41 protein-coding genes (1 of these 41 only partly in view) are annotated in these 57,671 nt (G+C 48.8%); 13 read left to right on the plus strand and 28 right to left on the minus strand.

Annotated elements, in window-relative coordinates; all coding sequences use genetic code 11:
• Both IC230_RS19610 and corA read right to left on the minus strand, forming a co-directional pair.
• Positions 1-214 carry the 5' end (the start) of a bifunctional UDP-N-acetylmuramoyl-tripeptide:D-alanyl-D-alanine ligase/alanine racemase gene (locus IC230_RS19610; RefSeq protein WP_191040736.1) on the minus strand. Its footprint begins 2,345 nt before the window's first position, so only the first 214 of its 2,559 coding nucleotides appear in the window; the start codon lies at positions 212-214; its stop codon lies off the left edge, out of view.
• 41 nt (positions 215-255) lie between these two features.
• Entirely contained in the window at positions 256-1,374 is a 1,119-nt protein-coding gene (gene corA / locus IC230_RS19615; RefSeq protein WP_191040737.1) for a magnesium/cobalt transporter CorA, read from the minus strand.
• A gap of 103 nt (positions 1,375-1,477) precedes the next feature.
• On the opposite strand from corA, the gene IC230_RS19620 reads away from it, so the two are divergent.
• The 3 genes from IC230_RS19620 to IC230_RS19630 all read left to right on the plus strand — a co-directional run bounded on the left by IC230_RS19620 (position 1,478) and on the right by IC230_RS19630 (position 4,361).
• On the plus strand, positions 1,478-2,644 hold the full coding sequence (locus tag IC230_RS19620; protein ID WP_191040738.1) for a hypothetical protein: 1,167 nt from the start codon (positions 1,478-1,480) through the stop codon (positions 2,642-2,644).
• A gap of 142 nt (positions 2,645-2,786) precedes the next feature.
• Positions 2,787-3,323 (plus strand): DUF4833 domain-containing protein, encoded by a 537-nt coding sequence (locus IC230_RS19625; protein ID WP_191040739.1) that lies wholly within the window; start codon positions 2,787-2,789, stop codon positions 3,321-3,323.
• Positions 3,324-3,473: 150 nt separating this feature from the next.
• Positions 3,474-4,361: a cyclase family protein gene (locus IC230_RS19630; protein ID WP_191040740.1), complete on the plus strand. Its 888-nt coding sequence runs from the start codon at positions 3,474-3,476 to the stop codon at positions 4,359-4,361.
• 69 nt (positions 4,362-4,430) lie between these two features.
• On the opposite strand, the gene IC230_RS19635 is transcribed toward IC230_RS19630, so the two are convergent.
• From IC230_RS19635 to IC230_RS19645, 3 genes are all read right to left on the minus strand, one after another.
• Positions 4,431-5,882: a S41 family peptidase gene (locus IC230_RS19635; RefSeq protein ID WP_191040741.1), complete on the minus strand. Its 1,452-nt coding sequence runs from the start codon at positions 5,880-5,882 to the stop codon at positions 4,431-4,433.
• Positions 5,883-5,981: 99 nt separating this feature from the next.
• Positions 5,982-6,815: a LytR/AlgR family response regulator transcription factor gene (locus IC230_RS19640; RefSeq protein WP_191040742.1), complete on the minus strand. Its 834-nt coding sequence runs from the start codon at positions 6,813-6,815 to the stop codon at positions 5,982-5,984.
• Entirely contained in the window at positions 6,796-7,842 is a 1,047-nt protein-coding gene (locus IC230_RS19645; RefSeq protein ID WP_191040743.1) for a sensor histidine kinase, read from the minus strand. The genes IC230_RS19640 and IC230_RS19645 overlap by 20 nt, the downstream gene beginning before the upstream one ends.
• Positions 7,843-7,988: 146 nt before the next feature.
• Here IC230_RS19645 and IC230_RS19650 point away from each other — a divergent pair, with 146 nt between their 5' ends.
• Positions 7,989-9,137: a glycoside hydrolase family 18 protein gene (locus tag IC230_RS19650; RefSeq protein WP_191040744.1), complete on the plus strand. Its 1,149-nt coding sequence runs from the start codon at positions 7,989-7,991 to the stop codon at positions 9,135-9,137.
• An 82-nt stretch (positions 9,138-9,219) separates the two neighbouring features.
• Here the strand turns inward: IC230_RS19650 and IC230_RS19655 are convergent, their stop codons facing one another.
• Positions 9,220-10,245, minus strand: a complete 1,026-nt coding sequence (locus IC230_RS19655; RefSeq protein ID WP_191040745.1) for a rod shape-determining protein — start codon at positions 10,243-10,245, stop codon at positions 9,220-9,222.
• A gap of 410 nt (positions 10,246-10,655) precedes the next feature.
• Positions 10,656-10,859: a DUF6965 family protein gene (locus tag IC230_RS19660; RefSeq protein WP_191040746.1), complete on the minus strand. Its 204-nt coding sequence runs from the start codon at positions 10,857-10,859 to the stop codon at positions 10,656-10,658.
• 149 nt (positions 10,860-11,008) lie between these two features.
• Here IC230_RS19660 and IC230_RS19665 point away from each other — a divergent pair, with 149 nt between their 5' ends.
• Positions 11,009-11,221, plus strand: a complete 213-nt coding sequence (locus IC230_RS19665) for a hypothetical protein (protein WP_191040747.1) — start codon at positions 11,009-11,011, stop codon at positions 11,219-11,221.
• A 178-nt stretch (positions 11,222-11,399) separates the two neighbouring features.
• On the opposite strand, the gene IC230_RS19670 is transcribed toward IC230_RS19665, so the two are convergent.
• The 6 genes from IC230_RS19670 to IC230_RS19695 all read right to left on the minus strand — a co-directional run bounded on the left by IC230_RS19670 (position 11,400) and on the right by IC230_RS19695 (position 18,852).
• Entirely contained in the window at positions 11,400-11,900 is a 501-nt protein-coding gene (locus tag IC230_RS19670) for a transposase (RefSeq protein WP_191040748.1), read from the minus strand.
• 23 nt (positions 11,901-11,923) lie between these two features.
• Entirely contained in the window at positions 11,924-12,400 is a 477-nt protein-coding gene (locus IC230_RS19675) for a MarR family winged helix-turn-helix transcriptional regulator (RefSeq protein ID WP_191040749.1), read from the minus strand.
• Positions 12,401-12,514: 114 nt separating this feature from the next.
• Positions 12,515-12,913 carry an OsmC family protein gene (locus IC230_RS19680; protein ID WP_191040750.1) on the minus strand — a complete coding sequence of 133 codons (399 nt, stop codon included), beginning with the start codon at positions 12,911-12,913 and terminating at the stop codon, positions 12,515-12,517.
• Positions 12,914-13,131: 218 nt separating this feature from the next.
• Positions 13,132-13,860, minus strand: a complete 729-nt coding sequence (locus tag IC230_RS19685) for a carbon-nitrogen hydrolase family protein (protein WP_191040751.1) — start codon at positions 13,858-13,860, stop codon at positions 13,132-13,134.
• 311 nt (positions 13,861-14,171) lie between these two features.
• On the minus strand, positions 14,172-15,749 hold the full coding sequence (locus tag IC230_RS19690; protein ID WP_191040752.1) for a RagB/SusD family nutrient uptake outer membrane protein: 1,578 nt from the start codon (positions 15,747-15,749) through the stop codon (positions 14,172-14,174).
• A 13-nt stretch (positions 15,750-15,762) separates the two neighbouring features.
• Entirely contained in the window at positions 15,763-18,852 is a 3,090-nt protein-coding gene (locus IC230_RS19695; protein WP_191040753.1) for a SusC/RagA family TonB-linked outer membrane protein, read from the minus strand.
• A gap of 322 nt (positions 18,853-19,174) precedes the next feature.
• Between IC230_RS19695 and IC230_RS19700 the strand changes: the two genes are divergently transcribed.
• Positions 19,175-21,457, plus strand: coding sequence for a S9 family peptidase (locus IC230_RS19700; protein ID WP_191040754.1), 2,283 nt, complete (start codon positions 19,175-19,177; stop codon positions 21,455-21,457).
• Positions 21,458-21,492: 35 nt separating this feature from the next.
• Here the strand turns inward: IC230_RS19700 and IC230_RS19705 are convergent, their stop codons facing one another.
• The 11 genes from IC230_RS19705 to IC230_RS19755 all read right to left on the minus strand — a co-directional run bounded on the left by IC230_RS19705 (position 21,493) and on the right by IC230_RS19755 (position 39,169).
• Entirely contained in the window at positions 21,493-22,365 is an 873-nt protein-coding gene (locus tag IC230_RS19705) for a phosphoenolpyruvate hydrolase family protein (protein ID WP_191040755.1), read from the minus strand.
• Between the two features lie 40 nt (positions 22,366-22,405).
• Positions 22,406-23,623, minus strand: a complete 1,218-nt coding sequence (locus IC230_RS19710; RefSeq protein WP_191040756.1) for a Tm-1-like ATP-binding domain-containing protein — start codon at positions 23,621-23,623, stop codon at positions 22,406-22,408.
• Positions 23,624-23,673: 50 nt separating this feature from the next.
• Positions 23,674-24,291, minus strand: coding sequence for an HAD family hydrolase (locus IC230_RS19715; protein WP_191040757.1), 618 nt, complete (start codon positions 24,289-24,291; stop codon positions 23,674-23,676).
• Positions 24,288-25,142 carry a sugar phosphate isomerase/epimerase family protein gene (locus tag IC230_RS19720; protein ID WP_223860724.1) on the minus strand — a complete coding sequence of 285 codons (855 nt, stop codon included), beginning with the start codon at positions 25,140-25,142 and terminating at the stop codon, positions 24,288-24,290. Before IC230_RS19720 ends, IC230_RS19715 begins: the two co-directional genes overlap by 4 nt.
• A gap of 92 nt (positions 25,143-25,234) precedes the next feature.
• Positions 25,235-26,350: a Gfo/Idh/MocA family protein gene (locus IC230_RS19725; RefSeq protein WP_191040758.1), complete on the minus strand. Its 1,116-nt coding sequence runs from the start codon at positions 26,348-26,350 to the stop codon at positions 25,235-25,237.
• Between the two features lie 113 nt (positions 26,351-26,463).
• Positions 26,464-27,234 carry a ThuA domain-containing protein gene (locus IC230_RS19730; protein WP_191040759.1) on the minus strand — a complete coding sequence of 257 codons (771 nt, stop codon included), beginning with the start codon at positions 27,232-27,234 and terminating at the stop codon, positions 26,464-26,466.
• Between the two features lie 12 nt (positions 27,235-27,246).
• On the minus strand, positions 27,247-30,828 hold the full coding sequence (locus IC230_RS19735) for a PVC-type heme-binding CxxCH protein (protein ID WP_191040875.1): 3,582 nt from the start codon (positions 30,826-30,828) through the stop codon (positions 27,247-27,249).
• 155 nt (positions 30,829-30,983) lie between these two features.
• Entirely contained in the window at positions 30,984-33,065 is a 2,082-nt protein-coding gene (locus IC230_RS19740; RefSeq protein ID WP_191040760.1) for a CehA/McbA family metallohydrolase domain-containing protein, read from the minus strand.
• Between the two features lie 323 nt (positions 33,066-33,388).
• Positions 33,389-34,126, minus strand: coding sequence for a DUF3823 domain-containing protein (locus IC230_RS19745; protein ID WP_191040761.1), 738 nt, complete (start codon positions 34,124-34,126; stop codon positions 33,389-33,391).
• Positions 34,127-34,141: 15 nt separating this feature from the next.
• Entirely contained in the window at positions 34,142-36,010 is a 1,869-nt protein-coding gene (locus IC230_RS19750) for a RagB/SusD family nutrient uptake outer membrane protein (RefSeq protein ID WP_191040762.1), read from the minus strand.
• A 12-nt stretch (positions 36,011-36,022) separates the two neighbouring features.
• Positions 36,023-39,169 carry a SusC/RagA family TonB-linked outer membrane protein gene (locus IC230_RS19755; RefSeq protein ID WP_191040763.1) on the minus strand — a complete coding sequence of 1,049 codons (3,147 nt, stop codon included), beginning with the start codon at positions 39,167-39,169 and terminating at the stop codon, positions 36,023-36,025.
• 472 nt (positions 39,170-39,641) lie between these two features.
• Between IC230_RS19755 and IC230_RS34660 the strand changes: the two genes are divergently transcribed.
• From IC230_RS34660 to IC230_RS19775, 4 genes are all read left to right on the plus strand, one after another.
• Positions 39,642-43,646 carry a two-component regulator propeller domain-containing protein gene (locus IC230_RS34660; protein WP_191040764.1) on the plus strand — a complete coding sequence of 1,335 codons (4,005 nt, stop codon included), beginning with the start codon at positions 39,642-39,644 and terminating at the stop codon, positions 43,644-43,646.
• 488 nt (positions 43,647-44,134) lie between these two features.
• Entirely contained in the window at positions 44,135-48,709 is a 4,575-nt protein-coding gene (gene gltB, locus IC230_RS19765; protein ID WP_191040765.1) for a glutamate synthase large subunit, read from the plus strand.
• Positions 48,710-48,755: 46 nt separating this feature from the next.
• Positions 48,756-49,181, plus strand: coding sequence for a DUF29 domain-containing protein (locus IC230_RS19770; protein ID WP_191040766.1), 426 nt, complete (start codon positions 48,756-48,758; stop codon positions 49,179-49,181).
• Positions 49,182-49,184: 3 nt separating this feature from the next.
• Positions 49,185-50,675 carry a glutamate synthase subunit beta gene (locus IC230_RS19775; protein WP_191040767.1) on the plus strand — a complete coding sequence of 497 codons (1,491 nt, stop codon included), beginning with the start codon at positions 49,185-49,187 and terminating at the stop codon, positions 50,673-50,675.
• Between the two features lie 72 nt (positions 50,676-50,747).
• On the opposite strand, the gene IC230_RS19780 is transcribed toward IC230_RS19775, so the two are convergent.
• A complete protein-coding gene (locus IC230_RS19780; protein ID WP_191040768.1) occupies positions 50,748-51,458 on the minus strand; it encodes a DUF2461 domain-containing protein in 711 nt (236 codons plus the stop codon).
• Between the two features lie 964 nt (positions 51,459-52,422).
• Here IC230_RS19780 and IC230_RS19785 point away from each other — a divergent pair.
• Positions 52,423-52,818, plus strand: a complete 396-nt coding sequence (locus tag IC230_RS19785) for a hypothetical protein (protein WP_191040769.1) — start codon at positions 52,423-52,425, stop codon at positions 52,816-52,818.
• A gap of 127 nt (positions 52,819-52,945) precedes the next feature.
• Entirely contained in the window at positions 52,946-53,281 is a 336-nt protein-coding gene (locus IC230_RS19790) for a hypothetical protein (protein ID WP_191040770.1), read from the plus strand.
• Between the two features lie 284 nt (positions 53,282-53,565).
• Here IC230_RS19790 and IC230_RS19795 read toward each other — a convergent pair whose 3' ends face one another.
• The 3 genes from IC230_RS19795 to IC230_RS19805 all read right to left on the minus strand — a co-directional run bounded on the left by IC230_RS19795 (position 53,566) and on the right by IC230_RS19805 (position 55,945).
• Positions 53,566-54,339, minus strand: coding sequence for a hypothetical protein (locus IC230_RS19795; protein ID WP_191040771.1), 774 nt, complete (start codon positions 54,337-54,339; stop codon positions 53,566-53,568).
• A gap of 584 nt (positions 54,340-54,923) precedes the next feature.
• Positions 54,924-55,352 (minus strand): DJ-1/PfpI family protein, encoded by a 429-nt coding sequence (locus tag IC230_RS19800; RefSeq protein WP_191040772.1) that lies wholly within the window; start codon positions 55,350-55,352, stop codon positions 54,924-54,926.
• 398 nt (positions 55,353-55,750) lie between these two features.
• Complete coding sequence (locus IC230_RS19805) at positions 55,751-55,945, minus strand: hypothetical protein (RefSeq protein WP_191040773.1); 195 nt, start codon at positions 55,943-55,945, stop codon at positions 55,751-55,753.
• Between the two features lie 215 nt (positions 55,946-56,160).
• Here IC230_RS19805 and IC230_RS19810 point away from each other — a divergent pair, with 215 nt between their 5' ends.
• Complete coding sequence (locus IC230_RS19810; RefSeq protein WP_191040774.1) at positions 56,161-57,456, plus strand: sensor histidine kinase; 1,296 nt, start codon at positions 56,161-56,163, stop codon at positions 57,454-57,456.
• The last annotated feature ends 215 nt before the right edge of the window (positions 57,457-57,671 follow it).

The following is a 57,671-nucleotide window of genomic DNA, read 5'->3' on the forward strand; positions in this document are numbered from 1 at the left end:
GGTCCGGCGGTCCGGTTAGGGCCGACCGTTCAACAACAAACTGTCGAATTCCCTTTTGGTATAGTTCACCGATGAACGCATGCCCATCGTGATGATCGCCCTGAATGGCAAAAAAAACGCTGTCGGCTACTTGTCCATCACCACCGCCAGCCGTTACCTGCCGGGAATCGGTAATCCACTGCTTAGTAATCAATTGGTTATCCTTCGTAATCATACGTACTTACTACGTCGTGATTTGATTTGCCCGACGACTGTTTACATCCAGCCTCGCCGACGGAAGTAGATAATCATACCCACCGTCACGAGCGCCATAATCCCCCATACTACGTAGTACCCATACTGTTTGTGGAGTTCAGGCATGTTATCGAAATTCATACCATAAACGCCGACGATAAAGGTAAGAGGCATAAAAATGGCCGAAAAAATCGTCAGCGTTTTCATAACCGAGTTCATTCGGTTGCTCACGATCGAATAATAAACGTCCATCAGGCCCGCAATAAGTTCTCGGTACGACTCCAGGGTTTCAATCACCTGATTCATGTGATCGGCAAGGTCGCGCAGGTACGGAAACGTGTTGTGCTGAATCAGGTCGGATTCTTCACGCAGCAACGTACTGATAATGTCACGCACCGGCGAAACTGCCCGGCGAATAAAGGCCAGTTCGCGCTTGAGCGTGTAAAGCGTACCTAACGTTTGCTGATTAGCCCGCTCCTGCACAATCTGCTCTTCCACTTCATCCATCTTCTCGCCAATACGTTCGGTAATCAGTAAGTAATGGTCGACAATGACATCAATCAGGGCGTACAAAAGATAGTCAGCTCCGTTACGTCGGGTTTTGCCCGATGAGGCTTTAATCCGTTCGATGACCGGCTCGAAAATATCCTTCGTTCGTTCTTCCTGAAACGAAATCAAATAGTTTTTGCCCAGCACCATACTGATGTGTTCGATATCAATTTCCTGCCGCTGACGACTATGATGCAACATTTTGAGGGTAACAAAAACGACCGAATCGGTTGGTTCAACAACGCCATTTCCGGTTGGACTCTCATCGTAAATGTCGATTTTGGGCTTTTGTTCCGTATTGAGAACATCTTCCAGCAACAGCGGGTGCAGGTGGTACTGCTGTCCCAGAGCCGCCACGACTTTCGGTTCGTGAATGCCATCGACGTCAAGCCAGTTGACGTAGGGCGTACTCGAAGCGGGTAAACGACAGGCGCTCAGTTTACTGGTATCGTCAATACGGTAGTCGGTTGCATTGTATTCAATACGTTTAATTTTCGTGGCATGTTCGATTTCCGCACCAACGTAGGTGAGCGTACCGGGCGAAGTGCCGAGTAGTTTCTCGGCCGAGTGATTACGTCGGTGTTTCGACATGATTTACCAGACAGGCGATCCAACGAATAGATCTTTTTTCGGGTCAAAGATAAACCAACTACTGCTTGTGTTGTCGAATGTTCAAAATTCGTAGTTTAACACCATGTTTCGCCCGGGTCTGTTCATCGTTCTTGCTGTCTTTCTGCTAAATGCGTGCAGCAGTGGCAAAACAGCGCTTAAACGGGGCCATTTTGATCTTGCCGTAAAGAAAGCGTCGCAACGGCTTCAGCAACGACCCGGCCTCAGCAAACGCGGCCTGCCATTGGCTACGCAGGTTTTGCAGCAGGCCTTTGTGCAAGCGTACCAACACCATCAAACGACTATCCAGCGACTTTCAGCGCCAGCCAGTACAGATGCGTTTCGCTGGGAAGCAGTTTACAGGGAATACAGCGCCTTACAAACCTTAACGGATAATGCGCGAACCTGTGTTACCTGCGCCGACTGGCTAGCGACCTATCCAGTTTCATATACGGATCGTCAGAACGATACGCGTGAGTTGGCAGCTGCTGATCGGTACCAGGCTGCGGAAGAGGCATTTTCGTATCGGGAGGAGGATCGTCTGGCGGCCAAGGATGCTTATCTGAATTACCTGAAAGCCATTGAGTGGGTACCCGACTACCGACAAGCCCGCGCTAAAGCGGCAGATGCCTTTCCCTTCGCTATTTTGCGGGTAGTTGTCGAGCCACTGACTCCATCCGTCGAACTCGACCGCGCCGACAATCAGGAATTACAACGACTGCTTCTACGACAGGTTGGTCAAAATACGGCGCCGTCAACATTTGTGAGGCTTTATCCACCAGACGAAACCGCGGGTGATGGCTATCCTATTCATCAGGCCATCCAAATGGTTATCGCCGACTATACACCCTACCGTGAAAACACGTCATCCTCGCCTACAACGGTTTATAGCAATCAGGCTTACAAAGTCGGCGAGAAGAAGATCAACGACTCAACCAAGGTCGACGTTATGGAAAAAGTGAAAGGCACACTCACTACGTATCGTCGGGAGATTCAGGCGGGCCTGGACCTGCGAATGCGGTCAATCGACACAAAAACCGGTAAAATTTTGTGGGAAGAATCGGTCGTAGAAAACCGAAACTGGCAAACCGAGTGGCAAACCTTTAGTGGCGATGATCGGGCTCTGAACGGCCATACGCTGGCTAGTGCGAATCTGTTTCCACCTTCGCGCTGGCAACTCTACGAGAGTATGCGCGACGAATTAGCGGATGATGTAGCCCGGCGGTTGCGAACGAAGTTTTCCCGGGACTGACAAACAATTCAGGTGGGCTTCATGGCAGTTGGGTAATTGTTATTTCCTATCCATGCAATTACTATTTCCTTTGCGGACGATGTTCATTAACTTTACTACGTAATCAGACCGTGTGGTTCCTAATCGTAAAGCAATCGCTATCATGAAACGAATCGTCTTCTGGATCCTCTTCGCCTGGCTCGGGCACGATACGTTGCCCGCTCAGGCCGGCGACGTTCCGGGGTCAGCTCCGGCTGCGGCTTCCCGATTGTTTTATCTTCAGCGAAGTAAAGACGCAAATACGGTCGTGTATCAGGCTAATGTTCTGGCCGATCAAAAATTATCTCCGCAGAAGCCGGTTGATGTGTTTTGGATTCGGTACGCCGAACAGGGCCAGCGGGAGGAACTGTCTTCGATCCAATGGCAATTAGCTTACGGCTATCAACACCGCGCCTGTGCTGATAAGCCTGATTCGTATGAACTTCGGCTCAATGCGTATCCCAAACGTCCACTCAAGGTTGTTCATTCGCAGGGTAAAACTGTCGCAATGATCGTCATCAACGGACAGAATGCCCATCTGCAAAAAATATTCATCCAGTTAGCCAGCTCGTTTCACCTGGTCCCCAAAGTAGCCTACATTGAGCTTTTCGGCGTCGATCCTGATAGTGGCCAATCGGTTTACGAACGTATTCCCATCTAGACAGTGATTTGTCAGTAAACATATCGAACCGTCGAAGCGGAGCCACAGAGCCCACAAAGGTTTTTTCTTCATGTACTCCGTGGCTCCGCTTCGACGGTTCGATGTGTTTATCCCTATCATTCCACATCATTTCTCCCAATAAACGAACCTATGCAGAAACGGGTAAAATTTGATTTTGAGCTTTACTTCACCAACGGAGGCAGTTTAAAAGGAGACGATTTTCGAATCGACATCGCGGGAGACGATATTTCGGACCGTGAACTGGCGGATTATATCGTTGCCGATCTGCGTTTATTGATGGTGGGGAACGTAACGATTCTGAACAAACAGATCCTGACCGAACCGCACAAACGAAAACCCATCAACGAACGGGGCGATCGACAACTGCTTATCGATTTGAGCCACACGATTGAAAATGGCCTCATTACGTATAAAGGCCTGCCCGCTCCCATCATCTGCGATTACTTAAGCCGGGAGGATTCCCGTCAGATTTATGAACCCGGAACGGAATTCCAGATTGGTAAAATTGAGATGGTGACCAACACCGGCACTTACCTGGATTGCCCGTTTCACCGATTTGCTGATGGGCACGATTTATCCCAGGTTGGATTGGAAGCCTTTACAGATCTGGAGGGTATTGTCATTCGCGTGCCGTATACCGAGTCACTTGCCGTAACGACTGATCATCTACAAAATTACGAGATCAGGAATCGGGCGGTGCTGATTCATACCGGATGGGATGTGCACTGGAATACGGATCTGTATTATGCCAACCATCCTTACGTAACCGCCGAAGCCGCTACGTATCTGCGCGACTGTGGGGTGAAACTAGTGGGCATCGACTCGCACAATATTGACGATACAACTGGCCGCAGTCGTCCTGTTCATACAACACTGTTAGGTGCTAACATTCTGATTGTTGAACACCTGTGTAATTTATCAGCCGTACCTGATGATGGGTTTACCTTCAGCGCGATTCCCCCAAAATTCAAAGGCGTTGGTACGTTTCCGGTACGTGCCCATGCCAAAATACGGTAAGCATTCTATTCTAAAAAATAGCTTGTTAAACCGCGATCAGACGTATTGATCGCGGCTTTTTGGTTGCTTCTATCTAGAGTTCGTCAGGGCTGATTGTTGCGACTGGATAAGCTTTAGCGTGTAGTCCATGACACGATCTTTGTGGGTTAAGATATCATCGGCTGTAGGCTCTACGAGATAATCGGGAATGATGCCCCGGTCGGCATGGGGATAGGCCGATACGTTCGCCATGTGAAAGCCGAACATGCCGATGCCGAGGTCAATTTTCGAGTTCGGTAATTGGGTAATGGTAAAAATACCACTGCTGTTCAGCTTATAACCGCCCCCACTTTCCTGCCCAATAAACACGGCCCGTCCAGGCTGGGCCCGTTTATCGGCATGGGCGCGGGCGGCAAACTCAGTCGTTACAGAAAAGCTATTGCCGTTGAGCAGTTCGTAAAGCTTACCGGAATAGGCGTCTTTTTGCGGTTTTGTAATGCTCAGACCTCGCTGCGCCGTAAATACGTAGCCATCTCCGCGTTTTTTCACGACCATGAATTTTGCTAGTCGGTACAGCTTCGACGTCCAGGCCGGAAATGAGTAGCGCTTTTTCTGCCGAACGCTGATGTGATCGTAATAGCGGAACGGTTGGTTGGTCAAGTAGCTGTATAGCAAGACACCCAGCGATTCTTCTCCCCCTTCGTTATCGCGCAGGTCAAGCACCAGATTTTGCGCGCCTTTAGTCTTAATTTCCCGAAAGGACTTCTGCAGAAACTGACTGAATTTCAGGCCATTCATTTCCTTAAAGAAGGCCTCAATGGTCATCACCGCTGTCTGATTATCAACGAACGTCAATCGTAACGGATGTTGCGGAGCGGATTTATGTTTCTCAGCGTACGCCTTAATCGCCTGTTCCGTTACGGGCTGAAGCGTTACGTTCGTTTCCTCATTACCCATTCGATACGTAACGGCAAAGGCATCGGGCGCGCCGATGAACGTAGCGTAATAGCCCGAAAAATAGCGGTTCAGATCTTCCAGCTTCCCTCCTATCCGGTTGCCATCGGCAAAGGTCATGTTCGGCAACAGCGACTGAATAAGACTGGCCGTCGATTTTCCATTGATCGTCGTTATTTCCGCGCCATCGGGTACATTACCAGCGCCATAATTGCCTACGACCCACGCTTTTTCGTCCAGAAAATAGAGTTTCAGCGGAAACAGCTTGTCGGTAAAAAATGGATAATGCTCGTCTTTCCCGGAAACAATCCATTTGATGTGTCCGTCGCGGAGGGCGGTCAGCAGCGGCATCATCGTTACGTAGAACTCGTGCTGCGTCATGGGCCGGTTCAGGCGGGCCGACGTAGCTGTAAATAGTGAGTCGAAGGTGTGCTTTGGCGTATACCGATACATTTCCGGATGAACTTCGTTGAGCGCCGTGCGGAAACGGGCAAAATCCGTCTGAAGTTGTTCCGGCGTTAAAGTCTGTCCGATGAGTGTTACGTTCAGCATCAAACAGAGAAACGTGATAGGCAGTAATGATTTCATTCGTTGTTGCTTTTTGACGAAGCAAAACTGTCCCAAACGGCCCGAAGCTGAAACCAGTCGTCTACCGAAAAGTCTGGTTTGCTCACCGAAGTGTCTATTTTATTCGCCCAGCCAACCTTTTAATTCCCCGGCTTTTTCGCGACTGACTACAACCTCTTCCTCGAATGCCGGCCGTAGATTGATCTTCAGTTTGCCATTGAAATACAGATGTACTTTATCGACCGCCCGTAGTTCGGCAATCACCTGCCGGTTGAGCCGGAAAAAGCGTCGCGGATCAAGCATCTGACTCAGTTCATCCATGGTATAATCGACCAGCCATTCGTGTTCGTCGCGGGTTTTCAGAAACGACAATTTGTTACGGGAAAAGAAATACGCGACTTCCTCGGTGCTCACCGAAAACAAACGTTGTCCCTGTTTAATCAGAAAGCGATCGCGGAACGTAGCGTGGGGCAGGGGGCGCAGAGCAGGGATGGCAGGGGTTGTTGTAGCGGGGGCAGCTTGTTGCAGTTGCTGAAGCAGGTTCGACAAAGAAGCTTCCAGAGCCGTTACGTTGGTGGGAGCCGAATCAGCGAGTACGTTTTTCAACTGCTGAAGTTTATCCAGTGCCTGCCGTAGATCCGCTTCTTTGACAGGTTTGAGCAGGTAATCAATGCTGTTAACCTTGAACGCTTTGATGGCGAAGTCGTCGTAAGCCGTCGTAAAAACAACGGGACTCGCCACGGCTACCCGGTTGAAAATATCGAAACTCTGCCCGTCTGCCAGTTCAATGTCCATGAAAATAAGGTCCGGCCTTGGGTTCGTCCGCAGCCAGTCGACCGATTCCTCAACGCTCACGGTCATTCCAACAACGTGAGCCGTTGGCATTACGTCGGCCAGCAGTCGCTGGAGTTTGCGGGCAGTAGGCTCCTCGTCTTCAATGATAAGAATAGTCATAGCGATTTTCCTGAATAAGCGGCACCGTTACCTGAAAGGAGTCGTCGGTATGATGAACGACAACATCCGGCTGGCCCAGCAATCGGTATTTAGCTTTTATATTGGTTAATCCCGTACGGTTCGACGGCACTACGTTCTGTTTCCGACGTAGCGTATTGCTCACAATCAGCGCATTATCGTGACCAGTATAAATGCGAATCAGGAGCGGTTTTGTTGGCAACGCCGTATTATGCTTCACGGCATTTTCGACCAGTAGTTGGAGGGTTAAGGGGGGAATCAGAAAAGTTTGACAGCGCTCATCGACAGCTACGTCCAGTTCGACACTACGTCCAAAGCGCATTTGCAGCAGATGGAAATACGCCTGAATAAACTGTAATTCGCTGTCTAGCGTGGTCAGCAACTGCTCGTTCGTTTGCAAGACGTAGCGATACACCGAGGCCAGTTCCTCAATGAATCGCTCGGCCTGCTTCGGATTTTCGTTTACCAGCGACGACAGCGTACTGAGGCTGTTGAACAGGAAATGCGGGTTGATCTGCGCTTTCAGCGAATCGAGCTGACTCTGAAGGGCTTCTTTCTTTAGCTGTTCGGCTTCGTAATACGTTGTCCACCACTGCCGATACAAATAACGGGCTTCATAAATCGCAGCCAGCGGCACAACAAATAATAAGGGAATCAACGTATTAACCCAATACGCCCGCTCGGTCATGGAATAACCCCAAAATTGCGTAACGTCGTAGATATAGACAATGGCGATCCGTTGCAAAACGGTTGTTCCGATAAACCAAACCACTTGTAGCAGAATGCGGGGTGTTGTCTGATTCAGTCGCGGAAAGCGACGACGTGCCCGGAGAATACCCAGCCGGGCCACTTCCCACACCAGCACGCACTCGACCAGACTCGCCCCAAGTGCCAGCCAGCGACTGATGTGTCTGGCGTCGTTGTCGGGCTGAAAAAAGATAAAGTTCGAGACGATTGAGATGAGCGGTACGCCTACCAGGCGCAGCCACCGGTCGTTCAGTTTGTCCATGTGTTGTAAAGATGACAAAACGACTTGTGAAGCGAAAGAACTGGCCTACCGAACTGTCGGAAAAGCGACCTTAAACAATCGGACAAGGCTACTCAAGTCACGGCCCTGCTTATCTTTGTGGGGCAACCACCTCTATTTTCTCGTCGATGAAACGATCCGTTTATTGCCTCGCGTTACTGCTCGCTCTTTTGTTTTCCGTTCAACCCCAAACCACTTCGGCGCAATCGGCCAAACCATACGTTGTCATTGGCTACGTAACAGGTAACGGCTGGACGAAGGAGCAGATTGACGCTCAAAAACTTACGCACATCAATTATGCCTTTGCGGTCCCGGCCCAGAATGGCGAGCTGGCTCCCTTAAAGCCAAAAGACGAGGCTAATCTGGCGGCACTTACGTCGTTACGGTCTTCCAATAAAGATCTGAAAATTCTGATCTCGGTTGGTGGCTGGGGTGGCTGCAAATACTTTTCCGATGCGGCTCTGACAGATGCGTCCCGCAAAAAATTTGCGAACAGCGCGGTCGACATGCTGAAAAAACACAAACTTGACGGGGTCGATATTGACTGGGAATACCCGGCTCAGGTTGGTGCCGGCAATATTTTTCGTCCTGAAGATAAGCAGAATTACACGCTGTTCCTGAAAGCGATCCGTGACCAACTGGATGCGCAAGGCAAAATTGACAAACGTACCGGAGCTAACCATTATTTGCTGACATCGGCTACGGGTGGCGATACCGCTTTTGTCAATCACACAGAACTGGGAAATGCGCAGAAATACCTTGACTACGTGAATATCATGACCTATGATCTGTACCACGGCAATGACAAGCAAACGGGCCACCATAGTCCGCTGTATCAGTCCGATAAAGAACCCCACGCCCGTACGGGCAGCGTTTCAGCCGTAGAAGGGCATATTAAAGCGGGCGTACCGGCTAACAAAATCGTGTTAGGCCTCCCTTTTTATGGTCGCGGCTGGGCTGATGCAAAGGATGAGAATAATGGTTTATACCAACCCGCTCCCGGCAAACATTACTTTATCAGCTACGACGAGCTGATGGCGAAATACATCAATAAAAACGGCTTTACCCGCTACTGGGACGATACGGCCAAATCGCCTTATTTGTGGAATCCGACCACGCACATGTTTATCTCCTACGCTGATCCCGAGTCACTCAAAAACAGAGTCAACTACGTGAAGTCGAAGAAGTTGGCGGGTGTAATGTTCTGGGAGTATGTCTATGATCTGCAACAAAAGGACGTACTGCTGAATGCGCTGGATCAGGCCTTAGCGAACTAGTTTCTTTCCTCAGGAATTCTACTGGCGGCCAGCGACACGTTTTGTTCGCTGGCCGCCAGTGTATCTCGCCTTGCAAACGGCCCTAGCTAATCAGGACAGATTTATACCTTTCCATATCTTTGATTACCTCACCCGTGCCTTTCACAACAGCTTTCAGCGGATCGTCAGCGATATGAATCGGCAGTTTGGTTTTCATCGCCAGACGTTTGTCGAGCCCGTGCAACAGCGCCCCTCCTCCCGTCAGATGGATACCATTGGTATAAATATCAGCTGATAACTCCGGGGGCGCCATTTCGAGCGCTTTCATGGTAGCCTCTTCAATTTTAGAGATCGATTTATCGATTGAGTAAGCGATTTCCCCATACGTAACCTTGATTTCTTTGGGAATTCCCGTCATCAGGTCACGCCCCCGAATTTCATAATCAGACGGTGGGTTTTCTAACTCCGATAGCGCCGAACCGACAGCCATTTTGATTTGTTCAGCCGAGCGTTCACCAATCAGCAGATTATGTTCCCGACGCATGTAATCGACAATATCACGCGTGAATACGTCGCCCGCGATACGTATCGACTGTTCACAGACAATGCCCGACAGCGCGATGACAGCAATTTCAGTGGTTCCCCCGCCTATGTCCACGATCATCGTGCCGTTAGGCTGCGTAATGTCAATACCAATTCCGATCGCGGCTGCCAGCGGTTCGTGCATCATATAGACTTCTTTCGCGCCAGCGTGTTCGCAGGAATCCTTAACAGCTCTCTTTTCCACTTCTGTAATTCCGGAAGGAATACTGACGACCATGCGGTGCGAAGGAGCAAAGAGTCGATTGGTGGGCGTAATCATCTTCACCAGTCCACGTATCATCAGTTCAGCAGCTGTAAAGTCAGCAATGACACCATCTTTCAACGGCCGAATCGTTTTACTATTCTCGTTTGTCTTTTCGTGCATTTGCATGGCCTTATGACCAATGGCCAGCACCTTACCACTGATTTTGTCCATGGCAATAATCGAAGGCTCATCTACCACAATTTGATCCTTGTGAATAATCAGGGTGTTTGCGGTGCCTAGATCAATGGCAATGTCGCTGGTAAAAAAATTAAAAAATTTCATTTGAAGTTGGAGTCGGGCGTATTAATAAAAATAGACGTTTAAGCAGAGGTTACCGCCATTGAGGATACTGTGACAGTTGTCGAGTTTGCTGTCTGGCAACCCTTATAAGACAATTTTCCAGTTAAATTACGGCTAACCGGTGACAAAACGACACCAAAATCCGTGCCGATACGCTTACGAATACGGTATATAGCCAGCCTTAATATTTTGGACTTATCTACTTAACGCTGGTGAAGCTAATTCGATGTCAGATCAATATTTTTTATTTCACTTCTTCTTTGAACAGTTGATTCTAAACAATCTCAGCTTGGTGGTTTTGGCTATTTTGAACTTTGTCTTTCCCAGCGTGTTACACACGGGTTATGTGTTCAAGTTTATACAGCCAGCCCCCGCCTGCGGGAGTTTGTTGTTCACCGCTCTGCTAACCGATCTTTCAGTTGCTTTAACTTAGTGCGGCTGGCACCAGCACTCATTCCACTACGTAGGTGTCGAATCTGGGTGGCAATAAAGCCGGGCAAATCGTTGATAATTTCACTGGCACTCAACCGGAAAGGTGGTTGAGGTAACTCTAAATTCTCAAAATACCGGATTAACTCTGAATCTTCGTCGCTCATTGGGTAAAGCTAGGCTTTTTATTAGGATAATCTAATAAGTAGAACAGATAAGGACAGCGAACCCACTCAGTCACAGCTGTCTTCAGCTAGTTTCATTAGTCTAACCTGTACGTTTAACAATTATTCATCTAACTAACCAATTTATACATATGTCTCCCAACACGTTAGTCATCGTTACTGGCTATGGGTCTATTAGCCCAAAGCCCTGGAAGAAAGCCTACTTAAATACCAGTATTGACAAGGCAAATCAACGGTTTATGAGCGAGCACCCTGGAGCACGAGACGTTACGATCGTCAGCGTCAAGTTTGATGATGAATTGACAATCGGCTCGAACGGCGTCATTTCATCCACCTACAATTAGATCTATTTTAAGTCAGTGTTTCTTTATAGCAGCCCTGGAATTACCACTGTTGGTAAAGTATGGCCGAATAACTGGCTATTTCGGCTAAAAGTCAGCCGCGTCAGGGCGCTACGTTCGGCATTTATTGCCCTATCTGACGCGGGGTTTTATTGAATGTCCACTTTTCTTAGTGACTTTATCAGCTCACTTTTAGGTTCATCAACTTTACGCACAAAGGGATCAGTCCGAATGACACAGCGATAAATAAGCCGACACGCACGTAATTCAAATTTTTCCAGAGCACTGTTCGGTTCAATAAATCAGCATGTTTCTCTGCTACGTTGGCTATTCGTTGAAACTCAATAATGTTAGGAGCGAAATACAGCAGGGTCCACACCCGAACAACGAAGTGGATGGCAAACAAGACCAAAAGCCAGTTCCGTATGCCCTCCAGTTTCCAGCAAAAAATGATCGCCAGAATGAACGTAATCTCGTGAATCGAGTGCAACGCTATCCAGAACGCTTTGAAGTCAAGCCCATATTTCCCTTTGAACAGTTGTAGAGAGTCCGGAGGTGAAGCCGTCCATTTAGGAACGATAACGGCGGTTTCAAACAACTGAGCACCGTTCATCAAAAAATAAATCAGTGTCGTAATAAACAGCCAGAGTTCGGCTCTCGACAGGTAAGTTGTAGTGATCATGTTCTTCGTAGGTTATGGGTTGCTTAGGGATTGTCTGTGTCCTGCAAAGTCCGGGTAACGTCGTTCATTACGTCGATTGTTGCTACCAAATACGTTTTGATCAACGTCAGCTCGTCGTCGGAAAATGTTGACAGGAGATTGACCATTTTATGCTGCAAATCGGCAAAAATTCCACCTAACAGTGTCATAGCCTGTTCGGTATTGGGCACGATCATAATTTTCCGTCTATCCTCTCCGTCAAATACTCGTTTTGCCAAATTCTTTTTTTCAAGCCGATCCACCAAGCCCGTAATTGCTCCCGTGGTTAATCCTGTCAGTTTAGCCAGATCACCGGCTGTCATCGCCCCTTTCTGCATCAACAGTCCCAGATACTTATGATCTGTTCCTGACAAACCCGCCTTTTGGGCAATGGCTTCGTGCATCAGAATTGTCGTATCTGAAAATCGCCTGCCTAAATCACTGATCGAAGCGATCGTTTGGTTGTCTAATTTATTACCCATTTGTCTTATTTACTAAAAATCTTAGTTACTAAGACAAATGTATAAAAAATAACTTCCTAAATGAATTGTTGTCAACAATTTCGTTTTTGGCTCAGCAAGAAAGCCTTTGATACGTTACGTCGTTAGCGTAATGCTGAGTCCTTTTCGCAAAGTGTTATGTATTTCTGCAACGCGATCGATATGGTTGATTAAGTCCTCAATTTCTTCTGATGATGCATCGGCTGTTACGTTCGCTTTGTACGTAAAATTGGAACCAGGCTCCCCTTCTGCGCCGAATTCTCCGGTAACCAGAATTTCCACACCCGATACGTTCATGTTGCGTTTACCTGCTTCCCGATAAATATCATTGCAGAAGCAGGTGGCCAGTGAAAGCAACAGTAATTCTCCCCCATTGATTGATGAGCCGAAACCAGACGGTTTCACAGAAATCTGCATCTCTTTAGCCGAGTCATTGGTCTGTACGACAACTTCATGGCGATTTAACTCGCTCTTTATACTGGCAGACATTTTCATGGTAGAGAGGATTATGGTTCCAGCTCGAAATAGGCTGAATTATCGGCATCAGGTCGCTGAAAGTAAGGCTCGATGCCCAGCTATTCACTATACTAGTTTCGGGCCTCTTTTACGTCAGAAACCCAAAAATTGACCGCAGCCATGCCACGTAGCGCCTGTGATTTTTCCATATTGTTTGGTTGTTTAAACGTATCGATTTGCCTTCGTTGTAACTTAATTTACAGCGTTTCCTCTATGACTTCCTGGGTATCCGTGTCGATAACCAGTATGCCTTCCTGCGTATCATCGAGTTGTCCAAGTAATACGCCTTTGTTGTTCCAGATGGATGAATTTCCGGCGCTCTCAAAATTATCACAATGCCCCACGCAGTTGGCCATCAATACGGTCATTGAATAAGTCTTCGCTATGTCCGATAATGTTTGAGCCGCTTTTTCAACGCCGTTGAGCGTCTTCGCTACGCTGGCAATGTAGATGTTTGCTCCTTGCAGAAATCCATTCGTCGGGTGTTCAGGAACCGATAATTCGTAACAGATTGCCAGGGCAATTTTACATGTGCCCTCCTCCAGAAAAACGGAGTGATTACCAGCCGTAAAATACGGGTTTTCGTCGGCGTGTAAATGTTGTTTGGAATAGATTTGACGTGGCCGGTTTGGTTGAAAAATGAGCAGGCTGATCCGAACCCCGGAATCGCTTCGTGTCGGCATGCCTACGCCAATTGTAATGTTCTTTGTGTCACTAATCGACTGAAAATCATCGAATCGGCGATCATCCTGATTTGTCGCTAATTCGTTGGCCAGTTCAGGTTCGTAACCAGTTATCGATAATTCGGGGAAAATAAGTGTACCCGTTCCCCTGGAAGCAGCTAGCTCGATGAGCTTTTTGTGCTTTTCAATATTCCGCTCGATATCCCCTTTGATCGGCTTGAGCTGGGCTACAGCGATTTTCATTACGTCAGCTAGTTTGCGTTACAATAGGCACCTATGTTATTCCGTCTAGAACAAAGCTCTAAAATAGCAAAGCAGGCAAACAGAAGCTTTCTTTTCTTCTATCTGCCTGCTTAACCGACTAACTTTTTATTATCCGCTACAAGGCTCTATCATGCCGGTGGCGTCAGATACTCACATCTGATGCTATGAGGTTTCTCAAAACCGAATCTCAACTTGTTTACTCGGTTTTGAGAAACCTCGCAGTGTCGGGTTTAAGAACCCGACACCACGGCTACAGCGACTAGTTTTCATTAAAAACCCCTATTATCCGATTAATAACCCGAATTCTGAACGTAATTTTCATTGACGGCCATTTGCTGAATCGGAATGGGAAATAACAGATACTTCGGGTCGCTCGTGTAATTCTTCTCGTAAAACGGTTGCAGGAACTTGCCGAAACGTATCAAATCCTGCCGTCTCCAGTTCTCAATGTACAATTCCCGACCGCGTTCATCCAACAGAACATCCAGATTGACCGACGTTAGGGCGCTGGCTCCCCGTGAGGAATGGGTTCGAATGGCGTTGACCAGCGACAAAGCCGTATTACCGTAACTACCCGCACTCGTTGGCGTACCACCCCGTAAAATCGCTTCCGCTTTCATCAGCAACACATCGGGCAGTCGGAAATACACGTAGTCATTGTCAATCAGACGGCTGCCATCGTTGGCGTAATCGATTGGATACTTGATCGGCCTGATCCCCGGCAGTTCCAGATTGCTGCCGGTTTCGATAATTTTCACCTCTTTCGAAAAAATCAGGTTGTTACCGGGTCTGTCTTTCAACGGAGCGTCCGTCGTTAAATTATACTGCTGACCAATCAGAAAACCCGTATTGATGCGATTGCCCGGATTAGGCAGCCCCCCTGTAGTCTTGTAAGCCGTTCCCAGCCGCTTATCCGTTGCTTCATACTTGTCGTAGAAAGTCGGCAGGATCACCCACCCATTGTTACCATTCGGATTTTGGTTGGGATGAAGGAACGTAACCCATCGGTTCCGCAGGTTTGCGTTAGGCGATACGCCCCCCACGTTCTCCTGGGTCCAGATGTTTTCCTTGCCAATTGTGGTATTCGCGGGTGCGAAATTGTCGTAATAATTAGCGGTGAACGAATACTTATTGCTGTTGATAATCTCATCGGCCAGACTGATCACCTTATTCATGTCCTCGGCCGCAAAGGTTGGTGTGGCCCGGTTCGCATAAGCCCCTTTGTTGAGGTATAGTTTCATCAGAAAAACCCGGGCCGCATCTTTATTGGCCAGTCCGGCAGGACCATCGGGCAGATTCGCCTGGATAGCCGTTACTTCGCTGATGATGTAGTTCAGGGCATCCAGTCCTTTTCGGACTTTAGCTGCCTGCACCACACTTTCTCCCGGCTCACGATACGGCACCTGATCATATAAATCCAGTAGCCAGAACATGCAGAAGGCTCGTAAGAACCGAGCTTCGGCAGACTGTTGAGGGGTTGGATTGAACCGCAGCATGTCGGTGGCCGCAAAAATCCCCCCGCTCATGTTGTTGAACGTATTGATGATGCGAATGTGGTTGCCATCCCAGCGGTGCTGGTGCAATTGCCGCCACGTACCGTTATCATCCCAGTCCGGACCCCGAGTTGGACCCATCATGGCATCGGTTGTCATTTCACAGAGCGCATTCAGCTGCGAATTATTCTGAAAGGGCTCCCGTATCGAGTTGTAAACGCCCGTTAACAAAGCCGCCGTATTGGCCGACGTTGACGTACTGATCTGGCCGGCGGTGAGATCTCCCTGGAACTTCTCTTCCAAATCCGTACAACCACCAAGACCTAAGACCAGACCGAACGTACTAAGAATGAATACGTTATTTTTTATTGACATTATCGTAAGAGTTTTATAAAGAGAAGTTGACGCCAAAAGTTATTGTGCGAGCCGGTGGATAAGCGGCATAATCGATGCCCACCGACGGAACACTGTTTATGGCTTTATTCACGTTGACTTCGGGATCAAATCCGGTGTACTTGGTGAGGACAAACAGGTTCTGACCCGTTACGTAAACAGCCGCTCCCCGAATAACCTTAGCGATATTACCGAGTGCATACGACAGGGTTGCGTTCGTCATTTTCAGGTAATCGCCTTTCTCAATGTACCGGGAAGAGGGGGTTACCGGGTTGGCAATCGACTCTTTAACCGGCTCTTTAAACAGCGAAAGAGCGATATTCCGCCCGCCGTTGATTAAGCCGACGCTGATGACAGCATTATTGGTATTGTTGTAGATATCCTGTCCGAACGCGCCGTTCATATTAGCGATCAGCGACAGCTTTTTATACCGGAGCGTCGTGCTGAGACCTACCAAAGTGCTTGGATTGGGATTTCCAACGTAAAAGAACGTATTCCCCGCATCTTCATACGTCGCCAGGCCGGTAGCTTCACTCATCCCCAGATACCGCCGGGTGTAAAACGCATTGATCGGTAAGCCATTTTGAATCACTTCCACCGACACCCCGCTCAGACCCGGACCATTCAACGCACCCGTCAGAATGGGGGCAGTTAAGCCGGAGACACTATTCTTGATGAAGGTAGCATTGACCCCCAAATCCCAGCTGAAGTTGTCTTTTTTGACAATACCGGCATCGACTGCAACTTCCAGACCTTTGTTTTCAATACGTCCATCCAGATTGATCCACCGAATAACCGATCCCGGAGGAGCGGGCTGAATCGGCGGGCTGGGGAACAACAGGTCTGTGGTTGTTTTATTGAAATAATCGACCGTTGCCGTAACCCGATTATTCAGCGCTGTCAGGTCAAAACCGATGTTAAACTGCTTATCGGACTGCCATTTCAAATCGGGGTTGGGGTTATTCGTCTGCCCAAGACCGCCATTATCGGTGAACGAATACCGTGCCTGCGAAGAGCCCGATGGGAATTCCTGATTACCGGTTTTACCCCAGCCACCGCGCAGTTTAAGCGAATTGATGGCGCTCACCTGAAAGAATTTCTCATTACTGATATTCCAGGCCGCGGAGAAAGACGGGAAATAACCGTATTTGTTATTCGCACCAAATTTGGTGGAACCGTCGGCACGTAGCGTTGCCGTTACCAGATAGCGATCTTTGTAATTACCGATTGCCCGGCCAAAATACGATTGCAGTTCGGCGGTGGGGTCAACAAATGACGAAACGGTGCGGCCCGTTGTGTTCGAATACTGGATATAATCGGTATAGTCCAACCCATAATTACCAAAGCCGGAAGCTGGTCCCAACGCGCTCATCGTAGACCCCTTGTTGGCAAAGCTCATGTACTCAAATCCGACTAACGCATTCAGATTGAAGTCTGGCGAAAGATCTTTATTAAAATTCAACGTGTGGGTAAATTGCTGGGTGCTCAGCTCGTTATTACCGATACTGGCCCAGCCTCTGCCCTGGGTAGCGTTGATGTTAATGTCCTGATGAATGGAAGACCGCCGACCACCCGCACTGTAATTGACGCTATACAGCATCCGATACTCCAGCCAATCCGTAAACTTAAAATAGGGAGAAATGCTGGCCAGAATCGTGGTAACTTTCGACTGGTCGTTGTATAACTCCGACATAGCCAGCGGATTGATGACCGCGCCCGCTTTTATGTTCAAACTACCGTTGGCTTTCCGCAGGGAGTCGGTGGGGTTCCACTGCAACGCGTGCCCGATCAGACTACCATTCGAACCGGCGTCGTTGGTGATGGCGGCAATATCTTCAATGTACTGGCTGGAGTTCACATTAATGTCTAATCCCAGCTTTTTGCTGTCCAGGAACTTCAGATTGCCCGCGAAATTGGCCGTGTATTTTTTGAAACCGGTTTTATTGATAATCCCTTCCTGGTTTAGATAGCCAGCGGATATCCGGTATTTGCTGCTTTCGTTTCCGCCACTGACGGCAAGAGTATAATTCTGCTGCAAGCCGTTTCGCAGAATCGCATCAAAAGCATCGACGCTCCCACCCCGGTCATTCAAGGCGCTGACGCCATAGTATTTTATCGCTTCCCGGTATTGCTCGGCGTTCAATACGTTTATTTTCCGGAAGATGGACGCCACGCCCATGTTGAGTCCGACGTCAATTTTCGCCTGCCCGGCCTGGCCTCGTTTGGTATTGATAATGACAACTCCGTAGGCGGCCCGAGAACCGTAAATGGCCGTAGCCGACGCGTCTTTCAATACGTCAATACTCGCAATGTCTGCCGGATTCAAAAAGTTCAGTGGGTTACCGCCGGGCGTATTCCCCAAACCATTGGCATTTAAACCAGGCCGGGCCGATCGGTTATCCAGGGGAACGCCATCCACTACGTACAAAGGCTGACCACTACCCGTTATGGCCGAATTACCCCGGATCTTAACGGTTGCGGCTCCTCCCGGCTGACCACTGTTATTGAGGATCTGCACGCCCGAAACCTTACCCTGAATAAGCTGATCGGGCGAGGTGAAATTACCCTTGTTAAAATCTTTAGCCGTTACGGACGTAACAGCGCCAGTAAGATCTTTTTTTCGGGCGGTACCGTAGCCCACAACGACAACCTCGTCGAGCGACTTTGTTTCGGGTTTTAACGTAACATTCACCGCCGTCTGGTTATTCATCGCTACATCCTGTGCTACGTAGCCAACGAAGCTGAAGGTTAATGTTGAGGTCCCGTCGGGCACGGCTAATCGGAAGGCCCCATCTTTGTCCGTTACCGTACCTCTTTGCGTTCCTTTTACAACAACGGATACCCCCGGCAAACCAACGCCCAGCTCATCGGTAACCGTACCGGAAATTGTTCGATCAGCCGATTGGTCTACGGCATTTAGTCCGGCAAGTGTTGAGGTGGCAGTCGTCACCAGCGTACGACCCAGGGTGTTCCTGAGATTCGGGTCCGTTGGCGAACCGTAACTAGTTGTCAATGAAAATAGCGCAAACTGAGCACAACCGACTATACTGAGTGGTCGCCAGTTTTTCAATAAAGATTTGTGCATAAAGGATTAGGGTTAAAGATTCGATAGTTGGGGACGCCGATACTTTCCTCATCCGTCAGGAATTGCAAACGCGTCAGCGCTACCAACCCATCACTTTTTGAAGATAAAATTGTCAGTTACCCTTATTTAGTAAGAGCAGGGAAAATTAATTTCAACCTCTTTTTTTAGAAAAAATATTTTTAATAGCTTCAACCAGAAAGGACTCTTGGGCTTAGCGCGTATCGTTTGGCGTCAATATGCCTTCTATACAAGTCGACATCCGCACAGGGTTAGCTTCTACCCTTATTATTAAAGTATTTTCATTCGTAACATCCTACAACGCATGCGCTATCATCCGCTTACTCTTCTGTTTATCAGCTTACTATTGAGCCTGTCCGGCAATGTATTATCACAGGGTCGTTCGGAAGATTACAGACGTGCGGAAGCCTTAAAAACAAATCTGAAAGACAAGGTGTATAATGCCCCGTTGCAGGTGAACTGGACGCCCAGTGGCAAGCGATGCTGGTACGTTATTCAGACCGCGTGGGGAAAAGAGTTCGTTGTCGTTGACCCAAAGCAGAAAACCCGGCAACTTGCTTTTGATCATGAGCAGCTGGCGCAGAAACTATCGCAGGCGACAGGCAAAAAAATAGAACCTTACGCATTGCCGTTTACTTCCGTTACGTACGGGAAAGACGATGAAGAGCTTGAATTTGCAGCCGAAGGGTTCACCTGGCAGTATTCACCGGGCACGATAGCTTTCCGCAAGAAAGGCCCTTTTCGGGCTGAACCAACAGACCGTCGGTACTGGGGTGCCAGTGGCAACGAGCTAAGCGAAAAACCTGTTTTTTCTCCCGACAGCAACTGGACGGCCTACATCAAAAACTATAACCTTTACGTCCGTTCGCAAAAGACAAAGGAAGAACGGCAAGTAAGCTATGACGGCTCGGAGGGTGAATATTACGCCGGAATAATCTACTGGTCGCCAGACTCGAAGAAACTCGTGACCAACAAAGTCAGGCCAAACGCGAAACACCTGATTTATTTCGTTCGCTCATCGCCCGATGATCAGCTTCAGCCCAAACTTGAAAACCGCGAATACCTCAAACCAGGTGATGCCTTGCCGGTACGTCGCCCGCAGCTTTTCCTGCTTAACGAAGGCAAACAAATTCCGGTAGATGATGCGCTGTTCAGCCAACAATTTAGCCTGTCGCGGTTGGAGTGGCGTAAAGACAATCGCGCTTTTACATTTGAATACAACCAACGCGGCCATCAGGTCTATCGCGTGCTGGAAGTGAACGCCACAACCGGGGTGGTTCGATCACTGATTGAGGAGCAGAGCAAAACCTTCATCGACTATAGCGGTAAACGGTATCGTTTTGACGTAGCAGATGGAAAAGAAATCGTCTGGGCGTCTGAGCGCGACGGCTGGAATCACCTGTATCTGATCGATGGCGTAACGGGTAAAGTAAAAAAGCAGTTGACGAAAGGCGAATGGGTCGTTCGGAACGTAGTGAAAATAGATACGGCCAACCGAACGGTACTGTTTGCAGCCAGTGGAAAAGTGCCCAATCAAGACCCGTATTTTGTTCAGTATTATAAAGTTAATCTAGACGGAACAGGTCTTGTCGCGCTCACAACAGAAGATGCGAATCATACCGCTACGTTCTCCCCCGATTTTCAGACGTTCGTTGATACGTATTCACGCGTAGATATGCCACCCATGACGGTACTACGTAGTGTTGCCGACGGGTCGGTGCTGATGAATCTGGAAAAAGCCGACATTTCGGACTGGCAAAAAGCGGGCTGGCAAACGCCCGAGGTGTTTACGGCCAAAGGACGGGATGGCAAAACCGACATCTGGGGGATCATCATCCGCCCAACGAATTTCGACCCGGCGAAGAAGTACCCGGTTATCGAAAATATCTACGCTGGACCCCACGGTTCCTTTACGCCCAAATCGTTCATGACAACCAACCGGTCGATGCACGAACTGGCTGAATTGGGGTTTATTGTGGTACAGATGGATGGCATGGGCACGTCGAACCGCTCGAAAGCCTTTCAGGATGTGTGCTGGAAAAATCTAAAAGACGCTGGTTTCCCCGACCGGATTCTCTGGATGCAGGCAGCCGCCAAAAAGTACCCGTTTATGGATCTCAGCCGGATCGGGATTTATGGTACGTCTGCTGGTGGGCAAAGTGCTGCCGGAGCGGTGCTGTTTCACCCCGAATTTTATAAAGTTGCCGTTTCCTCCTGCGGATGCCACGATAACCGAATGGACAAAATGTGGTGGAACGAACAATGGATGGGTTATCCCATTGGGCCACACTACGCCGAATGTTCGAACGTAACGAGTGCCCACAAGTTGCAGGGAAACCTGTTGCTGATGGTTGGCGAAGTAGACGACAACGTCGATCCGGCATCGACCATGCAGGTAGCCGATGCGCTTATCAAAGCCAACAAGAATTTCGATCTGGTCGTACTGCCGGGTCTGTCGCATACGTCCGGCGGGGAATATGGCGAACTCAAACGCCGGGATTTCTTTGTCAAACACCTGCTGGGAATAGACCCGCCAGCCTGGTCAACCGTAAGCCATAATTCCGGCTCAGCCAGTATGGCCAAGTGAACAAAGTCTTCCCTTTTTAGGTACTGATTTGTGAATTAGTTAGTATCTGTAGAAAATGTCAGCGATTTGAATTGTTTGGTTAAATCGGTCAATGATTTCTCGACGCCCATTCGCTCCAGCGACGATGCGCCAACAAAACCATGCGCCGTGGTTCGATCCAGAATGATCCGAACATCATCCGGCGTGTTGATGGGACCGCCGTGAGCCAGAAAAAAGGTATCCGGATTTACTTCTTTAGCCGCATCGATTATTTGCTGGGTGCGTTCGACAGCTTCATCCATTGTGCAGCTAGCCTCCACAACTCCGATGGAACCACCCACCGTGGTGCCCACGTGGGCAATAACCGCATCGGCACCGGCCTCAGCCATTTGGCGAGCTTCTTCAGGCGTCGCTACGTACACGATGGAAAACAAGTCCATTTTTGTAGCGATACGTATCATTTCCACTTCTTTGGCAAACCCCATCCCGGTTTCTTCCAGTACCTGCCGGAAATGACCATCCACGATGGAATGTGTTGGGAAATTATTTACGCCCGAAAAACCCATCTCTTTCACTTTCAGCAGATGGTACCACATGCGTCGGCGGGGATCGGAGCCGTGAACGCCACAAATCACCGGGATTTCTTCCACAACGGGTAGTACTTCGAATTCGCCAATTTCCATCGCTACAGCATTGGCATCTCCATACGCCATTAAGCCAGCCGTCGATCCATGTCCGCTCATTCGGAATCGACCGGAGTTGTAGATAATGATCAGATCGGCACCACCTTTTTCGATGAATTTAGCGCTGATACCGGTTCCTGCACCGGCAGCGATGATGGCCTTGTTTTGATTCAGTGTATTCTGCAAACGATCTCGTACTTCCTGCTTAGTGTAGGGATTTCCTTTCCCCGTCCATGGATTTGGCATAATGCTTTTATAAATTGGTCGTGCTGATTTTACTTTTTGCCTAGCGCTCCTGAACCATCGCGAGTAAGCAATTCACCAGCAAGGTTGAAAATGATTTGTCGTTAATGTGATCTGGTGACTCGATCACGTCGATGTGAGACGCTATGTTATTTTTGATCGCGTCGAAGAGGGCTTTATCCGATTGTGGTTCATAAAAAATATTACCGGCCGAACCAATCTGCGAAAGACCTTTCAGCGGTAACACCACCGTTACCAGCCCACTCGATTGATTCAGTTTTTGCGCCAGTCGAAGGCCAAGTTCCCCGTTTTCGGCTTCGTCCGTTCGCATGAGCGTAACATCGGGTGCCCAACTGTATAACTTACGCTGTTTGAACTGGGCCGGTACCGTATCGGGATGTCCAAAATTAACCATGTCTAAGCAACCCGGCACCACTACCTGCGGAATGCCTAATGTAGCGGCCGCTGATAATCGATCTGGACCTGCACTGCAAATCCCTTCGCAAAGATCATCCGCCAGTTCGGTCGTCGTAATATCCAGTACGGCGTCAAAGCAACCCTCCGAAATAAGCGCTTCCATGGTTTTACCACCAACACCGTTCGCATGGAAGGCAAACACTTCGTACCCTTGCCTCCTCAATAAGTCGGTGCACTGATCAACACAAGCTGTCGTATTGCCAAACATGCTGATGGCGATACGTCCCAATGATTCGCTGGTGAACGTAGTGCTCACATTCGTCATGGCACAGATAGCCGCGGCTGCCTGTTCAATCAACGGAGCGATCATGCTGTTCAGTCCGGCGACATCCACCACGGATGGCATCAGCGTAATATCCTTACTGCCGATCTGCCGGGATAAATCCTTAGCGGCTAACGTACTGAGACAGAGTTTTGGAATTCCAAACGGCACTGCCTGCATCGCGGAAAGAGCGATGAACGTACCGCCCCCACCACCCATGCCCATAACCGCTTTTACCGTACCGGCATCAACTAGTTGCCCGACAATAGCGGCAGCTCCCCTACCCATTACGTCAATCGCCTGTCCCCGATCCTGGTTTTTTCGAAGCTCGTTAAGTGAGTGATTTGCTTCCCTAGCCACTACGTCCGCTTCGTAATCGACCGAAAAATCAGAGGTAGTGCCCATAACGCCCGTATCGATCGTCAGAACACGCTCGCCTTTGGCCAGGATAGCTTTTCTCAGGTAAGCAAATACCTCTCCCTTCGTATCAAAACAGCCAATTAGCAGAATGTACTGACTCATCGTTGGAAACGTAATTCCTTCATACAAGACGTGACCTACCCGTTCCCTACTTATTCCGGCAGAACATCGTACTGGATTAATTGACTTCGCAAAGCGGCTGGTTCAGTGAAATGAATGCTCCGAATCCCCAGTTCTTCGGCGGCTTTTACATTTCTAAGATTATCGTCGATAAACAGACATTCCGCTGGATTCAGAGCATACCGACGTAGCAGCTTATGGTAGAACGTAGCGAACGGTTTGCGGTCTTTTTCTATGCCAGACACGACGATGCCATCGAACCACGTCAAAAAATCGAACTGTTCCTGCGCGACCGGAAACGTCTCCGCCGACCAGTTCGTGAGGGCATACAGCCCATAATTACCCGATTCTTTCAGCTCCCGAAGAATGTCGACGGTTCCGGCAATCGGACCACGTAGCATTTCCGGGTAGCGCCCGTAAAACGCCCGAATGGCTGTTTCGTAGTGCGGAAATTGAGTGACCAGAAGTTCGGTTGCTTCATGTAATGATCGTCCTCCGTCCTGCTCTTCGTTCCAATCGGACGTACAGACCGTTTGAAAAAAATGATGTCGTTCCGCTTCCTGCTCAAAAATTGTTTCGTAGAGATAGTGTGGGTTCCAGTCGATGAGCACGGCTCCCAAATCGAAAATAATGGTTTTAATCTCGGTCATTCGCGAAATAATGTTTTATAGAAAGCCAGTCCCTCACTGGCCAGTTCATCGGGACTATTCGCCAATGGCCGCCAGATGGAAGCTGCTTTGGCGAGTTCTTCCGAAGGCGCGCCGAAGGTTTCAATCACGACGGCACCGTCGTAGCCAATGTCGGTTAAGGCTTCTTTGATACCGGGCCAATCAACGTTACCGGTGCCGGGCGTACCACGGTCGCTTTCGTTCCCCTGCACGTGGCACAACAACTCCCGACCAACGGCCCGAATCGTGGCCGGTATACTTTTCTCCTCGATGTTGTTATGGAACGTATCGAGAGAGATTTTGATCGATGAATCAGCCAGCTCATTTACCAGCGACAGTGCCTGCTCTGCCGTATTGACCATGTCGGTTTCGAAACGATTCAGCGGCTCAACCCCCACGACGACCCCACATTCACGCGCAATTTTACCAACTTCGGTTAACTTCTCCAGACACCAGTTTCGTTCCTGTTGCTTCCGCTCCGCTGATACGTAACGCGTTTTGCCCACCGCTGAATAAACTGGTCCGGTAAAAATAGGGCTGTTCAGGTTTTCGGCAATACGAATGCAGTCAACGATGTAGGTAAACCCATTTTTTCGGACAGCGGCATCATCGCTGGAAATATCGCGATTGGCTCCAAACGCTCCGCTGATCGTTACGTCCAGACCCGTTTCCCGGGCGATTTTCTTCAGACGTGTCCAGTCTATAAGCTCTTTGTCTTCTACCGCGACTTCAATCAGATCGTAGCCCATGTCGGCCACTTTGTACAGCAAGTCGAAGGAATCTGTCGAGAACGGCGATACCCAGATAAACGTACTGGCCCCAAATTGAATCATATAGTTATTTGATTGAAATAGCCCGCAGATTTTTATGATTGGTCGGATCATCACTGATCTTATTTATCATAAAAATCTGCGGGCTATTTCGGTTAAGAAAAATCAGGAATGGTTATTCGTTTACCGCCGTTCATGGCCGATTCGTGCGCACAGATACCCGCCATCGTATAGTTAGCGGCCAGTTCAGCGTCAACAGCCGAGTCACGACCTTCGACAATCGCAGCCACAAACTCCTGCACCAGATGCGGATGCGACCCACCGTGACCAGCTCCCTGCAAAAACGATACGTGGTTGGGATCGTCGATTTTTTCGCGTTTGGTAAAGTGCTTGATCTCCTCAATCAGCAGCTCGTCGGTATCGGGTACGTTGATCCGTTGCGCATTTTCGCCCCCATCGAAAATGACGTGCTCTTCGTCCTGCAACTGCTCCCACTCGAACGACATTTTGGTGCCGTACACATCATAGCTTTCCCGATACTGCCGCACTACGTCGAACAGCGACCGGGTAGCTTCAGCTATCACATCAGAATCTTTCAGCGTGAACGTAGCGGTTTCAACGGCAAACGGCGAACCGTAGCGGCTGGCCAGATCATCGCTCAACCGGCCGGAACCGTGGCAGACCACCGTTTCAGCTGTAGTGTTGTTGATCCGTAGCAGGGGCGAGATGGCGTGGGTTCCGTTAAGCATCGGCGGATAGCCTTTCCAGTACTCGGCCCAGCCTTCCATGCTCATGTCCTGAATGTGGGAGCCTCGAACAAACTGAATCCGTCCGAGTTTTCCGCTTTCAGCCAACTGAAGACCGTACAGGAATTCACGGGTATAGAGCGCCGTTTCCATCATCATGTACACTTTTTTGGCCCGCCGTTTCGCTTCGACAATGGCTTTACAATCGGCAACAGTCATGGCCATCGGAATGGTGCAGGCGGTGTGTTTATTAGCGTTCAGCGAAGCCAGCGCCATCTGGGCGTGTTCCGGCACGGGTGTCACAATGTGAATCGCATCGACATCGGCGCGTCCCGGTACGTCCTCGAAATGTTCAAAACACAGGTCAGGGTCCAGGTTGAATTTAGCGGCCAGTTCATCCAGGGTTTTCCGGTTGCGGGTACAGATACCCACGGCTTTGATATTGGGATGACGTTGATAAATAGGAATAAACTCTTTGCCGAAGCCCATGCCAACAATGACAACGGTGATTTTCTGATCACTCATAACTAACTGAGGTTGATTTTATTGATTAATAAATTGGTTTTATAGAACGCTGATTCTTATGATTGGTAGGATCATCATTGATCTTATGCATCATAAAATCTGCGGGCTATAATTTATCGACGCGCTACCCATTTCACAGAATTACGTAACAGGTTCTGGTAATTAGCGATGTTGTGCGACTCCGCATCGTGCCCTAACGCCAGCCCGACGATGCGCGCTTTTGGGTTTTTGACGATGAATACCGATGGGAAAATTTTATCGGAACCGGTGACGCTCGAACTGGCCAGCACTTCTACGCCCGGTCCCGACGAATCGGGAATGTAATAGTAGCGCTCATCTTTCAGCGTGAATTTCGGCTCTACGTCTTTCGTAACTGGGTGATTCGTTTCGTTGACCGTTACGTCGAAGGTGCCGTATTTGTCGTGCCCGCGTGAACCGCCACTGACGATCTGTTGGTTGTATTCCGGCCAGTCTTTCCAGTTGTACCACATCGCGGCATGAGCGATCAGCAACCCTTTACCCGCATTGACAAACTCCATAATGGCCTGACGGGCAGCCGGATTGGTAATGGGCCGATTGTTACTCAGATACAGTACGTCGGCTTGCGGCAGGTACGTCATGATGGAGTCGGGGTCGCCTACGTAATTCACCGTTGCAAAACCGTCTCGGCTGAGTGTTTGCCCATCCACGTTTTTGTACCACATTCCGAAGTTATGCGACGTACCGCCACCCACCATCAGCACCCGAATGGGTTTGCCTGCTTTCGCCGTACTGGACTGATTGGTTTTACACTGGGTGAATAACGTAACAGCAGGTAACAGGCCGACCAGCAATACGTACCGGAGGGCGACTCGAATGGACAATTGATAAGAGAATTGGTTCATGATTTATCGGATTTAGCGGCTGGTTGTAGACATAGTTGTTTTCTCGACCCGCATGATTCCCTGCATGATGCTCCAGTGGCCGGGAAACGTGCAGATGAATGGATAATCACCGGGCTTGGTCGGTGCAGTAAACTCCAGCGTAAAGGCTTCGCCAGGGTTGACCAGTTTCGTAGCGGCCAGTACGTCTGGCGTTTGCGGGACGTAGTTCTTCTCCAGCCCTTTCGGATCGCGGGCGAGTGCGTCAGCGGCTTTACCTACTTTTTCGGTAGAGCCGGGTTTACAAATGACTAAGTTATGCTGCATGATGTCGGGGTTTTCGAGCGTTAATACAACCGGAAGTCCGGCTTTCACTGTAATTACTTTCGTGTCGTATTTCATCTGCTCCTCTACGACCTTAATCGTCAGTACCGTCGCTTTATCCGACGTAGCGACTCGTCCGGCCGGGCTCGGACTATCGGCTGCCGGTTTTCGGACTTCGAGCGTAGCATTCTGTACGTTACCGATAAAGTCGAAAGTAGTGGTATACGCACCCGTGTACGCGCCAATCGAATTGTCGCCGGTGAAATCCCGCTGTGACCGCACGACGTCGGTCAGTGGTTTCGTAAACAGCGACGGCGCTTTTCCCGTACCAACCTGTTTCCCATCGACAAACAACAGGATCGTTCCGTTAGTAGCCAGGCGCCCTTCAAAGTCGAACCGTTCGGGTAACGCTTCGGCCGACGTAGCGGTGTATACCTTGCCATTTTGTTTGACGGACATTGTCAGGTGATTGTCTTTAACGTACAGACCGTAGCCACCCTCCTGACCGCCCTGCCCCGCAATGAATCCTTCTATATCGCGAAAACCTTTGGCTGCACTGCCTTTAATGATGATTTCTTTACCCGTTACGTCCGGTGGGAACGCAATGGTCGCCCGGCGTTGCAGCGCATAAATTTCTTTGTTAATTCCAGCCATCAAGCGACTGCTCAGGCTATTTTCAGATGCATTGGCGGCTGGATTTTTAGCAGCTTCGGCTAGGAACCCGTCCCGATGCGTCGCTGCCGCAGCAAACAAGGCCCGGTTCATCCACTCGTCGGCTTCATTGTCGGCCTGCAGCGACGCCCGGTACAGGGCAGCGCCAACTGCCTCCGACGGTGGCATGGTAACCATCGCCAGCACTGCCGCCATTCGGACATTCATGCTCGGGTCGTTGAGCAACCCTACTTTTTGCAGTTGTTCCAGCGTTTGACCCGTTTTGGGTAATGTCTCGATAGCCGCTTTTCGGACGCCAGCCGCCGGATGCGCCAGGGCTGCACTGACTACCCGCATCGCTTCGGTATTGGTCCCCGACAGCGCTCCCAACCCGTGCAGCGCCCAGATGGCGTGAACCGCCGGGCTATTCAGGCCAATTTCGTCCACATTCGTTTTGGCGATGATCCGATAGAGTTCGGGCAACAAAGCCTGATTTTTTGATTCGACGATAAGCCGCTGGGCGGTCATGCGCCAGAACATGTTGTCGCTTTGCAGAGCCGCTACCAGGCTGGCCGGATCTGTTCGGGTAAGGGTAACTGGCTGATAAGGCTTCGCTTTTTTGTACACAACCCGATACACCCGACCAAAATTAATGTCACGGAGTGGACTGATAAAAGCGTTTCCCTGACCGCGCGGCTGATCTTTGAACGGCAACACCATGTTCGACGGAGCCTGCCGCTCGACAAATACGTTGTGCTGAATGATGAAGTTATACCAATCGGCCACCCACAGAGCACCGTCGGGTCCTACTTCGGCATGGACGGGTCCAACCCATTCGTCGGTGCTGGCCAGGAAATTCCAGCCGTCTTTTTCGGCAAAACCGGCGCCTTTCGGTTCAATGATGGCGTTGTGAACCAGCCGTACGGTGGGTTCGCAGACAAAAGCTACCCGGTTCCAGTACGATTTTGGAAAACTCCGGGCCGTATAAAAATGGTGCCCAGCCGCTGATGTAAAGCCCCCCACTACGTCGACCTGCCGCAGATTCCGGGTCATGGTATGCGAATCATAATGCCCATCTATTTTCTGGACGGCCTGTACCGTAGAGCCGGGCAGATTGCGCTGCATGAACCGAGCAGGCATCGAATAGAAGGCGCTGTGGGTATTGTTAGCCGTAGAAATGAATACGTTATTGTCTTCCGTCAGGCCGAGTCCCCACGTATTGTTGCTGGTATTGGCCAGAAAATCGACCTCGGTTCCGTCGGGATTCAGGTTATAAACACCCGTCCGAAAATCCATCGTTTTCCCGTCCTTCGTTGTGCCTTTGTAACCGGACCCGACAACGCCCCATATCTTATTGTTGAATCCATATTGCAGGTTGGACGGGCCAAAGTGCGTATCATTTTTCTCCCAGCCGGTCATGATGTTCTCGCGCACATCGGCCTTATCGTCACCGTTGGTATCTTTCAGAAAAACCAGATGCGGAGCCATTGCCACCACGACCCCACCGTTAGCAAAAACCATGCTCGTCGGAATGTTCAGCTTATCGGCGAAGACGGTAAACTTATCAGCTTTGCCATCGCCGTTCGTGTCTTCGCAGATTTTAATCCGATCGTTGGCAGCTCCATCCGTTTCCAGGAACGTATTGGGGTAGTCGACGGATTCAACAATCCACAAGCGTCCCCGTTCATCCCAGGCCATTGCAATCGGGTTGGTGATATCAGGTTCAGCGGCAAACAGTTGCACGTCAAAATCGACAGGTACCTGCATCAGTTTTTTAGACTCTTCCGGCTTGAGCGCTTCCTGCATTTTCGGAACCAGATGCCGCTTTGTATAATCTGAAATGGCTATTCCCGACGATTCGTAAATATCGACGTTCGGAATCGTCAGTTTGGCAATCTGCTGTTGAACGGTAGAGCCAAGGGCCCATATGACGCCGTTGTTCACCAGTTTCTGAAAACCGGGATTCGTCCAGGTACTGTCGTTATGGCCATAAGCGGTGTAAAAAACCCGGCCTTTCCCCTGATTACGCACCCAGGTATACGGCTCCTGCCGATCGCCTTCCTTTCGGGTCATCAACACCGTCATGTCGGGATTGAGATTCTGGTGCACATAGGTTTCATCCCAGGACGTCGTGAACTCCGACAGCCCCTGCATAACCGGGTGTTTTTTATCTACGATGGACGTAGTGAACGACCCCGTACCGTGCGATTTGAACTGCCCGCCAATCGTTTTGATGTACCAGTCCGAGTTTTTGAAACAGCCCGATGCTGAATGAAGCGGAATCAATCCTTTTCCGCCCTCCACAAACTCTTTCATAGCCTGCTCCTGCGCGGGCGAGAGGTTATCATGATTGGCATAAATGATCAGGCCATCGTAATGACTTAGATTCTCGGCATTCAGATCGTTGAGATCAACCGTGTAGGTAAGATTAATTCCCTGTTTGAACAGCGAAATAGCCAGCCAGGGGGCATATTTACCTGAGTCGTGATGCTTACTGGTATTCCCCAGAAACAACACTTCTCCCCGACGGTCAGCCAGTTGACCTGATGCCGACTTGCCGGAATCGCTCTGATTCGTCTGTGTGTTGCGGGTGCAGGCCTGATAAAAAAGGCAAAGCAGTAGCAATGAAAGCGTAAAACGCATCATAAAAGGTTGGGTTTAACTAAATTGAGTCTGAGAGTTAGGCGTTCATGTTTATCGTGTATTAACCTACCCCTAAATCCCCTGAAGGGGACTTAGCTCTCTCTTAGACAAAGTCCCCTTCAGGGGATTTAGGGGTAAGGCCCGTTTGATACGTATCAAGGTTTCAACCAGACTTGCTGAGTAAAGGCACCGTTAACAGCGGCATCCCAGACCTCAACCCGCACCCAGGTTCTGTTTTTAAGATTGGTTGCAAACTGGTATTTATTTTTGCCGAACGGCAACGTATTGGTCAGGTCAATTTTCTCGCGAAACACCTGCTTGCCATCCCCGGAAATAATTTCAGCAAATGTGAGCGGGAACGTCCAGTTCACGTCCAGCGCAACGGTCGCTTTGCCATCGGCGGGTAGCGTTAGGGTTTCGCCCGCTCCTTTGCCGTTGACCGTGAACGACGGAAACATAATTTCACCCGTTGTGACGAACAGCTTGCCCTGCTGCATGACGTCTAGAATCGGTTGCCAGCCCTGATTGTAATCCGGCAATTTGTCCAGTTGGAGGTAGTTGACGTTCAGGTGGGCGTAGGTTTCGTTTTCGGGCTCCATCGTAAAAATATCGGATTCGGCAATGACGTGTTTTTTATAGCCCCAGTTGGCCATATCGTCCATCAAATCCAGTACGCGCCGACTCAGCCGAGGTTCTGACATATCCGCGGGAATGTTTTTCCAGGCTGCGCCGAAGAAATGGTCGGACTTATAAAAATCTTCGTCTTTGTATTTATCGGGATAGCCGGTCGACCCTTTCGTGCGGGCGTGAGCCGTCCAGGCCAGGCCATTTTCGGCTTCCAGGAGACGTAGCATATCGTTTTTATCGGCAATCCGGTAAACTTTCCCGTATTTCGGATCATCCATTACGAACGGCATTTCGGGTTTGCGGGACATAATCCAGTAGACCGGCTTTGGAAAAAATTCCAGCCAGTGACCGCCGAAAAAATTATTCGGTTCTTCGCCGGGCAGCAACAGAAAATTCTTGTTAGAGAGTCGTTTACATTGCTCAAATAAAGCTTTCAGTTCGACCAGACGCAGACTATCGGGACCTTTTGGATGGCCGGGACCGTGAAATTCGGCCAGGTGCACAATGTCAACGCCGTGATCTTTGAAAACCTTCACGAAGTTGGGCACCTCAGGAATGGGCTTTCCAGCCAGCACTACTTTCATCGTGAATTCATTGTGAAAGTGGCTCGACATGGTTTTATAACCAGGCACCTCCGGGTATTTGTCGTTATGGGTGAATTTCTTTACCTCATCCAAGGCTTTGGTAGGCGTATCGGTGCTGATCAGGCAGAAGAAATTAAGCCGTTGCTGCGTTTTCGGCGGTGCATTGACCCAGGGAACCCAGCGCCTGTCACCCATCAAATCCTGTCGAATACCAATCCCAAAATCAGGCACTAAGCTTCGGTAATTGGTACCATACCAGGTAAAGTCTAAGTTATAAGCTTCGTCGAGCGGATAAAAATATTGGTGAGGAGCCGGAAAAACCGCCAGGCTACCCGCTTCGTTAGCACCGATAATGGTCCGGTACTTCACGGCCTGAGCTTTGTTGGTTTGTTTCAAGTCAGCCGGAATGCTCTGCATCTTATTGTCCGTATCCGACCAGGCCAGTGTATTCCAGACCGGCACTTTCGTCAATAAACCTGCATCGTACAGAATGGCGGTCGAATCTACTTCGGTCGCCATCACAGCTGCTACGTTAAACAGCGGACTACCAGTATATACCGTGATTTCTATGGCACCATTGAACGTAGCGGCTTTTACCTCCGAAACCCTCACGATGGTTCGGGTACCGACGGTTGTAACGCTTGCCGAGCGTTTATTCAGTTCAACAGCATACGCTTTGTGAGGCAGCTTATTGGTCTTGTCGAAGAAGATATTCCAGCCATTCTGTGAGATCAAATCCCGTTTACCAACCGTGAGCACAAAGGCTGGGTCCAGCGCTTTCGCAATCTCTTTAGACTTCCCTTGCTGGGATAGTTGAATACTATTGAAAAGAGGTTTTCCCTGTTCGAGGTTAATGACCAGCTTTCCCGTTTCCTTTCCATTCGCGGGCCAGCTTACAACTAGATTGTTTCCCTGTTTGGTTACGTTCGTGCCGTTTTTTTTCTGGTAACCAGACAGATTCACCGGCGTTTGTGCACCAGCAAATGAGCCGACAAGCGCGAACAGAATCAAGAGGCTTTGTTTCATAAAAAGTGGGTTCGTAAGACATCTCGCAGAATCTAAAAATGGCTTGGTGTGACCCCGATGGGGTCATACTATTACTGCTCCAATTTAATTTTTATTACCGGTACCACGGGTTTTAACCCGTTCGGGAATTGTCCAAAAAACGGGTTAAAACCCGTGGTACCTTTTTCTAAAACCATTAAATGGGTCAAGTACTATACTGAGTTCATTCTGCTTCCTTGCTTAAGTAATTATAATCGGTTCGCTACTGTCGGGTAAGTACAATAAATAATAGGCCACTCAATGAGTTAACTGGTCTCCGAGCAGCCCCTATCCCGATTACCAACCTATTGTAATGTTATCTTCTGAACGGGTGTGTAAATCATGTCTTCAACACCCGTAATCTTCAATCCGATACGTACGAAAACGTAGTTCTGCGATGGTATCAACGTACCGATGTCATCTGTTGTCAGGCTGACACTAGCTACATCTTTAATAGCCGTTCCGGCCAGATCCGCTTTATTGATACTATTTCCGGCATCAACGAACTGCGATTTATTGACGTAGAGCGATACCCGTTCTACCGTTTTTGCATTCGTTGCGTCAGTAATGATCTGTTCGAGTTTTACACTCCCCGATACCTTTCGACCGCTAACCGTAAACTGCGGATTCCGTACCATATAATACGGCGTAACCTCAATGTCCATTGTTTTGCTGCCCTGCATGGAAATGGCCAAACTGTCGGGTGTATTTTTTTCGGTACGCTTCCACAGGAACGGTCCCTGGCCGTTCGGCACGATCAACTTATACTCGCCATCAAACAGCAAGGCCGAGAAGGAGCCATCCTGCTTGATCGGTATCCGAATCGAGCTTCTGTTGTTATAAGCCTGTTGCCAGAGCTCCAGAAAGACGGGGAAATCGGAGTTATTGCCCACGGCTACATTCGCGCTTTGCATAAGCAGGGGTTCACCCTTGTAAACAATACGTCCTTCGAATGCGGATTTAGGCGGTTCAAAGTTGTCTAATTCGCACCCGGTTAGCCCAATCATGATGAGCAGTAGGGCTGGTATGAATGTATATCGCATGATCGTAGCAGCTAATTATTGATTCGGATTGCGGACAATCGTAGGGTTGTTATTAATGATGGCGTCGCTGATGCGGGAATAGTAATTGCCCAGCCGGAAAATGTGACTTTGGGTTACCCGGCTCGACAGAACTTTCCGAAATACCCACTTATTATGGTTGGCACCACCGGGATTATAGACTTTATACGGCCAAAGGCTATAGACACGTGTGCTCGGTTCGTTGGCTTTGCCCGGTTGCGTGGTCAGATCGGAGTTACTGCCATCCCAGACAACATGAGCAATTCTCCACCGCTTCATATCCCAAAGGAGATGATTTTCGTAAGCCAGCTCCACTTTGCGCTCGTGCACGATCCGGTCGAATGTGACTTCGGCTGACGTAAGTGCTTTTGTCAATCCCGCCCGATCGCGCACCTGCTTCAGATACCCGGCAGCCAGTGCACTCTGCCCCAGTTCAAAGGCCGCTTCGGCGGCATTGAGCAGCACTTCGGCATACCGGTAGCGCACATTCCAGACTTCACTCATCGTACCAATCTGCCCTGAACCCGCTACCGGGTCGTTGTATTTCCGCATGTAAAATCCGCCCTGCGCCGATCCGTCGTAGCCTTCAATGGGTCCCGACAACCCTACTACCTGCACCGAAGCACCGTTGACCGTTTTGAGTTGGCCCAATTGATCACCTGACAGAATGCTGCCATTGCCCAGAACCAGCCCGGCAAAGATGTCGATGGACCGGCTTTTAAAAAGATTTCCCGGCACCAGCACGGTCCCCTGTAAACGCGGGTCGCGGTCGGCGAAGAGGTCCTCAGGCTTATCGTAATAGATGTAATCCGTTGCCGCCCCTTTATTAATCGCTAAAGGCGCGAACGTATTATCCAGTTTTTCAAACGACTGCACCAGGTTCAGCGAAGGGTTTAGGCGTCCCCCGCGTTCGCCTTCTTCCGTAATGGCCCGGGGCTGGTTATCCAGCGCAAACGAGTGCGTTTTACCACTTTGCAGCTTGTAATCTTCCACGAAGATCACTTCCGGATTATTGGCTTTGTCGAGGAAGATATTCGCGAAATTAGTCGATAGATCCGGGTTCTTCTGATACAGCGAGTACTGCCCAGAATTGATCAACTCCTGAGCCGCATCCAGGGCTGTCTGGAAATAGGCGGCTGCTTTGGCTACTGGAATGCCTACCTCGCCGTTGGACAACGTAACCGTTGGGGTGTTGACGCCGTACTTGGCGATCGAACCGGCGTACAGCGCAGCCCGGGCTTTCGAGGCCAACGCCAGCCCATACGTAGCGCGGGATTTCTCGCCGGGCGTTTTGGGCAGAATGGATTTGATGGCCTCAAACTCACTAATGACGTAATCGTAAATCTCCGACTCTTTGGCGCGGGGTTTGCGAAGGGAAGCCGTATTACCACTGTAATCATACGTGAGCGATTCGGTGATGAGGGGTACCCCACCCATGCGCTTGACCAACTCAAAATACGCATTGGCTCGCAGAAAACGGCCTTCGGCTGCAAACCGGGCCTTGTCGGCCGCCGTTAATTTAGTGGCCGCATTGACCCGCTCGATGAACAGATTGATTTCGCGGATATAGCCGTAATCCCAGTAGCTCCAGTCGTCGTAGCTATACTCCCGGTTCTGATGCCGCCCGTAGTCGCCCGATGCAAACGCTTCGTCGAAGCTGGCCAGAATCCCAAAGTTGGCGGGTTCGACCAGGTCAGGGATTCGGTTGTACAGGTCCGTTGCCGCCGATAACACCAGCCGGGGGTCGCTATAGACCTCATCGACCAGCAGAATACTTGTGGACTTGATATTTAGAAATTCGGAGTCGTCCTTACAGCCGGTCGTCAGCGAAAACAGGGTGACGAGCGATAGAATATATTTTTTCATAGTTGCGTCGGTTTAGAAGCTCAGGTTCAGGCCAAAATTGAGCAGCTTGGTCTGCGGGTATTGCAGCCCGTTCTCGTCCTGCACTTCGGGGTCGATGCCATATTTTCGGGTGTTGTCGATAGAGAACAGGTTATACGTATTGACAAACACACGGGCCTTCTGAATCTTCACTTTCTGGGTCAGCAGAACGGGCAGGGTATAGCCCAGTTCCATAGTCCGGTTACGGAGGTAGGTGATATTAACCAGCCACCAGGTCGAATTCTTGTTGATGTTGCTGTGTCCGGTGTCGTTATAACGTAGCGGAATCTGGGTACCGGGAATCCACGGACTATCCGGATTGAGCGGGTCAGCCCGGCGCCAGCGGTTATCAAAGAGCAGATTCGGTACGTTGCCCGTGTTCTGATAGGCGTTTCGCTGTTCGTTGGTCCGGTTGATCGCCATCATCGTGCCCCCGGAAAAATCCATGGCAAAATCAAACCCTTTGTATTGCAGGGTGAAGTTCAGGCCACCCGACAGAATCGGCGTGTTGTTGATGCCGTAGCCGATGGGTCGTTCATCGCGGCTGTTGATGATTCCGTCGTTGTTCTGATCGCGGAAAATCAAATCGCCGGGTATCATGGTCCGGTTGCCCTGCCCGTCGTTATTGATCGCGTAGTTATTGATTTCATCCTGCGACTGAAACTGCCCTACGGCTTCGTATCCCCAGAAAATATTGCTCCATCGATCCGTCCGCGAATCGCGGTATTCGAGCAATGAATTGCCGAACAGCGGATTGTAGGGCGTCAGGAACCGACTACGGGCATACGAAAGGTTCGCGCCGATGGTGAACCGAACTCCCCGAACGTTGCCGTTATACGTCAGCGAGCCTTCGCCCCCGACCACCGCATCACTCTCCAGGTTTTCCTGTGGTAACGCGTATCCCAATTCGCTGGGCACAAACACGTCGCTCTTCACGGCGGGCAACCCATCACGCACCCGCCGGAAATAATCGAGCGTACCCGTGATTTTACTGTTTAGCAACGAGAAATCCAGTCCGATGTCAGTCACTTTGGCCGTCAGCCACGAAATCCGGTCGAAGGCAATTCCCCGGTCGCGGGCCGCTACGGTTGTCGTGCCCGACATAATCCCGATTCCCGTGTTGTAGTTGTAACCGGGGTTATAAGCAAAGGGGTCGAGTTCGGAGTTGTTGGGCCGGACGTTATCATCGCCCAACTGCCCGTAGGACGCTCTCAGTTTAAGCTCACTCAGGAAGGCTCCGTTATTGGTCCAGGATTTGAAGAAAGGTTCTTCGGTAATGCGCCAGGCCAGCGAGACCGACGGGAAAGTACCCCAGCGTTTAGCTGGTGAGAATTTCCAGGAGGCATCACGCCGGGCAGCCACTTCTACAAAGTATTTATCGGCATAGCCATAATTGATCCGACCAATGTAGCCAACCCGTGCCTGCGTAGAGTCGACATCGTTATACGCCACAATGTCGGCAAACTGCATGACGGGCAACGTATTGGTTTTGGGCACAGTACGGGCTTCTACGTTTCGGATACGCTTCTTCAGCCGCTCAGTCAGAGCAATGGCGTTGATGGAGTGTTTCCCGAACGTATTGGTGTAGATAAACTGCAGCTGTCCTACGTTTTCATCAATTTTGTTCACCACCCGTTGCCGGTACGGATTCTGGCTACCACCCGTTCGGTTATACTGCTGCGTCGTCGGATTGTAGGTGTACGTATCGTAGGTGTACTCAAATACTTCGCGCTGGGCATCGCGGAACATGTATGAATACAAGCCCTTGATGCTTAACCCTTTGAGCGGAGTTTGATATTCAGCCGTAGCTTGAGGTGTAATTGAATTATACACTTCTTTTAGAAAACCTGACCGCGTGTAGTTCAGATAGCCCCAGTTCGATGCCGGATTGCTGATGGTGTTGATGTAGTCGGGATTATCATTGGCGTAGGGTCGTTCGGTCGGGCGATTACGAAGGATGGCGAACTTGGGCGCTACGTAGTCGTCGCCACCGGGCACACCCGGATTTTCGCGGGTTTCCTGCCGTCCGGCAATGGTCAGCCCGACTTTAATCCGGTCCGTAACCCTGACGTCGATGTTGGACTGAATATTGGACCGGTTAAAGAAAAACTCGCGGCCCATCACCGAATTCTGATCCAGTCGCGTGGCGGAGATGTAGTAGTTAATCCGATCTGACCCACCGCTGGCACTCAGGTTGATGTTCGACTGGGGCGAGTTGGGCTGAATAATGAAGTTATACCAATCAAAACTCTGGTACCCGTATTCTGTACCGGCTTTATACTTATCTAATTCAGCCTGGGTGATGGCCGTTGTGCCATTGCGGTTTACTTCTGCTTCGGCCTTACCCAGGTTCCAGTCGTAAGCGTTCACAACCGTCGGGAAGCGAGTCCAGTTTTGAAATCCATAGTACGCATCCAGGTTAATGGTGCTTTTCTGGCCAACGACCCCGCGTTTGGTTGTCACGATGATAACACCATTGGCCGCCCGTGAGCCATAGATAGACGCCGAAGCATCTTTCAGTACCGTAATGGTTTCAACGTCGTTGGGCGAGAGGTTATCGAACTGGGTTTTGTCTTTCGGTACGCCGTCGATAATAAACAGCGGATTACCACCCATATTGCGAATCTGAATGGTAGCAGCCGCACCAGGCCGGCCATCGGGTTGACGGAACTGCACGCCTGGAATCTTACCAGCCAGCGTTGCCGTTACGGTAGAGGCATGAACCCGCCCCACATCGCGGGACGTAACGGCGGAAATAGCGCCCGTGATCGACTCTTTCTTCTGGGTACCGTATCCCACCACAACCACCTCCTGCAAGCCTTTGGAGTCCGGGTCAATCGCTACATCAATCGTGGATTGATTACCAACTGGTACTTCCTTCGACAAATAGCCAATGAAAGAGGCAACGAGCGTAGCATTCGTCGTGCCACTGGATAGAGGCAGGGTATAATTTCCGTCCTTATCGGCCGTCGTACCTACAGACGTGCCTTTAAGCAAAACTGTAGCGCCGGGTAAAGGGTCCCCTTTGTCACCGGTCACTTTTCCTTTGATGGTCCGCTGCTGTGCCAGAACAACAGGTCCAGTCAGAACCAGCAGCAGTAACCATGTACATAGGTGTTGGTAGAGGTTTTTCCTATTCATAAACGTATTAAGGGTTGGGATTTAAGGTTTAGGCAAAGACTGGCTGTAAAAAGACTCGGTTAGGTTACTCGCTACGTCAGCTCATGACGTATTCAATCAGGCTGGATGCCATACGCAGATTCCCGACCACCCTGTCAATTGCAGGAAGAGCATCTACATAGATGGGATTTCGCCGAGGCTGTTGGCGGTAACGGATTGAGGAAACTATTGGCTCCGGAGCAAGCAGGCCGGAGCATAGAACATAGAGATCATAGTTAGCATTTGAGTACAATTACGGTGGTACAATTCAAAGTATTGATTTTGCAATTTTAAGAAATGACCAATCCACAAATCATTACTTTTGTGTAAAAGAGCAGGATATATGTACAATTTTTGGCTGACATAGTCCTATATTGGCATTTTGTGCGGGCAGCAAAACATAAATCCTGCTGACTGATAACAAGCAACCTTTCTCTTCTGGAAATACTCACCGATGAAACCTATTCTACTGACTATCACAACCTTACTTCTCCTTTTCACTAAATCTTCCGCTCAACAATTTCATTTTAATACCCTTACGTCCGAAGAAGGATTATCACACAATAGTGTCTTTAGCATTGCACAGGACTACAAAGGGTTTATGTGGTTCGGAACCCGGGATGGTGTCAGCCGTTATGACAGCCAGCGGATCAAGAATTATTACGTCAATGCTTATAGTCCAAATGTTGAAGCGAATCGGGTTAATTGTGTTTATGCTGTTGGAAAGAACCTGTGGGTCGGCACCGAGATAGGGTTATTCCGATACGTATTTGAAAAAGATTCGTTTGAACAGGTGCGGCTAAATCAAGGGGCCACTTACGTATGGAATATCAAACAGGTATCAAACGGCGAACTATGGATAAGTACGCAGGATGGCCTCTACATTCTCGGGCAGCAGGGACAGATACGGCATATTCTACCTAAGCAGAACATACGATCTGTCTGCGAGTTTCGAAAAGGAACCTATCTGATCCTTCAGGATAGTAACCCACGCATCATTAACTCCCATGGCGAGACCGTCGTAACCCCTACCCTTACGGTTGTTAGCCAGGAAAAATTAGCCTCCTTCCGGAATTACATTTTCTACAAAGATCGGCAGGGCGCTGTCTGGTTAGGGACCAACGGAGGCCTACTCCAACTGGATGAAAAAACGATGGTGTTTCGGCCGGTAGACTGGCTTAATCGGCTCGTTAAGACGAACATTCGGGTAGTCCGAACCATTACCGAAGATGGCGCAGGTAACATGTGGATCGGCAGCGAAGCTGGAGCCGTCGTGATCGATAAACAACGTCGAACCGCTCAGTGGTACGATAAATTGTTTGCTGCTTCGCCCTATAGTCTAACTGATCGGGCCGTTTATTCGAGCTACGTTAGTCGAGACGGAACCGTCTGGCTCGGTACCTATTTTGGCGGTATCAACTACGCCAGACCCGTTGGCATTTCTTTTAACCACCTTTTCCCCGATCCGAACGGGAAAGGTCTTTCGGGAAAAGCCATTAGCCAGCTCGTTGAAGATGAGAAGCAGCGACTCTGGATTGCCACCGAAGATAACGGCATTACGGTTCTTGATCAGACAACAGGAAACTATACGTATCACAACCGAAGCAACGGACTCAGTGACAACAACATACACACCGTTTATGTAGACAAGTCGGGCGTTGCCTGGATTGGTACATTTTTGGGCGGGTTAAATCGAATCGATCCCGTAACAGGCCATAAACGGATTTATACCCACAACCCCGCCGATTCGACTTCTCTTTCGAACAACTTTGTTTGTACCGTCTACCGGGACCGGGGAAAGCGCCTATGGGTGGGAACCATACACGGGCTGAACATTATGGATGAGCAGACGGGTAGGTTTCGGCTGGTCAGACCGGACGTACTGGGCCGTACGTTCATTTACTCGCTACTGGAAGATCATACCGGTCAAATCTGGATCGCCACCCGGTATGCCGGGATCTATCGCTATGACCCCAGTTCAGATAGGTTAAGTCACTATCATGTCGGCAACACAAGGTCGTTACGTAACAACCAGATTATCAGCATGTATGAAGACTCCAACCATAACATGTGGTTCGGCAGTATCAACGGGGGCGGGCACTGGAATAACAGGCTGAAAAAATTCATCCCAAATCCAGTCGACAGGCATTTGCCAAGCCAGACGATATATGGCATTTTGGAGGACAGCAATGGCCTCATCTGGTTTTCGACTAATCGAGGGCTTCTTTCGTTCGATCCTGGAGCGAAAACGTATCGAATTTTTGACAAGAGCAACGGCCTGCAGGCAACCCAGTTCAATTACAGTTCGTACCTCAAGAACCGAAGTGGCATACTGTATTTTGGCAGTGTAGATGGACTGTGCTATTTCGATCCGGCACTGATTACGAAACGAGCTTCTGACCCACCCGTTTATTTTACGGATCTGAAATTGTTCAACAAATCGGTGAAAGTTGGTGACGAGCAGATGCTAACCAGGCACCTTGATGGGCTTGACGAGTTGATATTTCATTATGATCAGAACGTAATCACCCTGGATTTTGTCGCGATTAATTATTTCTCGAAGCGCACCAACTATTATCAGTATTATCTGGAAGGTTTTGAAAAGAACTGGGGTCCCAAAACGACCAAAAATTCGCAGACCTACACGAACCTCTCTCCTGGAACATACACCTTCCATGTCCGGTCATTTTTGTCGAACGGCGAGTTATCGCCCTCCGAACGCACAATCCAACTGCGCATTAAACCTCCCTTCTGGCAAACGACGTACGCTTACCTGCTTTATCTGTTGCTGGGTGTTGGTGCTCTCCTGGCCTATCGGCGGTTTATTACGTTCCTGAACAATCAGAAAATGGCGGTACAGATGGCTCGGGTCGAACGGGAAAAAAGCACGGAGCTAAATCAGCAAAAACTGAATTTTTTCACATTTCTATCGAACGAATTTAAAACGCCGATTACCCTGATTATGGCGGAAATCGACGAGTTGATTCAGTCTAACCAAGCCTGGCGATCGGATTCAGCAACCAATTATAGCGTCATTAAGAATAACGCGAAGCGATTGAAGGCCATTATCGATCAGATTACGGAACTCAGAAAAGCAGAACATGAATCACCCAAGGTAAACCTGACCGATCTGGATGTTGTCGCTTTCGTCAAAGAAACGGTTCAGGGGTTTAATTCGCTGCTCCAGTCCAGACATATCCGAAAACGAATCACCTTTTCACCCTCGTACCTGATGGCCTCATTTGATGCGGGAAAACTGGAGATGATTATCGGAAATGTCATCTTTTTCCTGACCAATGAATTTGCCGAAGGTGACGAGCTGGCGATTGATGTACACGTAGTGAACCATTCGAATCAACTTGATTCTCAGCTCAGTATTGATTTTTCGTTGGATGGTCAACAGGAGTTGTTCAACAGCATCAAAACCAGCTACCAGCTTGCCGTAGAAAACGAGGAGCTTTTTCAGCAAAACAGCTCAGCCAACATTGGTATATTACTGACATTCAGCCTACTGAAATTATTATTAGGGTCAGTGGCTTTTTCTGAGGAAGCTGATAAGTATACCCTCCGCGTCCGACTCCCTATCCGAAAAAGCCCAGTTAGCAAAACCGCCGTTGGGTTAAAGCAGCCTAATTTATTACGTTCCCAAATTGTGGGCGTACTAGACGACCTACCGTTTGAACGTGAGTTTGCGGACGAGACTCTGTCAACCGATAAGCCAACGATCCTGGTTGTTGACCGTAGCAAAGATCTGGCTCAGTTTCTCAAGCGACATTATCAGGAAAGCTATCGAATCATCATTTCGTATACCTTCAGCGAAGGACTGAAACGAGCAGAAACCGTCCTTCCCGAACTCATTCTGTGCGATAGTGACATCCGCGATAAAGAGCAACGGAACTTGTGCGTAGCCCTGAAAAAGAACCCATTAACGCAGGCGATACCGGTCATTTTGCTGTTGAACGATGAAGATGAGAAAACAATCATCGATGGTCTGAATAAAGGAGCGAATGGATACATTGGCAAGCCGTTTAATCTTAGAGAGTTAGATCTGTTAATTGGCAACCAGTTGACGTCGGTGGCTCTCCTGAAAACCAAATTAGCGGGTAGCTTAACTGACTCTCATCTCACTACGTTGCCCCGGCGCAATAAGGAGCAGGAGTTCATCCTTCGGTTCGCTTCGTTAGTGAAACAAGAGTATAAAAATAAAGATGTAACGGCTGACACGTTGTCGCAATTGATGAACTGTAGCCGCTCGCAACTGCACACAAAACTCAAAAGTCTTACCGGTTTAAGTACAAAAGAGTACCTGAACGAGTATCGGCTCACGATCGCCCGTCAATTGCTTGAGGGAGGCATGAGCGTATCTGAGGTAGCTTTTGAAGTCGGCTTCGGCGATCCAAATTACTTCGGGAGAGCCTTTAAAAAGAAGTATGGCCTTACTCCCAGTAAGTCAAATTAGAAGATTTAGCCTATAAGCAACTGGAGCATAATTAGGGAGCCAGGAAAATTCAGAAAGAAAGGAATTGGCTTTCCGGCTGACGTTACTTTTCAACGTAGTAAAGCCATGAGTGTCAGTAAATAGTAGTAGCCTGAATCACCCAAAAACCTCTCGATTGTGTTATTTTCGGATGATTTATAGTACTATTAAAGCTAAAATGATTCTATATTTCCGGTAATCTATTCACTTTTCAAGAAGAATTATAATCAAATTCACAATTAGAACCATTTAGTATTAAATTCCGGCAAAAGGTGTTTTTGCCGAATTTTTTTGGTAGTATATTGCGTGACTTTGTCACAAACGCCCTTCAGCCCGACTACCATCTCCGGATTAAATTTTACGCCGGGCTACTTGATTAATTTAGATTTTCTTAATAATCGGCCCTGTTTTTTGCGATTCTCACAAAGAGAAGCCTTGAACCAGAAGCCCCATCCAACACTGTTACGACCATGTCTGATCAGGTTGACCAACTAGCGGGTCTTTACCGCCCCGAGTTTGAACACGATAACTGCGGTATCGGCTTTGTAGCCCATATCAAAGGACGCAAGTCTCACAAAATTGTATCGGATGCTCTCCAGATGCTTCGGCGGATGGAACACAGGGGCGCTGTTGGGTCTGAGCCTAACTCCGGCGATGGAGCGGGCTTGCTCATCCAGATTCCTCACGAGTTTTTCGTTGATGAAACCCGTAAGCTGGGCGTTCATCTACCTCCTGCGCTCGAATATGGCGTAGGTATGGTGTATTTCCCGAAAGACGTATGGCTCCGTGAAGAATGTCGCGCGGTATTGAACCGCAAGATGAAGCGACTCGGGTTAGAATTATTGTGCTATCGGGTAGTGCCGGTCAATAACAGTGATCTGGGTAATGGCTCACGCTCAGCAGAGCCACAAATGGAGCAGGTGTTTATCAAACGCCCCGCCGACATCACTAATGCTGACGATTTTGAGCGTAAATTATACATTCTCCGGAATTACAGTACTCGTATTATTAATGAAACCATTGCGGGTGTTGACCATTTCTACTTTTCGTCACTCTCCTGCCGTACTATTACGTATAAAGGCCAGCTGACAACCCTCCAACTGGAACCGTATTTTCCGGATCTCCAGAACGACGAGGTTGTTTCTGCCATTGGGGTTGTGCACTCTCGTTTTTCAACGAACACGTTCCCATCCTGGAAACTGGCCCAACCGTTCCGTTATATTGCCCACAACGGCGAAATCAATACGGTACGCGGAAACGTCAACTGGATGAAAGCCGCTGAAGGTCTGCTCAAGTCGTCTAAGTTCACGCAAGAGGAGATGGACATGCTGTTACCCATCTGCGACCCGAAACAATCCGACTCGGCCAATCTCGATAATGCCATCGAGCTGCTGGTTATGAGTGGCCGGTCGCTACCGCACGTGATGATGATGCTCGTTCCGGAAGCCTGGGATGGCAACGAGCACATGGACCCGGTTCGGAAGGCGTTCTATGAATTCCATGCTGCGCTGATCGAGCCCTGGGATGGCCCTGCGTCAATTTCGTTTACGGATGGACGTATCGTTGGCGCTACGCTCGACCGGAATGGCTTGCGTCCGTCACGCTTCTGGGTTACCAATGATGATGTTGTGATTATGGCGTCGGAAGTGGGGGTGCTGGACATCGATCCCGCTATCGTTGTGTCAAAAGGTCGCTTGCAACCCGGCAAAATGTTCCTGGTTGATATGGAACAGGGACGTATTGTTTCGGACGAGGAAATCAAAGCCGAAATCTGCGCACGTCGTCCTTACCAGGAATGGCTCGACACCAATAAGATTAAGATTCAGGATCTGGAAGCCCCGATTCGGTCGTACAATCCGTATGATCCGGCTAAGTTGCTACGCATGCAGCAGGCCTTTGGCTTTACGTCGGAAGATCTACGAATGATTCTGGCCCCGATGGTCGAAACGGGTAAGGAAGCGCTTGGTTCTATGGGCACCGACGTGCCCCTGGCGATCTTGTCGGAGCAGAGCCAGCACATGAGCCATTACTTCAAGCAGTTGTTCGCGCAGGTAACCAATCCGCCGATTGACTCGATTCGGGAGCGGGCCATCATGTCACTGATCTCGTTTGTTGGCGCTACGTATAACTTGTTGAGTGAGTCGCCCGAACACTGCCGCCAGGTTGAACTGGAGCAGCCCGTACTGACCACAAAAGAATTTGACAAACTGCGGTTTATCGATAAGCCTAAGTTCCAGGCCAAAACCATCAACTGCCTGTTCACAGCTGACGGAGATGGCAAATCGCTCGAACGTGCTCTTGACCGTATCTGCCGCTATGCCGAAGATGCCATTCAGGACGGATACTCGATTCTGGTGCTCTCTGACCGGGCTATTGATTCGAGTCATGCGCCAATTCCATCGCTGCTGGCTACGTCGGCTATTCACCATTACCTGATTCGTCAGGGCTTGCGGGGTAAAGTTGGTATTGTGGTCGAAGCGGGCGATGTCTGGGAAACTCACCACGTAGCAACACTGATTGGCTACGGTGCGTCGGGTGTGAATCCCTATATGGCTTTCGAGACGATTGCCAGCATGAAAGATAAGGGGTTGCTAACCGTTGATTACGACCTCGACAAACTCTTCAAGAATTACGTTAAGGCGGTCAATGGAGAGTTGCTCAAAATCTTCTCGAAGATGGGCATCTCTACCCTGCAATCGTATCAGGGTGCCATGATTTTTGAGTGCCTGGGCCTGAATCAGGACGTAGTAAGCCGCTACTTTACAGGAACTGTTTCGCGCATCGGCGGTATGGGTCTCGATGAGATTGCCCGCGAGATTCTGGTTCGGCACTGTGTCGCGTTCCCGGATATGCCGGTATCAATTCCGCGTCTGGAAGTCGGTGGTATTTATCAGTGGAAGCAACGGGGTGAAAAACATATTTTCAATCCCGATACCATTCACCTGCTTCAACAGTCGACCAAGAAGAACGATTACTCAATCTTCAAGAAGTATTCGAAACTCATTGACGACCAGACGCAGAACGCCATTACGTTACGTGGTTTACTGAAATTCAGGAAAGGTACGCCTGTTCCTATTGATGAGGTTGAACCCATCGAAAGCATCTTCAAACGCTTTGCGACGGGAGCCATGTCGTTCGGCTCGATTTCGTGGGAAGCTCACACGACGCTGGCAATTGCCATGAACCGCATCGGCGGAAAAAGCAACTCCGGCGAAGGGGGTGAAGACGAACTGCGTTACAAGCCGCTCGAAAATGGCGATAGTATGAATTCCGGCATCAAACAGGTAGCTTCGGGACGTTTCGGCGTAACGAGTTATTACCTGACGAATGCGCGTGAACTGCAAATCAAGATGGCGCAGGGTGCTAAACCCGGTGAAGGGGGTCAGTTACCCGGTTTCAAAGTCGATGACTGGATTGGTCGTACCCGTCATTCGACGCCTGGTGTGGGCCTGATTTCGCCACCGCCCCACCACGACATCTACTCAATTGAGGATTTAGCTCAGCTGATCTCCGATCTTAAAAACGCTAACCGTGATGCCCGAATCAGTGTTAAACTGGTATCGGAAGCGGGGGTAGGAACGATTGCCGCTGGGGTAGCTAAAGCACACGCTGATCACATCCTGATCTCAGGACACGATGGCGGAACCGGTGCGTCTCCCCTATCCTCCATCCGTCACGCGGGTCTACCCTGGGAATTAGGCTTAGCGGAAGCACATCAGACATTAGTTAAAAATAAACTCCGTGGACGCGTAACCGTACAAGCCGACGGACAGATGCGTACGGGTCGCGACCTGGCGATTGCCGCCCTGCTCGGCGCTGAAGAGTTCGGCGTTGCTACAGCTGCACTGGTTGCTACGGGCTGTATCATGATGCGGAAGTGTCACCTCAATACGTGTCCAGTGGGTGTAGCGACGCAGAACAAAGAACTCCGCGCTTTATTTACGGGTAAGCCTGAACACGTCGTGAACATGTTTACGTTCCTGGCAATGGAGTTGCGCGAGATCATGGCTGAACTGGGTTTCCGTACTATCAACGAAATGGTTGGCCAGGCACAAATGCTCGAACTGCGCGACAACCTGCCCCACTGGAAATACAAGAACGTTAATCTCGACGCGCTGCTGTACAAACAGCCAACCACGCTCGACGTAGCACTCTACAAGCAGGAAGAACAGAATCATTACCTGGATGACGTTCTCGACCGGAAGCTAATCGAGTTGGCTCAACCTGCTCTGCAATCCGCAGAAACCGTTTATGGCGAGTTTACCGTACAGAACATTGACCGAAGTATCGGTACCATGTTATCGAACGAAATTTCGAAAGTCTACGGTGGTCCCGGTCTACCCGAAAGCACCATTCATGTGAAATTGCGGGGTACGGCGGGTCAGAGCTTCGGCGCGTTCAGCACGAGTGGTATTAAACTCGAACTTGAAGGTGACGCCAACGATTATTTCGGCAAAGGTCTTTGCGGAGCCCAACTGATTGTGTACCCTGACCGAACGGCTCAATTCCAGCCGGAAGAAAACAGCATCGTCGGGAACGTATCGTTTTACGGCGCTACGTCGGGCGAAGCATTCATTCGCGGTATGGCAGGAGAGCGTTTCTGCGTTCGGAATTCCGGTTCCAAAGTCGTTGTCGAAGGTGTCGGTGATCACGGGCTTGAATACATGACGGGTGGACTGGCTATCATCCTGGGCAAAACGGGGCGCAACTTCGCAGCCGGAATGTCGGGCGGTGTAGCTTACGTCTGGGATCAGGATGGCACGTTTGCCTCTAAAGTCAACGGCGAAATGGTTAGCCTGGAGCCGCTCAACGACGAAGATCAGGGTATCGTCCGGGAATACGTCGACAAACATTTCCAGTATACCACCAGTAACGTAGCGCTCGCGCTGATTCAGGATTGGGATAACCTTATTGGTCAGTTTGTGAAAGTGATGCCCGGCGATTTCCGGCAGGCACTGGCTGGTCGGGGCATCTCATTGGCCGATCAGATTCGCGACAAAAACATCGTTTATCAGGATATAACCGTCGACGTAACGCACGGGTAATTTGTCTAATTTCTCGTATCTTTAGCTTAGGCAAGCGCGCTATGCTATGAAAAACTGGGAAGAAATTACGTCACATTCCGAATTACTGGCTGCTCAGGAAATCAAACAATCCTTCGATGCAGGAAACCTGACAGACGTAGAAGAAGGGTTGACGCAGTTAATTGAAACGATGGCGCGTTCAGAAAAGCGAGCGTTGCAGAGTCAGCTTATTCGACTGATGATGCATATTTTAAAGTGGCGTATTCAACCGGACAAGCGATCCCGTAGTTGGCTTTTGACGATAAAAAGTGCCCGTTACGAGATTAGTAGCTTACGAGAATATACGCCATCGCTGAATGCAGAGTTTATTCACAGTATTTGGGAGAAAGCTTTCAACGAAGCCTGCGAAGAAGCTGAGACAGAAACAGGTCTTTCTACCAAGAATGAGGAATTAACCTGGGCTGATGTATTTGATAAACAGTATACACTGTAACGAATGGGAAAACCTACCGGATTTTTAGAATTTGCGCGCGAACTTCCGAAAAAGCGCGACCCGCAACAGCGGATTCACGATTATAAAGAAATTGAAGTACCGCATTCGGAGAAGGACTCACAACGGCAGGCAGCCCGTTGTATGGACTGTGGCACGCCTTTTTGTCACAGCGGTTGTCCGCTCGGAAACATTATTCCCGAGTTTAATGATGCGGTATATGAGCAGAACTGGGCTTACGCGTATGAAATCCTGAGTTCGACGAATAACTTCCCGGAGTTTACTGGGCGTATTTGTCCGGCTCCCTGCGAAGCTTCGTGCGTATTGGGCATCAACAAACCACCGGTTGCCATTGAGTTTATTGAAAAGTCAATAGCCGAAGTCGCTTTTGAACATGGCTACGTAACGCCTAAAGTACCCAAAGAGCGTACCGGCAAAAGTGTAGCGGTTGTAGGTTCCGGACCTGCCGGATTAGCCGCTGCGGCTCAGATGAATAAAGCGGGCCATACGGTAACGGTTTTTGAGCGAGCAGATCAGGCTGGCGGACTATTACGGTATGGCATTCCGGATTTCAAACTCGAAAAATGGACCATCGATCGCCGTCTGGCCGTCATGGAAGCCGAAGGCATTACGTTCAAAACGGGTGTAAACGTAGGTGTTGATCTGAAAGCAAAAGATTTACTGGAGCAGTTCGATCTGATCATGCTGACCGGCGGATCAACCGTTCCGCGTGATCTACCCATTAAAGGACGTAACCTGAAAGGGGTTTATCCGGCGATGGAATTCCTGAGTCAGCAGAACAAACGTAACGCTGGTCGTACTGTTGACGTTGACCATCGTGGTGAAAAATACGGCGACGGTGATATTTGGGCCACTGGCAAGAACGTAGTGGTTATTGGTGGTGGCGATACAGGTTCTGACTGCGTTGGTACGTCGAATCGGCACGGGGCCACAAGTGTCACCCAGATTGAACTAATGCCGATGCCGCCTAAAGATCGGGCTGAAAATACGCCCTGGCCAAACTGGCCGATGATGTTACGTACCAGCACATCTCACGAAGAAGGCTGCGAACGTCACTGGTCGATCAATACCAAGGAATTCATTGGTGATGAAGATGGAAATCTGACAGCACTACGTATCGTTGACCTGACCTGGGAAAACCAGAATGGCCGGATGCAGATGGTCGAACTACCCGGTTCCGAACGCGATATTCCCTGCGAATTGGCTCTTTTAGCCGCTGGTTTCCTACACCCACAGCATAACGGTTTACTCGATGACCTGGGTGTTGAATATGACGAGCGAGGTAACGTAAAAGCGAACAAGTACCAGGCGACAACCAACCCTAAAGTTTTTGCTGCTGGCGACATGCGCCGGGGTCAATCACTCGTGGTGTGGGCCATATCGGAGGGTCGCGAAGCCGCTCGTGCTGCTGACTGCTACCTGATGGGTGAAACCCTGCTCGAAGCCAAAGCAGTTTCGATGATCGCTGTTGAATAGATTCATCTCAAAAATTCTCTCCCATAAAAAAGCCGCTCCGAAAATCGGAGCGGCTTTTTTATGGTTTCCTGTTTACAAGCTAACCGGCTCTTCTTTTTCGTCAAAAAAGAGGTAATTCAACAGGTCGCAATAGGGTTTGATGATTCGGCAACCGCGCACAATTTCGTCCGCAAAGTTGGGTTTTAGCACATCTTTATCAGAGTAACGGTGCAGGAAAAACAGCTCCTTTCGACGTAACAGATCAATTTCAGGATGGTCAGCCGGGTAGCCTTTAGGCGATGTTTTCATCACCTCGCCGGATGCCTCTGGAAAATAGGTTTTGAATTCGTCGGCTTCGATAATGTCTTTTAATTCCTGGACATTATAGTCGATCTCCTGTCGAAATTTGGCGAGGTTAGCTGGAGTTGGCTGCCACATTCCCGCTCCCAAAAAAGACTGGTTATCCGGCTGAATATGGACGTAGTAATCGATCCGTCCCGAGTGGCGCCCACCGGGACCGATAGCAAACGCCAGATTTGATTTATACGGAGCTTTATCTTTTGAAAACCGTATATCGCGATTGATACGAAATATGCAATCCTTTACCGACGTGTTGGCCAGAGGTTCAAATGGGCTTAATCCCATCAATACTCGCTCCGTTACTCCGCATAGTTCGGCTTTGGCTGACTCATAACGGGGACGATTAGCCTGAAACCACTCTCGATTGTTGTTTTGGACGAGTTCACGCATGAACTCCAGCGTAGACACTGTAAAGGCAGCTTTAGAAGCAGATTGTTTTGTCATAACTATAACTACTGTATAAGTTTCTGATTTTCAGAACAATATCTTATAGGCAGAAAAATAAGGTACAGATAAGGATTAATTTTTGCGGTTTGTACCGCCGTTTTAATTAATTGATGAATCTAAGTTAACGGTTTCGCGCTTTGTCGCTTGTTGTTTCTTACCGAATTGGCAATCATTTTTCATACTGGCTTGCCGACAGAGTGTGGACGAGAAAGACACTCCTTATCAGACTGTGTCGCCGGAGTGATGCCCATGCAGAATCCTTGTGGATTGGACCTCCGAAACGGCCGTCTGAAAGCTGAATTATTAGAAGACGGTTGCTTTGATAGCTTGCAGGATGCACACGATGAGCTGTTCGGCCTTAGGCTATCAATCACCGATTAATTTTGAGAATCAGTATTACCAAGCTAATTTCACTCAAACTCTAAATGACAAAGTGTCCAGCTAAACCGGCCCACCTCAGCTATAGATGATTGTGCCTATAGCAAAACGCCTTTAGTCGATATCCAGTGTGTAAACGATTCCAAAAAGCCTCTGGATAGTTTGCCTTATTGGAGATTTGTAATCAAATGGCACAGGCAATGGATAATTAAGTCGATTAATCGTGAACTATACTTTTTCTGGGTGGCAAGGTGGTAAAGCCCCCAATATAGACTTTACCACCTTGCCACCTAAGAATTAGCCTGATTTAACCCTGACCACATCGAGTAAAACCTACGCATGATGCAATATTAGGTTGGCTATTACTCCTTTCGCTTAGCCAATGTAAACAGCCATCGGTTAATTTCCCGCATAACACCACACCAACCAGATACGATAACGTAGCCCTTGGCAATCCCGTTGGAGCCAGGATCAGCGAGAGTAGCCCTAACACTTACCCAATCGCTCGCTCAACCTTGTCAATTTACTTCAGCAATTCGACTTATATGGCTCATTATTGACCCATCATTCGTTATTTTGTCGGATGCGATTCATTTACCTCCTCATCCTGCTTATCGTATCCTTGGTTCTTTATTTAAGTTGGATGCCCGATCCCCATCTGGGGAAAGCTGGGTTTGTTCCAGACTGGTTAGCCAGCTGGGGCGACATGGAAGAGTTTCGAGACATTCGAACGGGGGTACCCTTAATTCTGCTGGGGTATTGCGCTGGCCTGTTACCAATCGTGGGTCCATCTCAGAATATAGCGCGCTGGTTGGCTACGTGGCTGTTATTAACGGCATTAGTTACCTTGGCTGAAGTAGGGCAGTTGTTGCTGCCGGAACGGGCATTTAGCTGGGCTGATATTGGCTGGGGAGCAATGGGAGCCTTACTGGGTTTGACGCTAGCCGCAATCACCAAAGACGTTCGCTTTAAGGTCTGATTCGGCATACTTGATAAGCTTCAAAGCAAAGCTTGTTAGTTAAAGAAGTCGAACGGGCCTACATAGACAGTTTTTCAACATTAAGCCTCATTTTCTGTTAACTCGTGAAGATAACCACTCAATAACAATGGAAGCTCCTCACCAAAAGCAGTCACTTTTTACAGAGATTAATACCTTTTTAGCCTTGAAACCCCAGCAAGCTAACAATGTGATCACTAGTCACTTTCTCTCTATTTATGAGTCGGTCGAATCAATGGCCAGGCTTTATCCTGGATTAGATAAGGGGCAACGAGAACTATTGAGCACGACTTATGACAACCTTCAATCGAATGCGGACCTGGCTGATTTACAAAAAGAAAAGGCAACCGAATTTACTTTAACAGGTGAGGGAAAAGAAAAGGCACTAAACAGGCTGAAAGATCGGGTTAGAGAGGTGAAGGCTTTGCTTGACCTCCTGGAATAACCATTCACCCTCTGGACTACCCTTCACGCTCGCCCAGAGACATCCTCAACTAAGCGTACGTAGCATCACCACCACTGAAGCAGAGCTTATTTACGTGCCAGGGTCGACCTCAGGCCGACGAGAGCCAACTTGAGCATTGCCTCTGAATCGAATACAGATTATGAATTTATAGACAAGTAGCGCTGTGAGCCTGTTTGAAAAAGTGAAGCTTGGACCTGGCCAACATAATAAATGCCCGTTTCGACTACATAAGCTTGCCACGCATAAAGAAGAATCAATTGATATTAATAGTCGGTCACTGTCTTTAACCAGCTTTCGAATGAATACTTTGCCCTAATTCTTTCATCAAGTGGAACGTAAGCTCGTTTTAAAAAGTCATCCAGCCCATGTTCATTGTTTTGATTTAATACAAAGAAATTATTAGGATGATAAAAGTCTTCATTAATAACAAATGGATTTGTGGTAATAACTTTTTTCCTCAATTTAATTCCATCAAAAATTCTAAATGAAAAACCCGAGTGAAATGTCATTTTAAAGTCTAGAATTATCTCGGTATGTTGAATCAACTTCAACTGTTCTTGGTAAGGAACGAGCGTTTGAGTGCAATTGAAATACTGCTTTACAGACTCGGTAAGCTCATGTTCGTTTTCGCTAGTATAGATTAAATCAAACTGCACCGGTGATATCCGCTGAGTGATGTATTTGTAAAAAGACTCAATGATTTCTATGCGGCAGGAATTATAAGAACTAATGTAATAAATTTTATTTCCTCTATAATCAGTAGTATTATTGAGTTCTGGATAATCAAAGTAAAAGTTGGGAGCGTACTTAACATTATGCTCTTTGAATGCATACAATTCCGTTTTATCGAATATGTAAAAGTGATCAAAAAGGGGTATAAGGGACAGTATATGTTGATTGAACGTCAGACCATCGTAAAAAAAAGAAATAAATTTACTGCTTCTTTTTTTGGCTTCATGTAACAGATTCTTAGAAAAAACATCCGCTCTGATTACTAAGCATATATCATACTTTTTATTTGACTTAATCAAAGACATTCTCTTTTCGTCTAAATATAGATTGTATAATTTCCGATTATCGTCTTTATGACTCGAAAAGATTTTCCTTACTTTATATTTTAGTTTAATTAGTAAATCGTTTAATCTAAACGGATAATCATTATTGTGAACAACCGTTACTTGGTAACCTAAATGTCTAAGATTTTTCTCAATTACTACGTATAGCTGGTAGTCCCACGGAGCAATGAGGAGAAATTTCTGATTCGATTTCATCTAAAAATTATAACTCTAATTAGAAGCTTGAGTAACAGGTGCAGTTTGGATGGCCAATGCCATAAAAATCATTAAGATATAAAGATATAAGCGGGCCACCGATACAGTGAAATTTCAACCAATAAATTTGCCTGTCAAATTACTTATATCGTGTAAAAAGTCAATGCCTAATTAGGGATCAAAGTAGCCTGACAGTCTTCTTATTGGAGAGTTACTGTGTAACTAACGTAGCTGTTGCAAAAGTCCGAGTGGCAATGCGGATCAGCTATACTCATCCTATCTTGGTATACGTCATCCCCTGTATAGCCTGCCACTACTCCGTTCAGGTGCTCTTTAGCATTACTGGATGCTTAGTGCCCTCTAGAAATGGTCGTCGCTCCACAGATAACAGCCACTTGTGTTTGCTGTTGGATGAGTTGCTTGACGAGGGTGACTACCTGCTGATTGTTCCCTTTTTCACAAACGTTGTATCCTCCCGGTAGGATTAACAAATTGATTCGGCTTAAATCAACTTCTTCTATCGTTAAATCAGGTTGAAGGCTTAAGCCTCCCATTGAACAAATGGGGTGCTCGTCTACGATAAATGTCTTGACCCGATAGAGACTGAACTTGGTTAGTCCGATAGTAGCGTAGGTCGGTTCCCAATTCGCATAGCCATCAAAAACGAATAGATAAACGGTGTCTTGCTTTTGATACGTTGAAGAACCAAACAACCAGTTTCTGCTAGGGACTAGCTTTGTTTTAGCGTAAGTTACCCTAGTAAAGGGTGAATAATTCATTTAAACCAGCCAATAGCCTCTCAAGCTGAAACCAAATACTTTGTTTTCTCAGCGCTCTATTCTCGACTAACAACTCCCTATTACTACGTTGCAAATCCGCCGACTAAGTCTGCTTTTGTAAAAGCAGCTTTTACTGATACTCTACCTCAATGGTATGAATGGTATGGTGGTAGTGAGCCACCACAGCGGCCACGGTCAGCAGGCTCAGCAGAAGAAGTCACACATCTAGCAGTTGGATAAGTCATGCGTAGCCATAAACCGTGTGTGCAGGCTTGTTTGTTTTCGACATTTATCAGCTTATTTTTCCCAAAACAAGTACACGCCTATGCTCCAGAACCGACAAAAAGGTTCTGGAGCATAGGGTTTAGACCTAAAAATGAATCGCTGTGGAGTATGATCTAGTAGCTTACCTTTCGGTTACTCTTTCTAAGCGAAGCCTGAATAACGGCCCACGCTTTAACCCGCAATTGCTGGTGTAGTTCCTTATCCTTAGGCACAAACGTTGTGCTGCGAACACTGCCGGCTACTGACTTTATTGTCCAATAGTTATTATCAGACGTATCAGGAATAGCGGTATATATGGGTTGGCTCATAGCCAAAGGTACCCTTTAATTACCACCTAACCTATTCAGGTATTTGTGAGGGTAATCAACCAGGCTATAATTGCAACAATACGGTTGTTTATGAGCTTCACATGCCTTACTACTACCCTAAAGGATTCATAACAAATATATTATTGAGCAGTTAGATTGGTGGGCTTACTGCTCACTGAAAGCGGGTTGAGCCAGCCCTTCACAAAACATGCATAATGCCCAAGTCCCAAGCTGAAAAACTGATCCATCTGCTGGTAGAGTATCTGGATATACGCCGGGAAACCGTCCTCAACAAATGGCGCACCCGCTGCCAGGAAGACCAAAATCTGAACAGCAAAATAGGCTTTGCCCGCGAAGAATTTAATGACCAGGTACCGGCTTTACTTAATATCTTAGCCCAACGCTTACGAGGAGAAAAACAGGAAGCAGATCCCCTTGACGTGGCAGGTGGACATGGGCTCCACCGATGGCAACGCGGCTATTCTCTGTCCGAACTGCTGACCGAGTTCGAGCATCTGTACTGGGTCGTACTGGATGAAGTACAGGCCTTTCAGCAGCAACATAGCCAGCTCTCCGGGTATGCGCTCTCCCAAATCTATCGCCAGGTGTTTAAGCTGCAAGCGGAAAGTACCCGAGGTAGTGTGCTCTATTATGACCAACTACGTCAGACCAACGCAGCCGAACAAGCCAACAGTTTGCAAGAGTCTCTGGGCAAGCTCCAGCAGTTGAGCAAACAACAGGGCGAGCACCTGCGCCACAACTCGCATGATTTGCGCTCAAGCTTTGGCATCTTGACGGGCGCTGTTACCCTGCTTAAGTTGCCGAACACGGAGCAGGAGCGGGAAAAGTATGTAGACATGCTGAATCGGAACCTGACTTCTATCGGCGATATGCTGCTTCAGCTAACCGATTATGCCCGCATCGAAGCGGGTCAGGATAAGCTAGACATCACCGCCTTTGATGCAGCCACTTTAGTGCGGGAATGCGTCGATCTGTCCCAACCCTTGGTTGAGCATCGCAATCTGATCTTACAAGGGGATGGACCTGACAGTCTGCCCGTACACTCTGATGCCGTCAAAGTTCAGCGCATCCTGCAAAACTTACTCTATAATGCCCTCAAGTATACCAAATCGGGCTGGGTAAATGTGTCCTGGGCTCAGGAAAATGAGACCCGGTGGATTCTAAGTGTGCAGGATTCGGGTCCTGGCTACAATCCTAATAGCCCGACCGGTTTGTTAGCCGAGCAGTTAAAACCACTTAGTGAGCTGACCAGTGCCCATCAATCCGATGGACCTGATGAGTATCCGCTCCAGGAGCCTCCAACGACCGAAGCGCTGAAAACCCCTGCGGCCAGCCACCAAAAGGAAAGTGAAGGGTTAGGGTTATTTATTGTCAAAAAGCTCTGTGAATTACTCCAGGCAAGCATGGATATTGAAAGTGCTCTAGGAAAAGGGACTTTAGTTCGCATTCGGTTTCTGTCGAATCAAGCGTCAACTTCTGGTATCGATTAATCTTAATTTGTACTTATCGCATCCTATAGCCCTGGTCTATAACCGTTGGACCAGTACAGAACAAGGGTACAGGCAGTTGTACTTTTAAGCCTTTGCCTCATTATAAAACATAATCATTACGGAAACTTCATTCTAGAGGTTATACAGTCGGACCGCAGTTGCGGTCAACCTTGACTTAATTGAGAACAGCATCGGCGACCGTCCGCGGTGCAGCC

Origin of the sequence: Spirosoma validum, assembly GCF_014699035.1 — a bacterium.
GTDB classification, from domain to species: domain Bacteria; phylum Bacteroidota; class Bacteroidia; order Cytophagales; family Spirosomataceae; genus Spirosoma; species Spirosoma validum.

What these genes read in the sequence shown, in the direction of transcription:
- corA (WP_191040737.1), bottom strand. Translation starts at nt 1,374, where the DNA reads ATGTCGAAACACCGACGTAATCACTCGGCCGAGAAACTACTCGGCACT.
- IC230_RS19620 (WP_191040738.1), top strand. Translation starts at nt 1,478, where the DNA reads ATGTTTCGCCCGGGTCTGTTCATCGTTCTTGCTGTCTTTCTGCTAAAT.
- IC230_RS19625 (WP_191040739.1), top strand. Translation starts at nt 2,787, where the DNA reads ATGAAACGAATCGTCTTCTGGATCCTCTTCGCCTGGCTCGGGCACGAT.
- IC230_RS19630 (WP_191040740.1), top strand. Translation starts at nt 3,474, where the DNA reads ATGCAGAAACGGGTAAAATTTGATTTTGAGCTTTACTTCACCAACGGA.
- IC230_RS19635 (WP_191040741.1), bottom strand. Translation starts at nt 5,882, where the DNA reads ATGAAATCATTACTGCCTATCACGTTTCTCTGTTTGATGCTGAACGTA.
- IC230_RS19640 (WP_191040742.1), bottom strand. Translation starts at nt 6,815, where the DNA reads ATGACTATTCTTATCATTGAAGACGAGGAGCCTACTGCCCGCAAACTC.
- IC230_RS19645 (WP_191040743.1), bottom strand. Translation starts at nt 7,842, where the DNA reads ATGGACAAACTGAACGACCGGTGGCTGCGCCTGGTAGGCGTACCGCTC.
- IC230_RS19650 (WP_191040744.1), top strand. Translation starts at nt 7,989, where the DNA reads ATGAAACGATCCGTTTATTGCCTCGCGTTACTGCTCGCTCTTTTGTTT.
- IC230_RS19655 (WP_191040745.1), bottom strand. Translation starts at nt 10,245, where the DNA reads ATGAAATTTTTTAATTTTTTTACCAGCGACATTGCCATTGATCTAGGC.
- IC230_RS19660 (WP_191040746.1), bottom strand. Translation starts at nt 10,859, where the DNA reads ATGAGCGACGAAGATTCAGAGTTAATCCGGTATTTTGAGAATTTAGAG.
- IC230_RS19665 (WP_191040747.1), top strand. Translation starts at nt 11,009, where the DNA reads ATGTCTCCCAACACGTTAGTCATCGTTACTGGCTATGGGTCTATTAGC.
- IC230_RS19670 (WP_191040748.1), bottom strand. Translation starts at nt 11,900, where the DNA reads ATGATCACTACAACTTACCTGTCGAGAGCCGAACTCTGGCTGTTTATT.
- IC230_RS19675 (WP_191040749.1), bottom strand. Translation starts at nt 12,400, where the DNA reads ATGGGTAATAAATTAGACAACCAAACGATCGCTTCGATCAGTGATTTA.
- IC230_RS19680 (WP_191040750.1), bottom strand. Translation starts at nt 12,913, where the DNA reads ATGAAAATGTCTGCCAGTATAAAGAGCGAGTTAAATCGCCATGAAGTT.
- IC230_RS19685 (WP_191040751.1), bottom strand. Translation starts at nt 13,860, where the DNA reads ATGAAAATCGCTGTAGCCCAGCTCAAGCCGATCAAAGGGGATATCGAG.
- IC230_RS19690 (WP_191040752.1), bottom strand. Translation starts at nt 15,749, where the DNA reads ATGTCAATAAAAAATAACGTATTCATTCTTAGTACGTTCGGTCTGGTC.
- IC230_RS19695 (WP_191040753.1), bottom strand. Translation starts at nt 18,852, where the DNA reads ATGCACAAATCTTTATTGAAAAACTGGCGACCACTCAGTATAGTCGGT.
- IC230_RS19700 (WP_191040754.1), top strand. Translation starts at nt 19,175, where the DNA reads ATGCGCTATCATCCGCTTACTCTTCTGTTTATCAGCTTACTATTGAGC.
- IC230_RS19705 (WP_191040755.1), bottom strand. Translation starts at nt 22,365, where the DNA reads ATGCCAAATCCATGGACGGGGAAAGGAAATCCCTACACTAAGCAGGAA.
- IC230_RS19710 (WP_191040756.1), bottom strand. Translation starts at nt 23,623, where the DNA reads ATGAGTCAGTACATTCTGCTAATTGGCTGTTTTGATACGAAGGGAGAG.
- IC230_RS19715 (WP_191040757.1), bottom strand. Translation starts at nt 24,291, where the DNA reads ATGACCGAGATTAAAACCATTATTTTCGATTTGGGAGCCGTGCTCATC.
- IC230_RS19720 (WP_223860724.1), bottom strand. Translation starts at nt 25,142, where the DNA reads ATGATTCAATTTGGGGCCAGTACGTTTATCTGGGTATCGCCGTTCTCG.
- IC230_RS19725 (WP_191040758.1), bottom strand. Translation starts at nt 26,350, where the DNA reads ATGAGTGATCAGAAAATCACCGTTGTCATTGTTGGCATGGGCTTCGGC.
- IC230_RS19730 (WP_191040759.1), bottom strand. Translation starts at nt 27,234, where the DNA reads ATGAACCAATTCTCTTATCAATTGTCCATTCGAGTCGCCCTCCGGTAC.
- IC230_RS19735 (WP_191040875.1), bottom strand. Translation starts at nt 30,828, where the DNA reads ATGCGTTTTACGCTTTCATTGCTACTGCTTTGCCTTTTTTATCAGGCC.
- IC230_RS19740 (WP_191040760.1), bottom strand. Translation starts at nt 33,065, where the DNA reads ATGAAACAAAGCCTCTTGATTCTGTTCGCGCTTGTCGGCTCATTTGCT.
- IC230_RS19745 (WP_191040761.1), bottom strand. Translation starts at nt 34,126, where the DNA reads ATGCGATATACATTCATACCAGCCCTACTGCTCATCATGATTGGGCTA.
- IC230_RS19750 (WP_191040762.1), bottom strand. Translation starts at nt 36,010, where the DNA reads ATGAAAAAATATATTCTATCGCTCGTCACCCTGTTTTCGCTGACGACC.
- IC230_RS19755 (WP_191040763.1), bottom strand. Translation starts at nt 39,169, where the DNA reads ATGAATAGGAAAAACCTCTACCAACACCTATGTACATGGTTACTGCTG.
- IC230_RS34660 (WP_191040764.1), top strand. Translation starts at nt 39,642, where the DNA reads ATGAAACCTATTCTACTGACTATCACAACCTTACTTCTCCTTTTCACT.
- gltB (WP_191040765.1), top strand. Translation starts at nt 44,135, where the DNA reads ATGTCTGATCAGGTTGACCAACTAGCGGGTCTTTACCGCCCCGAGTTT.
- IC230_RS19770 (WP_191040766.1), top strand. Translation starts at nt 48,756, where the DNA reads ATGAAAAACTGGGAAGAAATTACGTCACATTCCGAATTACTGGCTGCT.
- IC230_RS19775 (WP_191040767.1), top strand. Translation starts at nt 49,185, where the DNA reads ATGGGAAAACCTACCGGATTTTTAGAATTTGCGCGCGAACTTCCGAAA.
- IC230_RS19780 (WP_191040768.1), bottom strand. Translation starts at nt 51,458, where the DNA reads ATGACAAAACAATCTGCTTCTAAAGCTGCCTTTACAGTGTCTACGCTG.
- IC230_RS19785 (WP_191040769.1), top strand. Translation starts at nt 52,423, where the DNA reads ATGCGATTCATTTACCTCCTCATCCTGCTTATCGTATCCTTGGTTCTT.
- IC230_RS19790 (WP_191040770.1), top strand. Translation starts at nt 52,946, where the DNA reads ATGGAAGCTCCTCACCAAAAGCAGTCACTTTTTACAGAGATTAATACC.
- IC230_RS19795 (WP_191040771.1), bottom strand. Translation starts at nt 54,339, where the DNA reads ATGTCTTTGATTAAGTCAAATAAAAAGTATGATATATGCTTAGTAATC.
- IC230_RS19800 (WP_191040772.1), bottom strand. Translation starts at nt 55,352, where the DNA reads ATGAATTATTCACCCTTTACTAGGGTAACTTACGCTAAAACAAAGCTA.
- IC230_RS19805 (WP_191040773.1), bottom strand. Translation starts at nt 55,945, where the DNA reads ATGAGCCAACCCATATATACCGCTATTCCTGATACGTCTGATAATAAC.
- IC230_RS19810 (WP_191040774.1), top strand. Translation starts at nt 56,161, where the DNA reads ATGCCCAAGTCCCAAGCTGAAAAACTGATCCATCTGCTGGTAGAGTAT.